55 protein-coding genes and 2 pseudogenes (2 of these 57 cut by a window edge) are annotated in these 55,807 nt (G+C 58.2%); 26 read left to right on the top strand and 31 right to left on the bottom strand.

The window, feature by feature from the left end:
• A protein-coding gene (locus tag ACYQ15_RS08420) for an ExeA family protein (RefSeq protein WP_459937076.1) crosses the window boundary here: on the bottom strand, positions 1-965 show its 5' portion. Its footprint begins 55 nt before the window's first position; the window shows 965 of its 1,020 coding nt (coding positions 1-965); it begins with the start codon at positions 963-965; its stop codon lies off the left edge, out of view.
• Positions 966-1,146: 181 nt separating this feature from the next.
• Between ACYQ15_RS08420 and ACYQ15_RS08415 the strand changes: the two genes are divergently transcribed.
• Entirely contained in the window at positions 1,147-1,593 is a 447-nt protein-coding gene (locus tag ACYQ15_RS08415; protein WP_459937075.1) for a hypothetical protein, read from the top strand.
• A gap of 174 nt (positions 1,594-1,767) precedes the next feature.
• Here the strand turns inward: ACYQ15_RS08415 and ACYQ15_RS08410 are convergent, their stop codons facing one another.
• From ACYQ15_RS08410 to ACYQ15_RS08400, 3 genes are read right to left on the bottom strand one after another with little or no spacing between them, the layout of a single operon-like run.
• Complete coding sequence (locus ACYQ15_RS08410; protein WP_459937074.1) at positions 1,768-1,950, bottom strand: hypothetical protein; 183 nt, start codon at positions 1,948-1,950, stop codon at positions 1,768-1,770.
• 11 nt (positions 1,951-1,961) lie between these two features.
• Positions 1,962-2,468, bottom strand: coding sequence for an SPASM domain-containing protein (locus tag ACYQ15_RS08405; protein ID WP_459937073.1), 507 nt, complete (start codon positions 2,466-2,468; stop codon positions 1,962-1,964).
• Positions 2,465-3,304, bottom strand: a complete 840-nt coding sequence (locus ACYQ15_RS08400) for a radical SAM protein (protein WP_459937072.1) — start codon at positions 3,302-3,304, stop codon at positions 2,465-2,467. Before ACYQ15_RS08400 ends, ACYQ15_RS08405 begins: the two co-directional genes overlap by 4 nt.
• 509 nt (positions 3,305-3,813) lie before the next feature.
• On the opposite strand from ACYQ15_RS08400, the gene ACYQ15_RS08395 reads away from it, so the two are divergent.
• Positions 3,814-4,656: an ABC transporter substrate-binding protein gene (locus ACYQ15_RS08395; RefSeq protein WP_459937071.1), complete on the top strand. Its 843-nt coding sequence runs from the start codon at positions 3,814-3,816 to the stop codon at positions 4,654-4,656.
• A gap of 233 nt (positions 4,657-4,889) precedes the next feature.
• On the opposite strand, the gene ACYQ15_RS08390 is transcribed toward ACYQ15_RS08395, so the two are convergent.
• The 3 genes from ACYQ15_RS08390 to ACYQ15_RS08380 all read right to left on the bottom strand — a co-directional run bounded on the left by ACYQ15_RS08390 (position 4,890) and on the right by ACYQ15_RS08380 (position 9,743).
• Positions 4,890-5,984, bottom strand: a complete 1,095-nt coding sequence (locus ACYQ15_RS08390) for an XdhC family aldehyde oxidoreductase maturation factor (RefSeq protein WP_459937070.1) — start codon at positions 5,982-5,984, stop codon at positions 4,890-4,892.
• A gap of 280 nt (positions 5,985-6,264) precedes the next feature.
• A complete protein-coding gene (locus ACYQ15_RS08385; protein ID WP_459937069.1) occupies positions 6,265-7,806 on the bottom strand; it encodes an ATP-binding protein in 1,542 nt (513 codons plus the stop codon).
• Positions 7,807-7,952: 146 nt separating this feature from the next.
• Positions 7,953-9,743, bottom strand: a complete 1,791-nt coding sequence (locus ACYQ15_RS08380; protein WP_459937068.1) for an AAA family ATPase — start codon at positions 9,741-9,743, stop codon at positions 7,953-7,955.
• Between the two features lie 93 nt (positions 9,744-9,836).
• On the opposite strand from ACYQ15_RS08380, the gene ACYQ15_RS08375 reads away from it, so the two are divergent.
• Positions 9,837-10,052 carry a hypothetical protein gene (locus tag ACYQ15_RS08375; protein ID WP_459937067.1) on the top strand — a complete coding sequence of 72 codons (216 nt, stop codon included), beginning with the start codon at positions 9,837-9,839 and terminating at the stop codon, positions 10,050-10,052.
• Positions 10,053-10,137: 85 nt separating this feature from the next.
• Here the strand turns inward: ACYQ15_RS08375 and ACYQ15_RS08370 are convergent, their stop codons facing one another.
• The 5 genes from ACYQ15_RS08370 to ACYQ15_RS08350 form a co-directional block, all read right to left on the bottom strand.
• A complete protein-coding gene (locus tag ACYQ15_RS08370) occupies positions 10,138-11,142 on the bottom strand; it encodes an RNA ligase family protein (protein ID WP_459937066.1) in 1,005 nt (334 codons plus the stop codon).
• Between the two features lie 9 nt (positions 11,143-11,151).
• Positions 11,152-12,693 carry an ATP-binding protein gene (locus ACYQ15_RS08365; RefSeq protein WP_459937065.1) on the bottom strand — a complete coding sequence of 514 codons (1,542 nt, stop codon included), beginning with the start codon at positions 12,691-12,693 and terminating at the stop codon, positions 11,152-11,154.
• Positions 12,694-13,592: 899 nt separating this feature from the next.
• Positions 13,593-14,153 (bottom strand): nicotinate-nucleotide adenylyltransferase, encoded by a 561-nt coding sequence (locus ACYQ15_RS08360; protein WP_459937064.1) that lies wholly within the window; start codon positions 14,151-14,153, stop codon positions 13,593-13,595.
• 19 nt (positions 14,154-14,172) lie between these two features.
• Positions 14,173-15,504 carry a BPG-independent phosphoglycerate mutase family protein gene (locus ACYQ15_RS08355; protein ID WP_459937063.1) on the bottom strand — a complete coding sequence of 444 codons (1,332 nt, stop codon included), beginning with the start codon at positions 15,502-15,504 and terminating at the stop codon, positions 14,173-14,175.
• A complete protein-coding gene (locus ACYQ15_RS08350; RefSeq protein ID WP_459937062.1) occupies positions 15,483-16,376 on the bottom strand; it encodes a sugar phosphate isomerase/epimerase family protein in 894 nt (297 codons plus the stop codon). The genes ACYQ15_RS08355 and ACYQ15_RS08350 overlap by 22 nt, the downstream gene beginning before the upstream one ends.
• A 231-nt stretch (positions 16,377-16,607) precedes the next feature.
• On the opposite strand from ACYQ15_RS08350, the gene ACYQ15_RS08345 reads away from it, so the two are divergent.
• From ACYQ15_RS08345 to ACYQ15_RS08325, 5 genes are all read left to right on the top strand, one after another.
• Entirely contained in the window at positions 16,608-16,895 is a 288-nt protein-coding gene (locus tag ACYQ15_RS08345; protein WP_459937061.1) for a sulfurtransferase TusA family protein, read from the top strand.
• A gap of 4 nt (positions 16,896-16,899) precedes the next feature.
• Entirely contained in the window at positions 16,900-17,265 is a 366-nt protein-coding gene (locus tag ACYQ15_RS08340; protein ID WP_459937060.1) for a DsrE family protein, read from the top strand.
• Between the two features lie 331 nt (positions 17,266-17,596).
• Positions 17,597-18,364: a sulfurtransferase TusA family protein gene (locus tag ACYQ15_RS08335; RefSeq protein WP_459937059.1), complete on the top strand. Its 768-nt coding sequence runs from the start codon at positions 17,597-17,599 to the stop codon at positions 18,362-18,364.
• A 2-nt stretch (positions 18,365-18,366) separates the two neighbouring features.
• Positions 18,367-19,554, top strand: coding sequence for a vitamin-B12 independent methionine synthase (locus tag ACYQ15_RS08330; RefSeq protein ID WP_459937058.1), 1,188 nt, complete (start codon positions 18,367-18,369; stop codon positions 19,552-19,554).
• The gene (locus tag ACYQ15_RS08325) at positions 19,547-20,671 is read left to right on the top strand and encodes a (Fe-S)-binding protein (RefSeq protein WP_459937057.1); all 1,125 of its coding nucleotides are present in this window, start codon (positions 19,547-19,549) and stop codon (positions 20,669-20,671) included. The genes ACYQ15_RS08330 and ACYQ15_RS08325 overlap by 8 nt, the downstream gene beginning before the upstream one ends.
• 255 nt (positions 20,672-20,926) lie before the next feature.
• On the opposite strand, the gene ACYQ15_RS08320 is transcribed toward ACYQ15_RS08325, so the two are convergent.
• The 13 genes and pseudogenes from ACYQ15_RS08320 to ACYQ15_RS08260 form a co-directional block, all read right to left on the bottom strand.
• Positions 20,927-21,262, bottom strand: a complete 336-nt coding sequence (locus tag ACYQ15_RS08320; protein ID WP_459937056.1) for a M48 metallopeptidase family protein — start codon at positions 21,260-21,262, stop codon at positions 20,927-20,929.
• 172 nt (positions 21,263-21,434) lie between these two features.
• Positions 21,435-24,374 carry a type I restriction endonuclease subunit R gene (locus tag ACYQ15_RS08315; RefSeq protein ID WP_459937055.1) on the bottom strand — a complete coding sequence of 980 codons (2,940 nt, stop codon included), beginning with the start codon at positions 24,372-24,374 and terminating at the stop codon, positions 21,435-21,437.
• Positions 24,374-25,768, bottom strand: a complete 1,395-nt coding sequence (locus ACYQ15_RS08310) for a Fic family protein (RefSeq protein ID WP_459937054.1) — start codon at positions 25,766-25,768, stop codon at positions 24,374-24,376. Before ACYQ15_RS08310 ends, ACYQ15_RS08315 begins: the two co-directional genes overlap by 1 nt.
• Before the next feature lie 49 nt (positions 25,769-25,817).
• Positions 25,818-26,270, bottom strand: a complete 453-nt coding sequence (locus tag ACYQ15_RS08305; RefSeq protein WP_459937053.1) for a virulence RhuM family protein — start codon at positions 26,268-26,270, stop codon at positions 25,818-25,820.
• A gap of 68 nt (positions 26,271-26,338) precedes the next feature.
• Positions 26,339-26,542 (bottom strand): hypothetical protein, encoded by a 204-nt coding sequence (locus ACYQ15_RS08300; protein ID WP_459937052.1) that lies wholly within the window; start codon positions 26,540-26,542, stop codon positions 26,339-26,341.
• 2 nt (positions 26,543-26,544) lie between these two features.
• Positions 26,545-27,882 (bottom strand): restriction endonuclease subunit S, encoded by a 1,338-nt coding sequence (locus ACYQ15_RS08295; protein WP_459937051.1) that lies wholly within the window; start codon positions 27,880-27,882, stop codon positions 26,545-26,547.
• On the bottom strand, positions 27,879-28,712 hold the full coding sequence (locus ACYQ15_RS08290) for a KilA-N domain-containing protein (RefSeq protein WP_459937050.1): 834 nt from the start codon (positions 28,710-28,712) through the stop codon (positions 27,879-27,881). The genes ACYQ15_RS08295 and ACYQ15_RS08290 overlap by 4 nt, the downstream gene beginning before the upstream one ends.
• Positions 28,713-28,761: 49 nt before the next feature.
• Positions 28,762-28,908 carry a hypothetical protein gene (locus ACYQ15_RS08285; protein WP_459937049.1) on the bottom strand — a complete coding sequence of 49 codons (147 nt, stop codon included), beginning with the start codon at positions 28,906-28,908 and terminating at the stop codon, positions 28,762-28,764.
• Positions 28,905-29,270 carry a Fic family protein gene (locus tag ACYQ15_RS08280; RefSeq protein ID WP_459937048.1) on the bottom strand — a complete coding sequence of 122 codons (366 nt, stop codon included), beginning with the start codon at positions 29,268-29,270 and terminating at the stop codon, positions 28,905-28,907. Before ACYQ15_RS08280 ends, ACYQ15_RS08285 begins: the two co-directional genes overlap by 4 nt.
• Positions 29,264-29,434 (bottom strand): hypothetical protein, encoded by a 171-nt coding sequence (locus ACYQ15_RS08275; RefSeq protein ID WP_459937047.1) that lies wholly within the window; start codon positions 29,432-29,434, stop codon positions 29,264-29,266. Before ACYQ15_RS08275 ends, ACYQ15_RS08280 begins: the two co-directional genes overlap by 7 nt.
• Before the next feature lie 167 nt (positions 29,435-29,601).
• Entirely contained in the window at positions 29,602-30,054 is a 453-nt protein-coding gene (locus ACYQ15_RS08270; protein ID WP_459937046.1) for a hypothetical protein, read from the bottom strand.
• A pseudogene (locus ACYQ15_RS08265) lies at positions 30,055-30,573 on the bottom strand (N-6 DNA methylase); the annotation flags it as partial.
• Positions 30,574-30,590: 17 nt separating this feature from the next.
• Positions 30,591-31,610: pseudogene (locus ACYQ15_RS08260) on the bottom strand (type I restriction-modification system subunit M).
• A gap of 607 nt (positions 31,611-32,217) precedes the next feature.
• Here ACYQ15_RS08260 and ACYQ15_RS08255 point away from each other — a divergent pair.
• On the top strand, positions 32,218-33,000 hold the full coding sequence (locus ACYQ15_RS08255; RefSeq protein ID WP_459937045.1) for an acyl-CoA dehydratase activase: 783 nt from the start codon (positions 32,218-32,220) through the stop codon (positions 32,998-33,000).
• 51 nt (positions 33,001-33,051) lie between these two features.
• Here the strand turns inward: ACYQ15_RS08255 and ACYQ15_RS08250 are convergent, their stop codons facing one another.
• Positions 33,052-33,357, bottom strand: coding sequence for an IscA/HesB family protein (locus ACYQ15_RS08250; protein ID WP_459937044.1), 306 nt, complete (start codon positions 33,355-33,357; stop codon positions 33,052-33,054).
• A gap of 1,072 nt (positions 33,358-34,429) precedes the next feature.
• Here ACYQ15_RS08250 and ACYQ15_RS08245 point away from each other — a divergent pair.
• The 8 genes from ACYQ15_RS08245 (at position 34,430) to ACYQ15_RS08210 (ending at position 42,961) form a co-directional block, all read left to right on the top strand.
• A complete protein-coding gene (locus ACYQ15_RS08245) occupies positions 34,430-35,425 on the top strand; it encodes a sugar ABC transporter substrate-binding protein (protein WP_459937043.1) in 996 nt (331 codons plus the stop codon).
• Positions 35,426-35,594: 169 nt separating this feature from the next.
• Complete coding sequence (gene phnD / locus ACYQ15_RS08240) at positions 35,595-36,497, top strand: phosphate/phosphite/phosphonate ABC transporter substrate-binding protein (protein ID WP_459937042.1); 903 nt, start codon at positions 35,595-35,597, stop codon at positions 36,495-36,497.
• Between the two features lie 71 nt (positions 36,498-36,568).
• Entirely contained in the window at positions 36,569-37,408 is an 840-nt protein-coding gene (locus ACYQ15_RS08235; RefSeq protein ID WP_459937041.1) for a phosphonate ABC transporter ATP-binding protein, read from the top strand.
• Positions 37,405-39,312, top strand: coding sequence for a PhnE/PtxC family ABC transporter permease (locus ACYQ15_RS08230; RefSeq protein ID WP_459937040.1), 1,908 nt, complete (start codon positions 37,405-37,407; stop codon positions 39,310-39,312). Before ACYQ15_RS08235 ends, ACYQ15_RS08230 begins: the two co-directional genes overlap by 4 nt.
• Before the next feature lie 120 nt (positions 39,313-39,432).
• Positions 39,433-40,212 (top strand): ATP-binding cassette domain-containing protein, encoded by a 780-nt coding sequence (locus ACYQ15_RS08225; RefSeq protein ID WP_459937039.1) that lies wholly within the window; start codon positions 39,433-39,435, stop codon positions 40,210-40,212.
• Positions 40,209-41,165 (top strand): ABC transporter permease, encoded by a 957-nt coding sequence (locus tag ACYQ15_RS08220; RefSeq protein ID WP_459937038.1) that lies wholly within the window; start codon positions 40,209-40,211, stop codon positions 41,163-41,165. The genes ACYQ15_RS08225 and ACYQ15_RS08220 overlap by 4 nt, the downstream gene beginning before the upstream one ends.
• A 23-nt stretch (positions 41,166-41,188) precedes the next feature.
• Entirely contained in the window at positions 41,189-42,349 is a 1,161-nt protein-coding gene (locus ACYQ15_RS08215) for a double-cubane-cluster-containing anaerobic reductase (protein ID WP_459937037.1), read from the top strand.
• Positions 42,350-42,490: 141 nt separating this feature from the next.
• Entirely contained in the window at positions 42,491-42,961 is a 471-nt protein-coding gene (locus ACYQ15_RS08210) for an HAD family hydrolase (RefSeq protein WP_459937036.1), read from the top strand.
• Positions 42,962-43,327: 366 nt separating this feature from the next.
• Here ACYQ15_RS08210 and ACYQ15_RS08205 read toward each other — a convergent pair whose 3' ends face one another.
• Positions 43,328-43,756 carry a type II toxin-antitoxin system VapC family toxin gene (locus tag ACYQ15_RS08205; RefSeq protein ID WP_459937035.1) on the bottom strand — a complete coding sequence of 143 codons (429 nt, stop codon included), beginning with the start codon at positions 43,754-43,756 and terminating at the stop codon, positions 43,328-43,330.
• Positions 43,734-43,985 (bottom strand): ribbon-helix-helix protein, CopG family, encoded by a 252-nt coding sequence (locus ACYQ15_RS08200; protein ID WP_459937034.1) that lies wholly within the window; start codon positions 43,983-43,985, stop codon positions 43,734-43,736. The genes ACYQ15_RS08205 and ACYQ15_RS08200 overlap by 23 nt, the downstream gene beginning before the upstream one ends.
• A 492-nt stretch (positions 43,986-44,477) precedes the next feature.
• On the opposite strand from ACYQ15_RS08200, the gene ACYQ15_RS08195 reads away from it, so the two are divergent.
• From ACYQ15_RS08195 to ACYQ15_RS08155, 9 genes are all read left to right on the top strand, one after another.
• Positions 44,478-45,395 (top strand): DUF3450 domain-containing protein, encoded by a 918-nt coding sequence (locus tag ACYQ15_RS08195; RefSeq protein WP_459937033.1) that lies wholly within the window; start codon positions 44,478-44,480, stop codon positions 45,393-45,395.
• A complete protein-coding gene (locus tag ACYQ15_RS08190; RefSeq protein WP_459937032.1) occupies positions 45,392-46,759 on the top strand; it encodes a MotA/TolQ/ExbB proton channel family protein in 1,368 nt (455 codons plus the stop codon). The genes ACYQ15_RS08195 and ACYQ15_RS08190 overlap by 4 nt, the downstream gene beginning before the upstream one ends.
• A gap of 200 nt (positions 46,760-46,959) precedes the next feature.
• Positions 46,960-47,535 carry a MotA/TolQ/ExbB proton channel family protein gene (locus ACYQ15_RS08185; protein WP_459937031.1) on the top strand — a complete coding sequence of 192 codons (576 nt, stop codon included), beginning with the start codon at positions 46,960-46,962 and terminating at the stop codon, positions 47,533-47,535.
• A gap of 285 nt (positions 47,536-47,820) precedes the next feature.
• Positions 47,821-48,225 (top strand): ExbD/TolR family protein, encoded by a 405-nt coding sequence (locus ACYQ15_RS08180; RefSeq protein WP_459937030.1) that lies wholly within the window; start codon positions 47,821-47,823, stop codon positions 48,223-48,225.
• The gene (locus ACYQ15_RS08175; protein WP_459937029.1) at positions 48,222-48,869 is read left to right on the top strand and encodes an energy transducer TonB; all 648 of its coding nucleotides are present in this window, start codon (positions 48,222-48,224) and stop codon (positions 48,867-48,869) included. The genes ACYQ15_RS08180 and ACYQ15_RS08175 overlap by 4 nt, the downstream gene beginning before the upstream one ends.
• A gap of 3 nt (positions 48,870-48,872) precedes the next feature.
• Positions 48,873-50,414, top strand: coding sequence for a tetratricopeptide repeat protein (locus tag ACYQ15_RS08170; RefSeq protein WP_459937028.1), 1,542 nt, complete (start codon positions 48,873-48,875; stop codon positions 50,412-50,414).
• Between the two features lie 90 nt (positions 50,415-50,504).
• Positions 50,505-52,484, top strand: a complete 1,980-nt coding sequence (locus ACYQ15_RS08165) for a TonB-dependent receptor plug domain-containing protein (protein ID WP_459937027.1) — start codon at positions 50,505-50,507, stop codon at positions 52,482-52,484.
• A 254-nt stretch (positions 52,485-52,738) separates the two neighbouring features.
• Positions 52,739-53,509: a DUF4198 domain-containing protein gene (locus tag ACYQ15_RS08160; protein WP_459937026.1), complete on the top strand. Its 771-nt coding sequence runs from the start codon at positions 52,739-52,741 to the stop codon at positions 53,507-53,509.
• A gap of 93 nt (positions 53,510-53,602) precedes the next feature.
• Positions 53,603-54,079, top strand: a complete 477-nt coding sequence (locus tag ACYQ15_RS08155) for a hypothetical protein (RefSeq protein WP_459937025.1) — start codon at positions 53,603-53,605, stop codon at positions 54,077-54,079.
• On the opposite strand, the gene ACYQ15_RS08150 is transcribed toward ACYQ15_RS08155, so the two are convergent.
• The 3 genes in view from ACYQ15_RS08150 to ACYQ15_RS08140 are tightly spaced (each overlapping or abutting the next) and all read right to left on the bottom strand, a layout consistent with a single transcriptional unit that may run on beyond the window.
• Complete coding sequence (locus tag ACYQ15_RS08150; protein ID WP_459937024.1) at positions 54,076-54,852, bottom strand: phosphate ABC transporter ATP-binding protein; 777 nt, start codon at positions 54,850-54,852, stop codon at positions 54,076-54,078. The genes ACYQ15_RS08155 and ACYQ15_RS08150 overlap by 4 nt on opposite strands.
• The gene (locus tag ACYQ15_RS08145) at positions 54,840-55,730 is read right to left on the bottom strand and encodes a PstA family ABC transporter permease (protein WP_459937023.1); all 891 of its coding nucleotides are present in this window, start codon (positions 55,728-55,730) and stop codon (positions 54,840-54,842) included. The genes ACYQ15_RS08150 and ACYQ15_RS08145 overlap by 13 nt, the downstream gene beginning before the upstream one ends.
• A protein-coding gene (locus tag ACYQ15_RS08140) for a PstC family ABC transporter permease (protein ID WP_459937022.1) crosses the window boundary here: on the bottom strand, positions 55,727-55,807 show its end. 768 nt of this gene lie beyond the right edge of the window; 81 of the gene's 849 nt are visible here — the last part of the coding sequence; the start codon falls outside the window, past its right edge; its stop codon occupies positions 55,727-55,729. Before ACYQ15_RS08140 ends, ACYQ15_RS08145 begins: the two co-directional genes overlap by 4 nt.

Here is a 55,807-nt window from a genome sequence, read left to right as displayed (position 1 = left end):
ATCATGCCGGGGCCCGCATATCCAGCCATGCCCTTGAACCCGAAAAAATTGCTCCAGTTCCTGTGTTTGCCGGCTGCTGGAGCTGCTGGCATGCTCGGCCCGGAGGTGTTGTTTTTCAGATCCTGTATGGCCGTGAGCATGATTTGGGAATTGATATCTCCAAGCCCCTGATTCTCCATGAGGTGAAGGCAACGTTCCATGAGCAGGTTGACGGTCCTGGGATTGCCCAAAGACGCATTCCAGAGCAGCTCCAGAGTCTTGGTCGATGGCCTGATCCGTAAACCAGACAGAGCCAGCTTGAATTCCACATAGCCGCTGGTTTCGATCCTGGTCAATGCAGGCAGGTCCACGACAGTGCTGATCCGGTTTGCGACTGGGCGTAATCGCCTGGACTGGAGACGCGCATGCAGTTCAGGCCGGCCGCAGATCACGACCTGAACCAGCTTTACCCCGCCGGTCTCCAGGTTGGCCAGCATGCGCAGAGATTCCAGGGCTTCGTATCCAAGGTGATGGGCCTCGTCTGCCAGGATTACGCAATTGCGTCCCTTTTTGAATTGATGCAGAAAAAAAGTGTGCAATACGATCAGTAAATGCGAAGCATTCAGGCCAGGGCGGTGTTTCAGGCCAAAATCCGCGCAGACATTTTCCAAAAGCTCTTTTTTATCCACCAGGGAATTGACCACCAGGGAAGTGACCATGCCCCGGGATTTAAGCCGGGAAAGCAGGCGTAACAGCAAAGAGGACTTGCCCACTCCGGCTTCACCGCTGAGCATGAAAAATCCTTTGCGTGCCTCGACTCCGTCAACGATCAGCTCCATGATTCGTTTCGCGGAGGCTGTTTCATAGTAGCTCATCTGGTTGATGGCCATGGAAAAGGGGGTGGATCCAAGCCCGATGGAAGCCGACAAGCTGTCCATTGCCTGAGGTGAGTGGGGTGATTTTGGTGTTCGCCGTGCCTCTTGCATGAAAACCTGCCTGGATTGGGTGTGCTTGTTTTTCGAAGTGGGAAAAAAACTCCATTATGCGAAAAATAATGCACGCCCAATGCCATTTGGAGCGAAACAACTTTGGTTCTCATTCAGCACATACGTTGTGGCCACTCACGGTTGCTGGTTTCGGTCTACCGCCGCAATGACGTATTGTACCATGTCTTTTGCAACTTCAGTCACACCGGCGAAGACCGGTAAGACCGGCATCAAGCCATTGCCATTTGCTTCTCACCCGGATATTGAACATGTACATCAAAAAAATGTACAAGGAGGGACTGACATGAGCATTTCCGGCATTGAAACGGCTTGGCAATCTCCCGGTATGCAACGTGCGTCCGGCGTGGCAAACAAGGCGAATTTCGGCGCGGCGGTGGTGGAGAAAACAATGGACTACCTGAACAACGCCCCCGCCTCCTCTCCAACTCCAGTGGACCAGCAGACATTCGGTGCCGCCGTGGTAAACAAGACTTTCGATTACATGAATAATGCATCAGGTGGCGCTAAGGGCGGCTTTGGCGATATGGAACAAACCTACAATTTCGTCAAAGAAGTCCTCGGCGCACATGCCACCGGCAAGGGCGCCATAGCCAACATTATCACCTAGTCGTTCATCCAATACTCGCTTGAAGTCATGCGAACGTCATGGCTTCAACGGAAACAAAGGGGGCAAACTGCTTTTGCCCCCTTTTGCTTCAAATAGTGAGTAATTCCCCATAACACCGAGTTATGTCCTTGGCGTCCAGTGATAGGTGGCGTTACGGGTTTTCTCGGCCTGGAGTCATCCGGAGCAGCCCAGTGCGATCTTGCGCAGCAGTTCATGCCCTTCTTGGCTCTTGCACTGAACGGCTTCCCCCATCTCCCCCAGCACCTCCTGTTTGAACGCATCCGCCTCGAAGCGATCCATGAACCTGGCAATGCGCTCCCGAGGCCTCTCCTTTGGGTTGATAGATGGCGAATTCATGTTGCATGTTGTCACGGTTCCAGGCACTTGAGCATGCCCATGGCCCATGGGCAGTGGCCGCAGGGTACGGACGAGCCCAGGCAGTCGGTCTGAAATGGTCCGCTCAGGGCGCGGGAGTCGCTGCACGGGCCGGTGTTGCAGCTGGCGCACGCTGGATATTCTCCGGTTCGCGATTCTGCGCGGAATGCGGTGAAGGCCTCCCTGGACCATATTTCAGACAGCGAGGACTCTGCCAATGAACCGAATCGGCGCGGCCAAACCTGTCTGGTCACCCCGTCTTGGACGCAGCCATAGCGATGCCACAGAAAATGACAGGGAGCTATACGACCTGCAACGTCCACGAAAGCCGCATCCTGTTCAATGAAGGGACAGCGGCGCTCCAGCAAGGCGTGATTCTCGGGAAGTGCCAGAGCGATTCCTGAATTCTGAGCCCTCTCCCGAGCATCTTCCAGGATCTCGTCCAGGCGTGTCCGCAGTTGATGTCGTCCATCCCAAGCCAATAGCTTGCGAATGTTCATGCCCACGCCCTGGCCGCGGCCATGGACTGCATTTCCTTGACCATTTCCACAAGCCGCCTCTCGCTATCGGTCTTCTCAAACTTCCATAGGATCTTAAAATAATTTTGCAGTTCCAGACCTTCTTCCTTGGCCCGGTCCCGCCAATCTTCGAAGATGCGGGTAGCTTCCCGGGTATTGGGATTGAACAGGCACTGATCAGTCGCGCTTTTGGCAAAGGGGAGCATATGGCTGACCAGGAAAAAATCCGCGCCCTGGGCGCCGGCCCAAGAAACCATCGCCGGTAGCTGATCCAGTCCGTCTCGCGTCAGAACGCATTCCACGCCCAGACGGAAGGCCCGGGCAGCGGACCGTTTGGCCCGGCGCAGATGGCGCATGGCCCGTTCCGGTGTGCCCGGGTGCCCGCAATGCGTCACATCCTTGCCCGAATCAGGGTTCACAGAGTCCGCTGATATGCAAATTACGTCCAGGCCGGCGTCCAGCAGAGCCATGGTTCGGGTTTCGGTGAGCGCCAGCCCGTTGGTCTGAAAGCCGATCCGCCCCTGCTCCGGCATATGGCGCCGGGCAAAGTCGATCATCCGCTCCAGGTCAGGATGGAGCAGCGGCTCGCCAATGCCGTTGAGCACAAGTGAATGAACACGGGTAAAATCCGATTCCAGTCGCTGAAACACTGCAAAAGGCAAATCACCTTCAGGAATCTGGTTTCCGTCGGACTGCTTGACGCACATCCCGCAGCGCATGTTGCAGCGGGTGGTCGTCTCCACATGGATGGTTCTTGGGGCGGATGCACGAGGGGCGGGCTGCAGGGTTGGCAGCGACGGTGATGAGTCATACAGCATGGTCGATTCCTCACGAGGTTGGTATTTCTTGACTCTACACCCCCCAGGAATGTGGGGACATTGATCTGCGTCAATTATCCGCAATCTGAAGCTTGAATGGATCTTGTGGATTGAGTTGGTCTCAAAAAATAGAAAGAGATTTTAAGTTATTTTAAGTTGTTTTTGGTAACTATAGTGAATTGAAAAAAATAAATTGACAATAAATCGTCTTGATGGCTAAAAAATTCCAACTGGTCTGCAAACTCAATTGTTCCTTCGCGATATTATCGAAGCGGTCGGTTAGTTTTTCAAAAATGTAATAATGGTGGTAGCTACTCGGTACACGTTCAGTTTTGCGATCTTCCTTCTGCTATAGGAATCGGTATCGGAGTTGGTTATCGGAGTCGATTACGAAAACTCCATGTGGCTTCGTTTCCAATGGCGACTCCGATTCCGATGCCAAACGCGAAACAACAATTAGCTGAATAGTTACAAAAGGTGTTGATAACCGTAAAAAATGGAGAAGTTGCATGCGAAAAATCGTTTCCCTCATGATCGGCGTAGCTCTTGTTCTGACGACGCTTCCGGCCATGGCCCAGGACAAGGTGATCACCATGAGCACCACGACCAGCACCGAGGCTTCGGGGCTGCTGGACTATCTTCTGCCCGAATTCCTCAAGGACACCGGGATCACCGTGCGGGTCATGTCCAAGGGCACCGGAGCGGCCTTGCGGGACGGCATGGACGGCAACGCGGACGTGGTGTTCGTGCACGACGAGGCCCGGGAGGAACAGTTCGTGGCCGAAGGGTACGGGACGAAACGCTACTACGTAATGTACAACGACTTCATCATTGTCGGCCCGGAGAGCGATCCGGCCGAAATAAGGGATGCGGAGGACTCCGCCGAGGCCATGCGCCGCATTGCCGAAGCCAGAGCGCCCTTTGTCTCCCGGGGCGACGACAGCGGGACCCATTCCCGGGAAGGACAGCTTTGGGAAGCCACCGGTCTTGCCCTGACGGATGCGAGATCGCCTCAGGACAGCGGCGGTTGGTACTTTTCCATCGGCCAGGGCATGGGCGCGGCATTGGTTTTTGCTGATGAAAAGAAAGGATACGTCCTCTCAGATCGGGGCACTTACCTGCAGTACAAGTACGGACGCAGCCAGCCTTTTGATCTGGTGGTCGTCTACGAAGGCGATGACATGCTCAAGAATCCCTACGGGGTCATTCCGGTCAATCCGGAAAAGCATCCCCATGTAAAGTACGATCTGGCCAGAACCTTCGCCGAATGGCTGGTCTCCGAGCGCGGCCAGCAGGTCATCGGCAACTACCAGCTCCATGGTCAACCGCTGTTTTTCCCGGACGCAAGGTAAAGTGACTTGAATTAACCGACGGGAAGCCGCGGCACAACACGATAGCCTCCCTTGACGGGGTTATACCTGACACCCAGGGGCGGACGCCATACCGCCCCTGGAAATATCGCACTTCCTGCTGTCGATCGGTCAAGACTTTGAACCAGTCGCATGAAGCTATCTCGGAGAAGGACCACGTAGGGGGTGTGGCGGCAGACGTCGCGTTTCGGGCCGGGATGCTTCTGAGAACGGTGTTATGACAGGTTTTTTCGTGACGCTCGGACGCTGACCAGTTCGGCCACGATGCTCAAGGCGATCTCGGCCGGGGTTTCGGCATGGATTTCCAGCCCCACGGGGCAATGCACTCGATCCAGGTCCGCCTGCGTGAATCCTGTATTGCGCAGGGCCTTATAGATCATGTCCCGCTTGCGGCGGCTGCCGATCATGCCGATGTAGCACGCTGCTGTGCGCAAGGCCCGGGCCAGGACGTCCATGTCGTACTTGTGGCCTCGGGTGATGATCAGCACAAAGCTGTTCTGGTCGATACGCGCCGGATCAAGAGCCGTGGTCATGTCCTTGGGCACGTGCACGGCCTCGGCCAAGGGGAAACGCTTGCTGTTGGCGAACTCGGACCGGTCGTCGTACACTTCCACCCGAAAATCCACCCGATGGGCCAGGGCCGCGACCTCCCGGGAAACGTGGCCCGCGCCGAACAGGTGGACCATGCCGGCGGCCAGGACCGGCTCGATCACGACCCGCAATCCTTCGGTGGTGAATAGGGTGGGACAGCGTTCAGTCATGGCCGATTGCAGCAGGGGCGACAGAAGGGCGTGGCATTCGGGCCGGTGCGGATGAAAAACCGGGCCCTCCGGGGTTTGCTCCACCATCAGGCGTTGGGAGAGCAGCCGATCCTTTTCATCCGGCGCGTCCTGGAGCAGCGTGACCAGAAGCAGTCGCTTATCCCCGTCCCGCAACCTTTCGAAGGTGCGCAGCAACGTGATGGTCTCCATGTCCGCGGGCAGCGGCTCCACCAGGACGTCCAGTTCGCCGCCGCAGATCATGTCCATGTCCTGGGTATCCTTGCCGGTCAGCCTGAAGCGTTGCATCCGGCTCGTGAAGGTCCGCAGGCTGTCCTGTCCGGCCTGAATGACCTCCGCCTCGAGCCTTCCCCCTCCAATGGTGCCCACGATGGAGCCGTCGCGGCGCACGGCCATCCGCGTGCCGGGCGTGCGCGGCGCGGACCCGGCCAGGCTGACGATGGTGGCCATGGCCACCGGCTCTCCCGACTCCAACAGAGTCAACACGTTGCTTTCCAGTCGGCTCATGTTTTCCTTTCGTTGTAAACTCACGTTTCAAATCCACAGGACAATGTTGTTCTCATAGTTTCGTTTACCGCTCAAAAACTTGCGGCAATCTGCGGGTTGAATCCTGGGAGCGCCGCACCCCAGTGCGGCAACGGAGTAACGCATTCAGAACCAGGTTTCGGCTGGAGCTTGGCCCCGGGATCTGGATCACGAAACGCCGCACGGGAGGTAAGCCTTGCGCAGGAAATCATCACCCGACCTTTTTAAGCAGTTACTGTTCCTGAACAGGTCGGAGTCGGAGGCACGGCGCGGAATCCCGAAATTGCTACGCCTTTTCCCAGGCAAATCCGGCAATGTTGCGTTCCCGGGGCTCGAATTCCACGCCGATGAGATGGACCACGACGCCAGAGGCTGTGTACTTGTCAGCGTATTGCTTGTGCCTGATCTGCTCCAGGGCCGATCCGCCCTGGACGCCGGGACCGATGACCTTGAACTCGAAAACAAAGACCTTGTCCTCCAGTTTGACCGTCATATCAATCCGCCCGAGGCTGGTGGCGTCCTCCGGGATGACCTCCAGGCCCAGGGCCGCGAAATAGCAGTAGAAGATGGATGAGTAATAGCCCTCGTACCCGGCCAGTTGATTCTTGCGGTACCAGTCCGCGGGGATCGAGGAAAAAAAGGCATGGAAAACATCCCGCAGCCCGTCCAGGTCTGATGCGGCCAGGAGAGCCAGCAGGGATGTCTGGTTCCGGGTCTTGGCCAGGCGGTCCTGGACCAGTTGGCTCAAGATTGCGTTGTTCAGGCTGGCCTTGACTTCCAGGTTCGGGTAGCCCAGCCGGTAGGAACGAAACGCCCCTGTCTGGGCAAACTCCCTGATGGTCAGGTAGCCGGCCTGAAAGAGCAGGGTTTCCACGGTGAACCCGTCCACATCGAAGCTGCCCACGATCTCCTCGCCGGCAAAGAGGTCGTCCACCGAGGGGATGTTGTATTTGCCCTCCTGCAACAGCTTGACGAGAAAGGTCGGCGTCCCGGTCTCGAACCAGTAGGGCCGAAACTCCAGTGAATCCAGATAGAGTAGGATGTCAAAGGGATTGTAGACCTCCTGGCCCAGCCAGTTGTACCCGTTGTACCAGAGCCGGACCTGATCCAGATCCACGCCGTGCAGACGATCGGCGAAAACCCGTTCCAGCTCGTCCTGGGTGTAGCCGCAGATGGCCGAATAACGCCCGTCAATGGTGATGTCCTTCAGGTTGTTCAGCCCGCTGAACAGGGAAACCTTGCTGAACTTGGACACTCCGGTGATGAAGACGAATTGCAGATACGGGTCCGAATCCTTGATGATCGAATAGTAGTTCTTCAACTCGTCCCGGATGGCCGCGGCCAGTTCCGGCTTGTCGATGTTGTCCAGGATCGGCTTGTCGTACTCGTCCACCAGCACGACCACTTTCTGACGATACTTGTCGTGCAGGGACTGGATCAGCTCGGCAAAGCGGCCCTTCCGACTGTCCTTGGCATAGGTCAGGTCGTAGGCCTTTTGGTGATCGTAGAGAATCTCGTCGAAATTGACCTGCAGTTCCTCAATGCTTCTGACCACTCCGGACCCGAAGCTGACATGCACCACTGGATGCACCGTGTCCCAGTCCCAGTGTCGCTCCAGGTGCAGGCCCTGGAAGAGTTGCTTCTTGCCCTGGTACGCGGCCTTGATGGTGCTCAGGAACAGGCTCTTGCCGAAACGTCTGGGTCGGGACAGAAAAAAATACTTCCCCCCGGACGTCAGCTGGTCCACAAAAGGGGTCTTGTCCACATAATAATACCCCTCCAGGATGAGGTTCTCAAACGTCTGGATGCCGATGGGCAGTTTTTTCATGCGAAAGCCTTCCTTTATGGTGCGGGGCCTGCTGCCTGTACAACGGGGTGATGGACAAAAAAATGTCCTTCTTCAATTTCAGCCAGACGTGCAGGCGCAAGATCGGTTGGGAGACTGAGAGCGGCATGGAACACAGGTTTCAGGTCTCACCCCTCCCTGATCACTTCCTCCCACCAGATCCGCTCAAACCCCAGACTGACCACCACATACCCGCGCAACCGCAGATTCCCGTGCCGCTGGTTCAAAATTTCCATGTTCTTCCGCACCTGCTCCCCGGCCTCGTCCATGGCCTGGCGCATCAGCCGTAAACCCTGAAGCTCCTCGACACTCAACGCCAGGGCCCGTTCCCCGTTCAGTCCGGCGTCCTTGAGGGTCACGAACTTGAATTCGATGAGGATGTCCAAAATCGTGAACTGCCGGGCGTCCGGTCGAATGATCATTGTCAGGTCAGCCCGGCGGCGTCCAAGTTCCGGCTCCGAGTCCATGACGTAGAGGATGTCGTTGTACAGCAGGGTCAGGAAGGCGGTCTTCACGGTCAGCTCGTTGGCCCAGCGGTAATCCGGGTTGTGGAAGACCTTGAAGTAGCGCTGCTCCACGAATGCGCACAACGGGGCCATGTCGCCTTTTTGGAAGAGGGCTTCCGCGGCCAGCTTGCCCGCGTCCCGGCTCACGGGGTCCGGCAGATGCATCTCGGCGATCTGCTCCACGTAGAGTTTGCGCATCACCAGATTGGGGACGCGCAGGGTCAGCTTCCCCAGGTCCGTGCGACCCTCAAGCGAAAGGACGCCAAAGTAGTACAGCAGAGAGGCCATAAAGGTGTGGTCCTTGCTCTGATCTCCGAGCATGTCCCGCATTCCGAACCGCGTGGCCAGGCGTTCAACCTGTACGTGGCCACCCTCAACCATGATGTCCTGCAACATCTGCCGGCCACTGGCCAGTTGGGCCATGTATTCGAGCTTGGCCCGGTCCGTGGCCAGATTATCGTCCAGCATCTGGCTGGGAAAAGCGCCAAGTTCCGACAAATGGTCCAGGAAATAGAGGGCCAGAGTCGGACTGTAAACCAATTGCCGCGATTCTGGAACAAAAAGATAGCCATTGTACCAGTCCCGCAACATGGTCATCGCCGTCGCCATGACAGACGAATCAAGGTTGTTTTCCGAGACAACGTCCTGCAGGGCGGCTTCAACTTCAGGTTGCGTAAATCCGCAAAGATCGTGGTAGTGCGGGTGCAGGTAGATATTCTTGGCAATATTGAACCCACTGGTGATGTCGCTCATGACCACCGGCGAGACCCCGGTAATGAAGATCCGGTCGATCAGTCCCTGGCCGGCCAGTGACTTTACGGTCTTGAACAGGGTGCGCAGCGGCCCTTCCTCAAAAACCAGGGCCTCGTAACGACGTTTTGAGTCCCGCTGGGCGCTCATCATCACTTCGTTGGCGAAATTGTCGTATTCGTCGATGAGCAGAAAAAGGGGGTAACCGGCGGTGCGAGTGGATGAGCACAACGAGCGAAAAGAGCTGAGGGCGTTCTCAGGGACTATTTCCACGGTTTGATCCAAATAATCACCGTAATATGCAACAAAATCCTTAATGCAGTCGTTGACGTGATCATGCAATGCCTGTTTGATTTGCTCTACGCCCCCCGTCGGGTCCACGCAGGAAAAGTCCAGTTGCAGCATGAAATAACTGCCGCGCAGCGGGGTGGGGGTTTGGCCGATGGCCAGGCGGCCGAACAATTCGTCAAAGAGATGGGCCGAGACCAGGTCGTAATAGCTATACAGGGTGGACAGCAGCAGGCTCTTGCCGAAACGGCGGGGTCGGATGAAAAGCTGGTATTTGCTGCGCTCCAGCAGGGGAATCCGATCCGTGCGGTCAACATAGAAATAGCCGTTTGCGGCGATATCGCGAAAATTGCTGATGCCGTAGGGGAATTGCATGGTCGCCTCGTGGGGTGGCTGGTGGCTTGCGGACTGTTGGTAGTGATCTGGGGCGAATACACAAGCGTAAATGCACTTTTTCAAAGGAGCAAGATGGCGCATCGTGGCAGGTTGATCATCACCTTGTCCACTCTGCGGCGCAGGCCGTCATATGTCGTTTCCCCGGACACGCCGTTGATCAACATTCCTTCCTTCGCAGTTCAGAATCTGTTCCAGCCGGAATGCAAAGGACGTCTCCGGCGGTCAGGCTGTCGCCCCAGGGCCAGGATCGTAATCATGATTGTCCTCCATGGCGTACTGGCCGTTTGAGCATACCGTGGCCGCCAGACCGCTTCGGACTTGCAAGGCGTGATTTTGCCCATGGTTGCGAGAATCAAATGAGCGGCCGGTGTGGTTACAGATACGGCTGCAACAGTTTGAACGGTTCCGAGCCGACATTATAGATTTTTCTCAGTTCATTTTTGGGGAAGTCTGGGTCTTCCTCCAGTTCTCGAAGCATCTTTTCATTCTCCGCGTCCTTGAGAAAATCCTCTTTTGCGTCAGCAATGAGCAGTTGGATATATTTGGCTATCTGCTTCTTGTCCGAAATCTTGCCTTCCTTGCTGAAAACGTTTTGCAGTCGCTGGTCGGTGATGTAGCAAGAGAATCTCTGGTTGAGTTCCGCGACGACGGGATGTTCGTTGCCGGTTCTGGGAGTTTTCGGCTCCTTGGCGACCTCTTGAAATTTTTCGGTCTTTTTCTTCAACAGGAACGTGTACCCGATGGGCGAGAGCAGTATGCGGTTGTAGGGCTTGATGACCATGCCTTCAAGAACGTTCGGCCCCGAATGATCATCAGGCGTCAACAAAGAATTGACGCCTTCAACCTGGACACCCAGAGCGGATTGCAGACCGTGGAAAATGCCCAAAGCGGGAACGATGTAGTGGGCAAGATCGGGGCGCATGACTGCCTCGAATTCGCGATGAGCCAGGAGAAAACCGTCTCGGCGCAGGTCAAAAAGCCGGAAGTCCCTCTTCTTGCCGTAGAAGACGCCCTTGTTGACTCCTGGGCCGAACAGCTCGCCGTATATCTGGTAGACAACGTTTTCATCTCCGGCCAACCGGGTAAAGCGGTCCATGAGCAGTTCATGTCCACCGCCAAGGATCACGTCGCGCAAGCTGAAAAAATCCTCTTCCGGGTCGAGCACTCTGTTTCTGGAAGTGAAATAGGGCGTATTTCCCGGCTCGAAAACAATACTGAAGTTTGTCCCATGAATCTTTTCCAGGACGATGTATTCTTCCTCGTCAAGAGATGGATGAAACTCCTTCCAAAGCTCAATGCTCTTGGATTGGTATGTGTTGTCCATGCTGGGGTATTTCTTGAACATGTCACCACCTCCAATGGCTTTGATCTTGTCCATCCCAACTTCCTACGCCTTTTCCCAGGCAAAGCCGGTGATGTTGCGTTCCCGGGGCTCGAACTCCACGCCGATGAGATGGACCACGACGCCGGGGGCCGTGTACTTGTCCGCGTATTGCTTGTGCCTGACCTGCTCCAGGGCCGATCCGCCCTGGACGCCGGGACCGATGACCTTGAACTCGAAAACAAAGACCTTGTCCTCCAGTTTAACCGTCATATCGATCCGCCCGAGGCTGGTGGCGTCCTCCGGGATGACCTCAAGGCCCAGGGCCGCGAAATAGCAGTAGAAGATGGATGAGTAATAGCCCTCGTACCCGGCCAGTTGATTCTTGCGGTACCAGTCCGCGGGGATCGAGGAAAAAAAGGCATGGAAAACATCCCGCAGCCCGTCCAGGTCTGATGCGGCCAGGAGAGCCAGCAGGGATGTCTGATTCCGGGTCTTGGCCAGGCGGTCCTGGACCAGTTGGCTCAAGATTGCGTTGTTCAGGCTGGCCTTGACTTCCAGGTTCGGGTAGCCCAGCCGGTAGGAGCGAAACGCCCCGGTCTGGGCCAACTCCCTGATGGTCAGGTAGCCGGCCTGAAAGAGCAGGGTTTCCACGGTGAACCCGTCCACATCGAAGCTGCCCACGATCTCCTCGCCGGCAAAGAGGTCGTCCACCGCGGGGATGTTGTATTTGCCTTCCTGCAACAGCTTGACGAGAAAGGCCGGCGTCCCGGTCTCGAACCAGTAAGGTCGAAACTCCCTGGTTTTCAGAAACAGCAGGATGTCAAAGGGATTGTAGACTTCCTGGCCCAGCCAGTTGTACCCGTTGTACCAGAGTCGGACCTGATCCGGGACCACGCCATGCAGGCGGTCGGCGAAAACGTTTTCCAATTCCTCTTGCGTGTAGCCGCAGATGGACGAAAAGTCCGCATTCAAAGTGATGTCCTCAAGGTTGTTCAGCCCGCTGAACAGGGAAACCTTGCTGAACTTGGACACTCCGGTGATGAAGACGAATTGCAGATACGGGTCCGCATCCTTGATGATCGAATAGTAGTTCTTCAACTCGTCCCGGATGGCCGTGGCCAGTTCCGGCTTGTCGATGTTGTCCAGGATCGGCTTGTCGTACTCGTCCACCAGCACGACCACTTTCTGACGATACTTGTCGTGCAGGGTCTGGATCAGCTCGGCAAAGCGGCCCTTCCGACTGTCCTTGGCATAGGTCAGGTCGTAGGCCTTTTGGTGATCGTAGAGAATCTCGTCGAAATTGACCTGCAGTTCCTCAATGCTTCTGACCACTCCGGACCCAAAGCTGACATGCACCACTGGATGCACCGTGTCCCAGTCCCAGTGTCGCTCCAGGTGCAGGCCCTGGAAGAGTTGCTTCTTGCCCTGGTACGCGGCCTTGATGGTGCTCAGGAACAGGCTCTTGCCGAAACGTCTGGGTCGGGACAGAAAAAAATACTTCCCCCCGGACGTCAGCTGGTCCACAAAAGGGGTCTTGTCCACATAATAATATCCCTCCAGGATGAGGTTCTCAAACGTCTGGATGCCGATGGGCAGTTTTTTCATGCGAAAGCCTTCCTTTATGGTGCGGGGCCTGCTGCCTGTACAACGGGGTGATGGACAAAATAAGCCGATGCATGTCGTGTTCCAAGTGCCACGCTGGAGCGCGGAAACGCAGCCAGGGACGCTCCAGCGCACGTATTGTTCAGCATCAAGAATCGTAACTACTCAATAACTCCGGGCAGTGAACCATAGAAAAAACACCTGGACCTCGGCCTGCGCCGGGGTGACGACCGAGAGAACTCGCTTTCGAGGTACTCCACTCCGTCATACCGGCGCAGGCCGGCGCGTTCCGCTATCCAGGCAGCACGGATCCGAGGTGGTTGGTTGCCCTGCCTTATTGAGCAGTTACCAAGAATCGATTCCGGTCAGGCCCGGCTGCCCAAAAAATGCACGCCGGGATTTTACGATGGATCGCTGAGGGAGAAAAAGCACCACAAAAAATTACAAGAGGGCGTCATGGCTGGCAAGATTTCATCAGGGAGCGGTGAAAAAAGGAACAGGGCGAGAAAAGCCGCGTTTTCGCATCGTGACCGTGTCCGGCGTGGACGTGAAGTTCAAGGTCAAGCAAGCCTGCTGGACATCATGCGCAAGGACTTGTTCGTGGCTGTCGCCGTGGTGAGAACACCCTGGCTTCCAACCTGGCCGTTGGGTTCGTGGTGGGCGCTATTCTGGCCAATGCGCTGCGGTCGGAAAAGTTGAAGGTGTAACGAGAACTTGGCCTTGTGGAAACAGCTCCATGAGCAGGTTCCCGGGAGCGCCGCACCCCAGTGCGGCAGCGGTGTAACGCATTCAGAACCAGGTTCCGGCTGGAGCGTTGACTTGGTAAAACGGGTCACGAACACTGCCAGATGGAAGTCCGTGCACAAGAAAGCTCATCGCCCCTATCTTTTGAGCAGCTACATTCATTCATCCTGTACCAGCTCCCGCAGGCGTTCGGGAATGTTCCAGGCCAGGCAATGCCGGGCCGTGGCTTTTGGAGTCAGGTGCTCCCATGGCCGCCCGTGGAGCATGGCCTGGCGGATGTCCATGCCGCTGATGCCTTTTTGATCCGGCGCAACCTCCCACAGAACATGCGTGCGCAGGCCCAAGGCCTTGAACTGGGCCAGCTTGTGCCGCCCCCAGTCGTCGTAGATGGAAAGCAGAAAGACCGCGTCCAGGGGGACGTAGTGGCGGTAGAGCCGGGGATGGGTGATGGGCAGGGGGACAATGGTAGTCTCGGAAAGGCCCACTCCGGCTTCCAAGAGCACCTCGCGGAGGATCACCAGGCGCTCGTAAAAGGTCAAAGGATTGGCCAGAAGGCTGGAGCGGTTGCTGTCCACGACCACTTCGGCCGTCAGCAAGGGGTCCGGATTGGTGATGCCCACGATCAGGTGGCGGCAGAGAGCCTTGCCGGCCAGCAGGTATTTCAGGTGATCGTTATGGAGGACCTGGAACCGACCGTGGATCACGCCGATGTCGTACATATTTCCTGTTCTCCTCTCTCTAGCGAAGGCGCAAGGGCTGGTAGTTTCCGGGCCAGTAGAGACAGTCTTCAGGGGTGTCCCGAATGCCTTCCAGGCGGGCCATGTCCAGGTGGTTCAGGATCAGGCGCATCAACTCCGTGCCGCGTACGCCGCCCAGGCATCCCTGGGCGGCATGGATTTCATTGAAGCGGTCCACCAGGTCCCGCCGAACTCCGGTTCCGTGCATGAGCAGGGGGACCGGCTCGCCGGAATGGATCATGTTCCCGGAACTGGGGGTGGAGTGGTCCGCGGTGACCACCGTCAGCAGGTCGGGGTGAGCCGACAGTTCCTTCTCAGTCCTGCCCAAAGCCCGGTCCAGGGCCTCGATTACCGCTTTCTTGCGCTGGGGATCCCTGGCATGAGCCGCTTCGTCCGGAGCCTTGGTGTGCAGGTGAATGAAGTCGTTGTGGGTGAAGAGTTCCAGCGCCGCGGTCAGGTCCCGGGCAAAGTCAGCGGTCAGGTCCCCGGTGTCGCGGGAGGCTTGCCAGTCCAGCCCCAGGTACCGGGCCAATCCCCGAAACACCGCGCCCGAGGCGATGCTCAGTCCGCGCAGGCCGAACCGTCGGGAAAAAGGCTGCACCGGCCGCAGCCGTCCGGCGCGTTGAGTGACCAGCCCGGTGATGAGCGGCAGTCCGTCCTGCTTGCGGCGGGCATTCAGCGAGTGAGCCCGCAAGGTATGCCATGCGTGCAGAAGATAGGCCCGCAGGGCGCGGGCCGTGTTTCGGGCACGGGTCGTGCTTCCCGTATCCGCTCTTTCAGGGTGGTGCGCGTCCAGGGGCAGCAGGTCGGGGAGAAGGCGCCCGTCGCGCATGGGACCGGTGTCCGTGATGTCCGGGGAAACGTCGCCGGACAGGATCAGCACGCCGAACACGCCCTTGACCGGGACGTAGCGGATGCGGACGCCGTCCTGTTCCCACCTGCCGACAGCCTGGATCAGGGTGCTGATTTCCCCCTCATCGGCCGGTGGAACGTCCCGGACCAGGGTCAGGCAGCCGTCCCGTTCCTCCAGGGTCGCGAAGTGGGCCAGGACCACGACATCATCCTCGCCCGGAACCACGCCGGCACCCAGGGCTTCCAGGGGGCCGCGTCCGGGAAAATCCTTCCGGTCATAGCCGAACATGGCGAAGTGCGCGGTTTCACTGGGCAAAGCCTCGCCCATACTTCCGGCATGGTACAGGCCGTTGGCGCCGTTGCGGGTCAGTCGGTCCAGATGCGGAGTGTGGGCGGACTGGAGCGGGGTTTGCCAACCCAAGACTTCATGGGAGCGGTCTCCCAATCCGTCCAGGACGATCAGCAGGCACTTGTTCGGCATTGCTGCGCGAGGACCTGATCTTTTGAAAAGCGGACGGAAAGGGGAGGACCGGCGGATGCGTCCGCAGACGACGCCGCGGGTCCGGGCCGGGAATGTGTGGAATGGATCGGAGAGGCGACAGACGCAAGTTCCTCCAGGAGCAGGGCCCGGGTGGCCAGGACGTCTTCGGGACGCTGCAGTTCGATGGTCCACCAGGCGCAGTTGGTCCGTGACAGCTTGGCGATGAGCGGCCGCAACGGAGCGATGTCCTCGATGGGGTGGTGGCCCTGGTCGTCCTCGCGGCCGTAGATGTGGACCTCGAACAGCCGGTCCGCAAAAAGATCCACGAATCGCTCCCCCGGACAGCGTCCGCTTCGCGCGGCCTCCGAACCCAGGGCATGGCCCACGTCCAGGGTGATCATGGCTCCTGCCGTCTCGGCCCAGCGCAGGACGTTGGCCGGATCGCTGGAAGGGCCGCGCCGCAGGTTTTCCAGACACACCACGATGCCAAGCTCCCTCCCATGTTCCACCAGCCGGGCCAGGTTTTCCACGAAACTCGATTCCTGCACCGGTAGATCCGGATCAAGCCCGGTATGCACCGTGACCACGGGCTCGCCCAACTCGTGCATGGCCCGCAGGGTGCGCACATGCGCATCCAGGGCCGAAGCGGCCTGAACCGGATCGGCGTGTCCCAGTTCATGTGCGAAATACCGGGTATGGAAGCGCACGGGCAGATCGGCGGAACGAAACGGACGAATCATGTCCGGCAGCCGGTCCAGCCGGTCCGGGTCTGGTGAAAACTCCACGGCCTCGGCCTGTTCGCCCACCCAGCGCAGTCTGGAAGCCGGGTCCGTGGCAGCCGCCGTAAAGGCCAGGATCGGGCAATGATTCATAACGGGTCCAGATGTCGTTGCCCGGGATTGTCGCCCAGGAGCGGTTCAAGGTTCAAGGGGATGCGGAGCCTAAATTTCCTGATCCTGATCCCATTATCCCGAAACAGCCTGAATCAGCAAGAGATTATTTCTATGGGTTTGATGCCAAGCCATCAGGTATTTCGATTTGACAATTGCATCTGAAAATACTTTTTAGTTGGCATGAAATGCCCAAAAGAGAGTTCAACAGCCTTGCCGCAAGAACAGGCCGGAGGAGATCGCACTGACGCGAAACATCCCCGGGAGTGGGAATTCGATGAAGAATTCGACGGAGGGGACGAGACCTGCGGACGGGTGATCATCAATTTGTATACCTATTTATTGCCCATGCCGCCTGGAACCCGGGTGATGCTCATCTCCAAGGATCCGGCAGCGCCCATCGAGTTTCCGGCCTGGTGTCGCATGACCAGGAATACTCTCCTGGACATGCGCCATCCCTATTATCTTATCGAATACAAACCCGAACTGAAAAAGGAGTGATTCCATGGCCAACAGATTCTGCGTGACAATCAGCCACTGCCGGACCGACGGCGACAAGGCCACCCTCGGCTTCGTCGTGGCCAACGCCGCCCAGGGCAGCGAGAAGGAAACCATGATTTTCTTGAGCTCAGACGGCGTCTACTGCGCGGTCAAGGGGGAAGCGGAGAAGATCGACGAAGGTGCGCCCTTTGCTCCGCTCAAGGAACTGATCACCAAGTTCGTCAATGCCGGGGGCAAGATTTATGTCTGCACTCCGTGCCTGAAAAAACGCGGCCTGTCCGAGACCGACCTGGTCGAAGGCGCGGTCCCGGCCGGCGGTGCGGCCCTGGTGGAGTGGCTGTCCGCGGATCCGGCCTGCGTGGCGTATTGAGGCGGCAGCAAAGGGCGGAAGTCAGAGTACGGCGGCGCCAGCCGTCAAAGGACTGGAGAAGGTGTGACTGCCGATGGTTCTGCCTCCGCGAAGTTGTGATTCAGCTACTGGAACCACGCTCCAGTCGGAACCTGGTTCTGAATGCGTTGCACCGCTGCCGCACTGGGGTGCGGCGCTCCCAGGCTTTATTCTTATGATTGCCGCAAGTTTTTGAGCAGTTGCAAAAGTAAAACAACATTAATGGGGGCGGATGCTTGTCGGAAGGGAGTTGTCTTTTGATATCAGAGAGCATCCGTTCCCCCGTCCAAGTTGTCTAAAAATGGAGAGGTACATGTCCGAAATACTTGATGACGCTGCCTTGTCCGGGCTACAGCCCGCGCGGATTTTTGACGGCGGAGATCTTGACTGCGGTTCCGGGCTGATTCTGTTGATCCGGGAAAATATGCTCCAGACCCCGGTGGGGCAGGTTCTGGAAATGCGCAGCCGCGAACCCACAGTAAATGATGATCTGCCGCCCTGGTGCCGGATGGCCGGGCACGAGTATCTGGGCCGTCTGGAAGGTCCGGGATATGCCCGGTATCTCCTGCGTCGTGGGGAACCAAAAACAGACCAGGCCGCTTCTTCCGAGGACAAGGCCCTCGCCGAGGACAAGAAAAAGGCCACGGAATACGAGTGGAGGATGCGGATCCGGTCCACGGGCAACCTGAAAAGCACGGTCTATTGCCGGAATTTTTCCTGGGACCTGGGCCAGCCGGCCAGTTTCAAGGACAAGGACGCTCATCCTTGCGCGGTGGAAGCCCTGCTGGGCGCCCTGGGAGGCGCGCTCTCCAGCGGCTTTGCCACGGACTGCGCCCGGGAAGGGCTCGAGGTGGATGACGTGGAGATCACGGTGCGAGGGAAGCTGCACAACATTCTCGCGCACATGGGGCTGGAAGAGGGCGATCCCTCTTTTGCCGGGATCGAGGTGAAGTGTTTTGCCTCGACCATGGACGACGAACAAAAGGTCCGCCGGGTCTGGGAGAAGACCGTGGCCCGATCGCCCATCGCGGCAACCCTGGCCAAGGCGGTGGACCTGAACATCAAATTCGCGGTGGTGTGATCATGTTCACGACAACCCAGGTCGGAAGCTGGCCCCGGTCCAGAACCATGCTCAAGGCCCTGCGCGACCGTCGTCTGGGGCGGATGTCCAGGCCCGAGTTCGACGCCGTGGCCGACGAGGAAATCCGCCGTACCGTGAGGATCCAGGAGGAGGCCGGACTGGACGTGCTGGTGGACGGTGAACACCGCCGTGACAATTTCTACTCCTTCATCACCGAAAAGGTGGCCGGAACCAGGCTGATGAGTCTGGCCGAGATGCTGGACGAGGTGGAGGACAAGTCCGGATTCGAGGAGATGCTGGGCACGCTGGACGTCCCGGCCTCGGCCATCCGCAATCCCACCTGCGTCGGACGGCTGGAGCGGCGCGAGCCCCTGGCCGTGGAGGATTTCCGGTTCGTGAAGCAACTCACGGACAAGCCGGTGAAGATCACCTTGCCTGGACCCTATCTGCTCAGTCGCTCCATGTGGGTGTCCAACTACACGAAAAAAGCCTACCGAGACCAGTACGAGATGGGCGACGACGTGGTGCGCATCCTGCGGGACGAACTGCTGGAGCTGGCCGAGGCCGGCTGTGAGTTCGTGCAGTTCGACGAGCCGGTGCTCACCGAAGTGGTCATGTCCGCGGAGTGCGGCCGGCGGACCTTCATGTGAGCGACTCTGGCCACCCGCCGGGATGTGGGTGTCGAACTGGAGTACGCCGCGGAACTGGTCAACCGGATCATCGCGGATGTTCCCTCACCGCCGCATGGTCCGCGCATCGGCCTGCACATCTGCCGGGGCAACTGGAGCACCCGGGAGGACGTTCTGCTGACCGGGGACTACACTCCCTTGCTGCCGGCCCTGACACGGATGCGCGTGCACCAGTATGTCCTGGAGTACGCCACGCCCCGGGCAGGGGAGATCTCGGTGGTCGGCGAGGCCCTGTCCGGCGTCGTTCCCGGAACGGACCGCCTCCGGGAGCTCGGACTGGGAGTTGTTAATCCGCGGACCACCGAAGCCGAAACTCCCGAGGAAATTGCAACCAAGACCGAACTGGCCCTGCGCCACTATCGGCCGGAACAGCTGTTCCTGAACACGGACTGCGGCTTCGGTTGTTTCGCCAATCGCTGCGTGAACGTGGAGGAAGTGGCCGCGGCCAAGATCCGGAACATTGTCCAAGCGGCCCGGATGCTTCGGGAACGGCATGGATGAATCGTTTCCGCGCCGGCTGGAACTGGTCCGGACGGCAAGGGAGATCGCTACCGGATGTACCGGATGCCGGATCTGTGTCCGTCAGTGCGCCTTTCTGAAAATGAATGCGCCTCCCGGGCAGATAGCTCAGGCCCTGCTGACCGGAACCAGTCGAACCGACCCGTTTGCGTGTAGCCTGTGCGGCCTGTGCGGGGCGCTTTGTCCGGAAATGGTCACCCCCCAAAAGATGTTCCTGGAAATGCGCCGGGAAGCGGTGGACCAGGGCCGCGTACACTGGAAGCGATATGCGGCGATCCTGAATTACGAACAACGCGGACATTCCGCTCTTTTCAGCTGGTATCCATCCAAGCCGAGCAGAAACGTCTTTTTCCCCGGCTGCACCTTGCCGGGAACACGACCGAAAATCACCTGGAAATTTTTCGAAGCGTTGCGAACCCTGCATCCGGACATGGCCATGGTCCTGGACTGCTGTCACAAGCCCTCCCATGACCTGGGGCGGCAGACTTTTTTTATCGAGCGATTCCAAAGCATCCGCGATCGCCTCCTGTCCTTGGGCGTGGAACGGGTATTCGTGGCCTGTCCCAATTGCCACAAGGTTTTCAAGCAATACGGAGGCGGGCTGGAGGTGGTCACCGTCTACGAGGCCTTGGTCCAAAGCTGGGGCCGAGGCAAGAAGAGAACGTCTGAGGTTTCAAAGATCTCTCCGGACGCGACAGTTCGGATAGCGGTCCACGACCCATGCCCCATGCGGGACGAGGCCGGGACTCATGACGCGGTACGTTCGTTGCTCGCCGCCCGCGGATTTGATCTTCGCGAAATGAAGAATAGCCGAACCCGCGCCCTGTGCTGCGGCGAAGGCGGGTCCGTGGGATTCTATAACCCGGATCTGGCCGCGACCTGGTCCCAAAAGCGCCGCGCCCAGGCCCGAGGGGATCACATCGTCACCTACTGCGCCGGGTGCGCCGGATTCCTGAACCGTGTGACCCCCACTTGCCACCTGGGCGACCTGCTCTTTGATCCCGAAGCCACCCTGGCCAACCAGAACAAGCCAGCCAAACCGCCCTTCACCTACCTGAACCGCTTGCTGCTCAAGCGGCGTCTGAAGCGCTTGTCTTGAGTCGAATGCCCTTGGCGGTTTGGCAACTATTTGTCGGGTGATGTCACTTCGCCGTCAGGCGTGAAGCCTTTTGCCTGCCGCATCTTTCCAGCGGAAGGCAAAAATTCTTCTTGGCGTCCTCCGTACCTTGAGCGAAGCGGCCTGCCCCGCCCTCACTTTGTTCAGGAAAGTTGTCATTTGCCACGGACAGCCAGGACGAAGTGAGTGCGGGGGCGGTTCAAATGTTTTCAGTTTGGGTTGCGTGCATGGCTCGTGTTAGCGTGTTCGCGGGAGCGCAATGGTATGCGCCATGTTCTTCAACTCGATTTCATGGGCCTCATACTCGCCCAGGTGGGCGCGCATCAGGCTTTTCCAGAGTTTTCCATGGTTTGGAATAGAGAAGTGGAGCAGCTCGTGGACGATGACGTAGTCCCACAACTCCTGCCGGAGTTCGAGCAGATCCGTGCTGAAGTTGAGGTATCCGTTGGTGGAGCAGGAGGCCCATTTATTCCGCATCGGGCGCACGCCGAGCCAAACCACGTCAACGCCCAGTATTTTCGCCCAGTGAAGGACTCGATCCTTGAACGCGCGTTTTTTATCCAGTGCAGCCATCACGTTGTCTGAATGTTGAAAAGTCCTTATCCGGCAATCCGTTCAAAAACCCCAAGTGCAAGAAGCAATCCCGCGCTTACTTGGGTTGCTAAACATTTTAAGGACCTGAGTATTCCTTCCTAAGTAAGCGCGGGAGCGGCGTCGCGGCAAATGGGAGTTTTTCAACGAATTGCTAAATCCGGTCCGCCTTTTCCAGCAGCCTGAAAAGCTGATCCACCAGGGCAGTCACCTGTTCCAGGTCATCACTATTGGCAAGTACGGCGAAGGTCACTTTCTTGCGCAACTCGCGCAGCGCGTTTTCGCTTTTCTTCCAATTGGGAAATTCCACGAAGGCCTGCTTGATCGTGCGGCTCACGTCTTCCGCGTCGGTGATCCGGGCATCAAGCAGCGTTCGATAGACAAAGTAGGTCAAGCCATCAAAACCCTTCTCCGCCTGCTCCCGTTTTCGCGCCTGATTCGCTTCCACTTCCCGCAATAACGCATCCAGCGCATCAGCCGTGCTGGTCTGACGATCCTCAAAACTCTCCCGTACCGCTTGCGCCCGCTGGGCCATGGCAATGAGATACGGATCGTCGCTCTGCTCCTCGGCCTTTTTTTCAATGCTCTTGACCAGGTTGATGATCTTGTTCCCGTCTCCGCCTTTGTTCTCGACGATATACCTGACCGTGTCCTCGTTCAGTTCCAGGATTTCGGCGACGGGCAGGATGTAACCGGTCCCGACATGCTTCCTGACCAGCTCACGGGTCTTTTTCTGGAAATCGCGATCAACCTGGATCCGCCTGGCGTAGGCCTTTCTCACCACATCATAGATCGCCGCAAGCGTGCAGTAGTCATTGATGAAGGGTCGCAGGAAGGCATCCGGGGAGATGATTTCATAGAGCATCTCGATCTCTTTGAATTCCTTGAAGAACGCCTTGCGCCGTTCCGGGTCGCGAAAATGCTCGATCAGGGCATCGACATCCTTGTCGTCGAAGTTCCGCTCGATCAGTGCCAGGTATCCCGGAGCCTGGTGGTCCATCTTGTTCCGGAACAGCACCTTGAGCAGCTTCAGATCCTTGACAATGGCGTTGATCTCTTCGCTGTCAAAGGCCAGGGCCTTTTCCAGCTTGTCGAAGATGCCGACGAAATCGAGCACAAAGCCGTGCGGCTTGACCATCTCGGCGAGCTCGTTTTCGTAGGGTCGGTTCACCCGGGCGATGGCCTGCAGCAAGGTGTGGTCGCGCATGGGCTTGTCGAGGTACATGGCGTAGAGCACGGGCGCGTCGAAGCCGGTGAGCAGTTTCTCGGTGACGATCAGGATCTTCGGCTGCTGGTCAAGCCTGGAAAAACTCTTGCGGATCTGTCGCTCCCGCGTCGGGTCGAGGTGGAATTTTTTGAGCAGCGCGGAGTCGTTGTTGTTGCCGGTGTAGACCACCTCGGAATATTCGGCCGGCAAAAATCGGTCCAGCGCATGCTTGTACAGGGCGCAGGCCTCGCGATCCACGCCCACCAGAAAGGCCTTGTACCCCAGCGGCTCGACATTCTCGCGGTAGTGCCTCGCGACAAATTGGGCCACCTTCTGGATGCGTTCCGCGCCCTTGAGAAAATTCTTCAGGTTCACCGCCCGTTCGAGGATCTTGTTCAGCTCCGCGATGTCCGCCACACCTTCGGCTCCGGCCAGGGAAAGGAATTCCTTGTCCAGGGTTTCGTGCGGCACCAGCATCTCGTTGGGAGCCAGACTGTAATAGAGCGGCAACGTGGTGCCGTCGCCAATGCTGTCGGCAATGGAATACTTGTGCAGATAGCCCTTGTCGTCCTCGCAGCCGAAGGTCTTGAACGTGCCGCGCCCGTAGGCGGTCTTGTCCACCGGCGTGCCCGTAAAGCCGATGTAGCTTGCATTGGGCAGTCCGGCCATCAGGAAATTGCCCAGATCTCCGCCCGTGGTGCGGTGCGCCTCATCGATCAGCACATAGATGTTGGAGCGGGTGTTGATATTCGCCGGCATATCGCGGAACTTGTGGATCATCGTCACGATGATGCCCCGGTAGTCGTCGCGGAGCAGCCTGTTCAGCCGGGTGATGCTGCCGGCATGTTCCAGATTGCCCAGCCCCAGGGCGGCCAGGTTCTTGAGCATCTGATCTTCCAGCTCGTTGCGGTCGATCATCAGCAAAATCGTCGGCTTGTCCGCCTCGGGCGCGCGGAAAAGCCGTTCCGCCGCCTTGATCATGGTGAAGGTCTTGCCGCTGCCCTGGGTGTGCCAGACCAGACCGCGGGTGCGAACGGGATCGAGAGCGCGGCTGACGGTGGCCTCCACAGCGCCGGTCTGGTGCTGGCGCAGGATGTATTTGTTCAGCTCCTCGTCCTTCTCGGCAAAGACTATGTAGTCCTTCAGGAAGGCGAGCACCTGTTTGATGGCGCAGAAACTCTTCACCTTGGCCTCCAGCTTGCCCACCTCCTCATCCTTCCAGTTGAAGATGTTCCGGCGCACCGTGTTCCAGGTGACCCCGTAGGAAAAGCCGATGGCGTCGGTGGCGGTAAAGACTTGCTGGGACACGAACAGCTCGGGCGTCTCGCGGTGGTAGCGGCGGATCTGGTCCACCCCCAGGGCAATCGCCTCGTCCTTATTGGCGTTCTTGCATTCGATCATCAGCACCGGAATACCGTTGATCAGAAAGACCACATCCTCCCGCGTGCCGTAGTGGCCGTTGTGAAAGGTCCACTCCTCGGTGACTTCGTAAACATTCCGGCGAGCCGCCGGCGGCCTCTCCGGATCGTCATAATCAATCAGGATCAGGTCTCGCTCGCGCCTTTCCTCGTGATCAAAAAACTTGCCCCGGTTGCGCAGATGCGCGACGAATTCCCGGTTGCCGAAGATGTCGGCGTGGAGATGGCGAAACCGGCCGCGCAACGCTCCCTCGGCATCGGCATAGCGCGGGTTGAACTCCCGCACCTTGGCGTCGAGCAGGTCGTCGAAGAAGAGCGAGCGGTTCTTGGCGCGGTCGGCAGACGGCACGTCGGGGTCAAATCCGCGCCGCCGTTCGGCTTCCTCGCGGGACACGAATGTCCATCCAATGGCCTCGGCGTAGGCGAGGATGCGGGCTTGGACGGTTTTGTGTTCGGAGGGTTTGGGCATTATTTCCAGGTTTCCCGCCAAGCTGTGTATTCCCACGGCCGCAACCGATAACGCGCGATATTCCCCTCGTGCAGGCTCATAAGTTCGGTCTCCGCAATTTCAATAAAGCGCATGACGTCCTCCTGGTTCACCCGTTGCCGCGCCATCTGCTGAATATAAGCAGCAGCGTTTTTTTTGTCTTTGCGGCTGCGCACCACATCAGCCACCACTTCCGCCAGCAAATCGCGATAGCGCAGTCTGAAAGGATCGGGCTGCCCAAGGGACTTGCGCACGGCCGAATACCGCGCACAGGAACGCTCGTAGGCCCAGACGAAAACATCGTGCAACAGCTCGACCCGGTTGAGTTCGTACACGCCAAGAATTCCATCGACATAGGCCCGCTCAGTCACATCCACAAAGGACAGCGGGCTCAGGTTGCGCCGTATCAGCGGGATATTGGCGGCCAGGCGTGACACGCGCTTGTTCACATCCTCGAACGGCTGCAAATACGGCAGGTGCGCCATCACAAAAAAAGCCTGTTCAAAGGGGTCATAAATGGCCGCTGCCGTGTCGAGCACCTGCTGGAACGCTTCCTCAATCAGTTGAGGGACTGCCAGGGGATGAAACACCGTGCCGTGGATTTCCACCGCGATTGTCCGCAAGCGCCCGCAGGCCGCGGGGTCGGCCAGCAGGTTTTCCGACAGCAAGGCATGCAGATTGAGCAATGTATACCGATTGAAGCCCACAAGGTCGGCCTGCTCGACCAACAGCTCAATGGCGGCCTTGTGGTTCAAAATCATCTGTGCTTCCAGCGCATCTTTGCCCTCGGCACTCTCGCCCAATTCCAGCAGGCGCTCGGTCTCGAGCAAGGAATAGGTGTTGCCCTCCAGGCGGCTGGAATTCCAGGACAGATCGATGAGTAGCCGGTCGTAGATTTGCCGGGCATAGGTTCCGGCCGGACGTTGGCCATCCGGAGAGTGCCCTATTGCCAACAAATGCCGCCGGGTTTGTGCCGGCAGATAAAAGGTCTCGTTCGGACGGTAGGCATCGAGAAACGCCCGGTTGTAGCCGACCGGCATCCGGTTCTGAACAGAATCACGGACCGCCTGTCTGATCGCCGCGCCCTCAGGGGAAATGGGTGGGTAAACCTCGCCAAACGCCACGGGCGTATCATCTTCTTCCGAAGCCCGCGGCTCACCGACAATGCCAGGCAACCGATACCAGCGACCACGGCCACGGCCTTCCGCAATCAGCCGGTTTTGTTCCACCAGCAACGCCAGGCGCCGCTGCAACATGCGCGGCTGTATCGTGGATTCAAGCTCTTCATGGATTGCCCCGGCCTGCACGCCTGCAGGGTGCGCCGCCACAATCGCGAGAATGGCTTCAAGTTCGTCTTTTGGAATTTGCTTGGGCATGTGTCAAATTATACGTCGCTAAAGCAGGCTTAACGACATATCAAGCTTTTTATTTGTCGCCAATAGGCGTTTTTTGTCGCATTCTGGACTCAAAATGTCGCAAAAGCGGTAGCCATCTTCGGCCTCGGCGTAGCGCGGGTTGAACTCCCGCACCTTGGCGTGGAGCAGGTCGTCGAAGAAAAGCGAGCGGTTCTTGGCTGTAGTGCTTGGTGTTGTAACTTTTGCCATCGGCGGCAGTTATTCGAAAATTTCGAATAACTGCATTTTCCTGCAACTCACTGTCGGCAAAGATTTTTTTTAGGTGGTAGTTAATGGTGTGGGTTTCAACATCATAGAGTACCCCCATCATCTTCTGGGTCAGCCAGATATTCTCATCGGCGTAAACCGCCTCCACACCGCCAGTACCGCTTGCCGCGACAAAGGTCAGATATTCCGCCGCCGAGGAACGGACGAGGGATTTCTCATTCATTCCGGAAACCTTCAGATACTTGCCCTTACTCATTTTTGGATACCTTTTTTTTGTACGCGAAGGCGCGAAATATCAACAAATCAGGCACCAACCTGCCCCCCTTAGAGTTCTGGTTTCCCAATTTTGGAATCGAGCAGATCATTGAAGAAAAGGAAGCGGTTCTTGGCGCGGTCGGCAGGCGGCACGTCGGGGTCGAATCCGCGCCGCTGCTCGGCTTCCTCACGGGGCACGAATGTCCATCCGATGGCCTCGGCGTAGGCGAGGATGCGGGCTTGGACGGTATTGTGTTCGCCGGGTTTGGGCATGGCTATCGACTCGAAAACGGTATTTGAAGTTCGATATCATGAACGCGGGTCTTCGCGGTCACCAGTTCGTGAAGGAGGGTGCGGAAGAGGTCTTGATTTGCAGCTTTCCACCCTCTGTGCTGGCGAAGTTTTTCGTCCAGCTTACGGAAGCTCAATTCCAGTTCAGCCTGCTCAGACGCTGATGGCACAGGAACCAATGTCTTCTCGACTGTGCCTTGATCGATCTTGGGAAAATTCCCTGTGGTCGACCTTGCGTTCCTCTTGAAATATCGTCGGCAAGGCTCGGTGAGCAGCCACTCAATTAGAATTTTCGGTAGTATTTTGGCGGTATCGACCCGGACGCGGATGAGAAGATCCGGGAAGATGGCAAAATCTTCGTCGCCCTCATAGAGTGCAGCCAAACCGACGTAGTCTGCAGTGTTTGCCCGCTCGATGAAAATGTCGCCCGACTTCAGCCACATGTCCCTGACTCGGTGCGGATCTGCACAAGTCACCTTGGTGTTCTCGACAGAGAAGTCGCGTTGAGTGACCGCAGTGAGAGTCAGTGTGCGAATGCCACCCTCATCGGTCGTAGCTTTTGCTGAATGGCCGTTCCGGAGCGGTTCTCGCAACAAGGTGACCAACTCCACCACCTCCCAACTCTCGGGCACCGGGCCAATTTCAGTTCGCTTTTTGGGTTCGTTGCGGAGGCCTTCGGTGAAGAGCTTGTGCATGAGGGCCTTTTTCAGTTCGGTGGTGGTCTGAATGATCCGCTCCTGCGCTTCGATCGACCGTTGAACCGTTGTAAGGATGTGCGCGATTTTCCTTTGCTCGGGGAGAGGGATCCCCGCATCGTTGATCGGCAGTTCAGCCAGTTGCGATTTGTTGATCGCTTTAAATATTGCACCTGACCCGAGGCTGTCGATATACGGCTCAATTTTCTTGAGGTAGAAATACAGAAAATCACGGTCGATGCCATTCGCCCGAATTGCCGCGATACCTCGCCCAATGCACGACCGGCTCTTGCAGAGATTTGTCGAGCCTACAGGAGCTCGAACTGACATCAGGATATCACCCTCTTCAGCAAGCTTCTTCGGTTCACGGCAGTAGATCCTCGGCGTCGGGTAAGTTGCACCAAAGTCAGTTTTCCCTTGGTAGAACGGCAGACCTTCACCAGTGTCATTGTAACTCGTCGATGGTGGCGATTGCCCCATTACAAGGACGGCGACGTCTGAAAGTATTACGGATTCGTTCATACCCCGATCTTCTCCAGAATCTTCTTCAAGGCAGGAGGGCGGGTTTTCCAGCCCGCCATGGTTTCCTGCGGACAGGAATGTCCGCCCTCCGATTTGCTTTCTCACTCCGCCCCTCCTTCCAACTGCTTCGCTGTCCTGGCGGTGAGTGTCTGCATTTGGCGGATGGCAATGGCGTTGAGGCGCTTGATTCGGTCGCTTTGCGGCAGTTCCATGTGGATGAACTCGGCGTTCATGTTCTCCAGGTTTGCGAGTACGAGGAGTTGTTCCAGTGTGGCGTGGTCGCGCATGTTGCCGTCTTTGTCGGGGTTGGCTTCGCGCCATTCGCGGGCTGTCTGGCCGAAGAGGGCGACGTTGAGCAGGTCGGCCTCGCTGGCGTAGGTGAAGGCGGCTTGTTTCGGAGTGATCTCCGCCGGAATCAGATGAGTCTGGATGGCGTCGGTGTGCAGGCGGTAATTGATCTTGGCGAGGGTGCGATTCAGGTTCCAGGCGAGGGAGAGGCGGCGGTTTTCGTCCTCCTTGAGCCGCTGGAATTCTTTGATGAGATAGATTTTGAACTCAGGGCTGATCCACATCCCGAACTCGAAGGCGATGTCGTGATGGGCGTAGGTGCCGCCGTAACGCCCCGCCGTCGCCCGCAGGCCGATGGCATTGGTCTTCTCGACCCACTCTTTGACGCTGAGCTTGTAGCTGTTCAGACCGGCTTGACTTTTAATTAAGGCGAATTCGCCGGAATTAAAATCCGGGTTGTGGACCGTCTCCCAGATGCCGAGGAATTCAACAGTGTTGCGGTTGCGCAGCCAGTCGGAGATGAAGAAATCGCCGTCCTTGGCCTTGAGCATGTCGGTCAGGGAGATATAGTCCTGGTCCTCCCGCCGGATGACGGCGATCTCGGTACCTCGAACATTGATCGTGGCCTTGGTGGATTTTTTTTTCATGCGCTTACTCCCTTTCGTTTGAGTTCCTTCACCAGGTTCTCAATGGCTTTCAGATCCTTGGCGAAAGCGTCGATGGCTTCCCGCTTTCGGCATTTGGTGATGAAGTCTTCATAGCGTCGGTAGCGATGGTTTTGATGATCTTGTGGCTGACCGAATCGGGATCGTCGCCGATGGTGAAGGAGACGTATTTGCTCATTCGCCACCTGCCAACTGCTCCAGTAACCTGCGGCCCTTTTCCGTAAGCCGGTACTTCTGGAGGCGACTGGTGGGTTTGTCGGATATGGTTCGTTCGATCCAGGCGACGGTGAGCAGAGGCTCGAGATAGGCCTTTCGGAAGTGCTCCCGGTCCTTGATGCCAACGGTTTCCTGAAGCTCCTCGCGAGAGCGCGGAACTTCGACGATGGCGCCGAGTAGCGCCCTGACTTGCGGAGTGACTTGCTGGGTATCTTGCTGGGTATCTTGCTGGGTATCTTGCGGGGTGACTTGCGGGGTGACTTGGTCCCGGCCTGGTCCCGACTGAGTCCCTGACTCAGACTTTTTCCTCCGGATCGTCAACACAAAAAACCGCCATCAATCCGGATTTCCGGTTCAGCAAGGCCAGCCTTTTTACATCGCCGGATCATGTCGCGGATACCGGTTCCCATGCGTTCGATGCCCTCGTCCGGGATGAAGTTGTTTCGGCTGGAATCGCCCTTGTCCAAGACCTGGTTAGCTGTTTGCATTCGCGTTCTAATCCCTTGGAATCAAAGGTTAGCGGTGCCGCGGATCATGTCGATCTGACGATTCAAGATTTTCATCTGACGATTCCTGACGATTAGGACCGGCCAAATGTAACTGACAGGCCGAAATCGGGCGATTCAAGGCGAAAAATCGGGCGATTATCGGCCGATTATGGTTTGTCTGCTTGAGGGACATATCGGGTAGATCGGCCTTGGCCTTGTTTTTCGAGAAGATTGAGTTGACAAAGAATGGTCAGATCACGGAGGGCGGTATCCTTGACGACCTTGAACTGGTCTTGAATTTGCCGGTTGGTCACCGAACCTGTGGAGACCGCCAATTCGAGCACTGCGAGCTGCCGCTCGTTGAGTTCCTCCAGCACGGACTTAGGCAAGACTTCCGCGGGGGAGGCAGGCGCCTTGATCCGGCTGAGGTCATCGTCAGGACCCGGAAGGGTAAGGACGCCTGCGGGATACTTCTCGAAAAGCTTGGGAACCGTGTAGCGGAGCAGGAATGGGTCAGAGGTCAGCAGTATTCGTAGTTGCATGCGTTCCTCTTCCAGCTCCTTTTGAGCGGAGCTGATGAAGACGCGAAGCTTTAGGTTGGCTGCTGGATCCGTGCTCATTTATTCAATCCCCAGCTTCTCCAGAATCTCCCGCAAAGCCTTGTCGATCTCCTTTGCCTCGGCTTCGATGACCTTGAGTTCCGCGACGATTTCGGCGATGGGCCGGTAGGTTTCAGCATCCGAGGTGTGGATGTAGCGGCTGGGGGAGATGTTGTAGTCGTTCTTCTTCAGTTCGGCGTGATCCACGATGCGGCTGAGTTTTTCCTCTTCCTTCCACCCGATAAGGGTGTCGGCGATGCGCCGGATGCCCTCGTCCGGGATGAAGTTCTTGGGGTCGCCCTTCTCGAAGACCTGGCTGGCATTGACCAGCAGGACCTTGCCCCGGCGCTCCTTGGGCTTGGCCTTGTTCAGGAACAGGACGATGCCCGGGGCGGTGGTGTTGTAGAAGAGGTTTTCCGGCAGGTAGAGCACGCTCTCGATGAGGTCGTGGTCCACGAACCACTGGCGGACGGTCTTTTCCTTGTTGGCGCCGGCATTGCCCGATCCGCGAGAGGCGGCGCCGGTGTCCAGGACCACGGCGGCGCGGCCTTTTTAATTCAGGCTGGCGTGCATGTGCTGGACCCAGCCCCAGTCGGCGGAGGATTTGCCCCGGCCCCGGCGGGAAAGCGGTCCAGTTCATCATTGTCGTAGTCGGCTTCGGTGAACCAGTCCTGGTTCCACATGGGATTGGCCACGACGCGGTCGAAGGTGCGCAGTTTGCCCTGCTTGTTGCGGAATTTGGGGTTCTTGAAGGTGTCGCCGATCTCGATCTCGCCTTCCATGTCGTGGATGATCATGTTCATGTTGGCCATGGCTCAGGTGTCGGCGGTGTATTCCTGGCCGTAGAGCTTGAGTGGGGCGGCGGTGCGCTTCCTGCCTTTGGCCGCCTCCTCCATGGCGATTTCGCACTTGATGAGCAGACCGCCGGAACCGCAGGTGGGATCGTAGATCTCCATGCCGGGCTCCGGCTGAAGCACCTTGGACATGATGGCGCCGACTTCCGGCGGGGTGTAGAACTCGCCGGCGCTCTGGCCGCCGCCCTCGGCGAACTTGCGGATCAGGTATTCGTAGCTCTTGCCGATGATGTCGGCCTCCACGTCCTCGAGGCCGAGGCGTTTGGTGCTGATCGCTTCAATCAGGTTGGAGAGCCGGTCGTCGTCGATATCCCGCTGGCCGTGGGTGGTGGCGTTGAAGTCGACGCGGTCGATGATGCCCTGCAAGCGAGGATTTTCCTTGGCAATGGCCCGCATGTGGGTGGTGACGCCTTCGCCGATCTTGTCGGAGAGCTTGCGGATGACGGACCAGACCGACTCTTCCGGATCCGTCGGCAACAGGGGGAGATAGAAGCGCACCAGCTTGTGATCGGCCTTGACCAACTGGAAGGCCTTTTTGCGCGAACCGACCTCGGCCGCGATCCGGTCGACCTCGTCATCAAAGACATCGCACAGCCGCTTGGTAAAGATCAGCGGCAGGATGAAATCCTTGTACTTCGGGGCATCCTTGGCGCCCCGAATGGAACAGGCCGCATCCCAGATCCAGGATTCCAGGGATTTTCCTTTGCCGTTATTGTTTGCCACCCCAATTCGATCCTTTGTTTCTATCAGTGATGTGATGACTCCGCCCCTCTATTAAGGGATACATCAATGGCGCAATATCCGCGACTGAGTCGGTTTCAAATACTCCGGCCACCCCTTTATTCCGAAAAGACAGAATCATGAAAGCAGATAACTTGTTGCGCAACGCGCATCAAGGACGATAAATTGCCAAATTTGGTAATTGCTCAAAAGGCCGGGCAAACTCTGAATTGTCTCTGCCCCTGGATTACCGCCCGCGCGGGAATGAGTGAAATGGCATGTTCCCCCAAGCTCGTCATGCCCGTGAATACGGGCATCCAGGTCATGCTTGCAACAAGTTTTTGAGAAGTTGTCGGGTTTGTATATTGGAAGTTCCGCTCGCGGGGGGAAATTCTCGTCTTGTTCTTGAGAGGCGCCCATCGAGACATAGACAATATCTATTGATAATTACTTCAAGAATTGAAAATAGCTATTTGATTTATCTGACTCATTCTGTGCAAAAGGCCTGGAACAACATAATGGCCAAATCCCGGTGCGCCCGTGGTGGATGGACATGGGTCAGGCCTCTATTTCAGTTGGAGATGGCCATGCATCATAAAGAGGCGGCAAAATGAGCGGTCGCTCCGACAACATCGCCGGGATCGACATCGGCTCCCGATCCATCGAACTGGTCGTTCTCGACGCCTCCGGGGCAATCACGCACCAGGCCAAAGTCCCCACCACCTTCGATCCCTTGCGGCAATGTCGCGCAATCCTCGGCGAAATGGAGGTGGAGCGGATCACGGCCACCGGTTACGGCCGCAAGCTGTTCGTGGAAAGCGGCATCGCGGGGTCGTGCGGGGCGATCACCGAGATCCAGGCATACGCCCTGGGCGCGGCGGGATTGTTTCCCGAGGCGCGCACAGTTCTGGACATCGGCGGCCAGGACACGAAGGTCATCTCCCTCGGGCCCGGAGGGCGGGTGTTGAAATTCGAGATGAACGACCGCTGCGCCGCGGGTACGGGTAAGTTTCTGGAAATCATGGCCACTTCGCTGCAGGTCCCCATCGAGGAGTTCGGCGACTTCGCCCTGCAAGCAACCAAACAGGTCCGGATCAGCAGCATGTGTACCGTGTTCGCCGAGTCCGAGGCCACGTCCCTGATGGGCCGGGGCGAGCGGCCGGAAAACATCGCCCTGGGCCTGCACCTGGCTGTCGTCGAGCGCACCATGGCCATGCTCAACCGGGTCGGCCTGGAGCATCCGCTGTGCTTTGCCGGAGGCGTGGCCCGCAACCCTTGCGTGGTCAAACTGCTGCAGGAGCGGATCGGAGAGCGGATCATCGTCCCGGAGCAACCGGACATGGTCGGGGCCCTGGGAGCGGCCATGCACGGCGGGTTGCGGCGAAATAGGTAAAAAAGGCGCAATGTTGCCATTGCGCCTCACATTGTATTATCGGACTGTTTCCTAGCAGGAGCATCCTCCGCCGCAGCCACCTCCACCACCGCCGACCTGCACCTCGGAGCTGACGGAAAAACCGTACGGCGTCATGTCCACCTTGATGGTTCCGGCCTTCTCGCTCAATTCCTTGTCCACGAGAAAGATATAGCCGCTGATTTCCTGGACCAAGTCCGTGTCCCGCTTCTCGTCCAGGGCCAAGGCAAGGCGTTCTCCCCCGCATCCCGCGGCCAGATGAACGCGAATCGGTGCCGCGGCCTTACCGACAAAGTGGTTGTCCAGTTGCTGCTTCACGGAAGGGGTGATTTCAATCATTTGGTTGTTCCTCTTGGGTTGAATGTTTGGCTTATGGGCTAATGTGTGAATGGATTATGAATGACCTGCAAATGAATGTCGCGTTGGGCGGTCCCCCGCGGTCATCCTGCTGAGTGGGCGCGATGCCGTGGGGGGCGGCAGCATGGTGAGCGTTCGTGAACCGTGTTTACATCGGGCGGCACGGGGCCTGCCCTTACAACAGCGCATTACGATGCCTATCCCTTCCTCAAGGTCGCATCGCACAAGTTGCTCCAGGAGCCGATTTTTTACTGGTAGCAACATGTTGCTTCAAGTAAGAACAAGGACACGAATAGTCAAATAGTATTCATCTATTGTGTCGTCGAAAAAGCATTCGTCTCTTCGATGGATTGAGACGATGCGGATAACCGCGTCGCCTCATCAGCTCCCACGGCCATGTCGGTCATGCATGATCTCCTGATTCTTGAAGCAAACGTACCTCTTCAGCAAAGATATCAAAAAGAATCGAGTAACTACTCAGCTCATCCGAGAAAAATCAGAGCTGGATACCGGCTTTCGCCGGTATGACTTAACTTGGAAAGGACGTGGTATGATACGTCATTCCGGCGAAAGCCGGAATCCAGCTCTGGCGAGTGACCACAGAGTACGTGCTGAGTAGTTACAGTAACCCTTGAATTAAGCCATGGTCTGGAACTGCTCAAAGAAGGGTTGGGCGATGAGCTTTCTGTGGAGGGTTACACCTGTATGGAGATTCGCTGAGCCCAGCTACTCAGACCATGCTCCAGCATGAAACCAGGTTCTCAATGCGTTACACCGCTTGCCGCACTGGGGTGCGGCGCTCCCAGGAATAATTCATTTGATTGTCGCAAGGTTGAGCAGTTCTATTGGCGTTGCTTAACTGTTTGAAGTTTTTCATATTTAACTATTCTTTTGGTAATCAATACAAGAAAAGTTCAGCGACTATCGAAAAAAACAATCGATAAGTTCGCCATGCATTCGTTTTTTTGATTAGACATCGAAACAGGAATTCCGGTAAGAGCATTGCAAAATCAGAACATGTGATCATTTTCACCTGAAATCAAAGGAGCAGGTCATGAGAACCAGGTACGGATTGTTGTTCGTTGCGGCGATTTTTTTGGCAATGTTCCTTGCGCACCCCGTTGGGGCCCAGAAAACATCCAGCGGCGAAGGCGTCACGATCTGGTTCGACACCGGCGGCGCCGTTGGCGGGCCGTACAATACCATTGTCCAGAACGGCGCCCAGGCCGCTGCCGATGATCTGGGCGTCACGTTGCGCCTGCTTTATTCCGACTGGAGTCCGGAAAAAATGATCTCCAACTTCAAGCAAGCCGTTGCCGCCAAGCCCGACGGCATCGTGGTCATGGGCCATCCCGGCGACGACGCCTTCGCGCCTTTCATCGACGAGGCGGTGGCCGAGGGGATCATTGTGACCAGCGTGGACACCAAGCTGCCCAGGATGGTTGAAGCTCACAAGACCAAGGGCTTCGGTTACGTCGGCACGGACAACTACGCCCAGGGCAAGGCCTTGGCCGAAGAGGCTCTGAAGCGGGCTCAGCTTGAACCCGGGGATCAGGTCTTCGTCTGGGGCCTGAAGCGTTTGCAGGAACGGGGGCGACGGGCCCAGGCCATTCTGGACGTCATGGAGGCCGCGGGCATGAAGGTCGACTACTTTGAAATATCCACGGAAGTGGACAAGGACACCTCCATGGGCGTGCCCCTGGTCACCGGCTATCTCTCCAGCAATCCGAACTGCAAAATGATGATCGTGGACCACGGCGCATTGACCTCCCAGATGGAAAACTTCCTGCGCGCCGCCGGCGTGGGACCGGGCGAGATCTTCGTGGCCGGCTTTTCCCTGTCCCCGGCCACGGCCTCGGCCATCGAGAACGGCTACGTCAGCCTCGTCTCCGAGGCCCAGCCCTACCTGATGGGCTATCTCGGAGTACTCCAGATCGTCCTGACCAAGAAATACGGCTTCACCGGTCTTGTCATCGACACCGGCGGCGGAATGATCGACGAGGACAACATCGCCCAGATCGCTCCTCTGGCGAAGAAGGGAGTGAGATGATCATTACCGTCCCTGCCGTCCCCAATGGAAAATCATTTACCGTCGCTCCGATTACTCAGCGATAATTTTGGATCAACACTCCACAGGCACCCGACCCGCTGCACCACATACGTGGCGTAACCACTTGATCTCTATATTTTACCCTTAAAACCCAAAATGGGAGGAAAATGTGAAACGAATCATAACGATAGCATTGATGACGTGCTGCATCTTCGGGTTGATTGTCACAGGAAGCATGCTTTCAGCCGCTGCCGCGGAACGGCCCCAAAAGTTGATCATGACGGCTATTCCGGATGACAGCGCGGAGAACATGCGCGAGTTTTTCGGGCTGATCGCCCGGCATATTGAAAACCAGGTCGGCATTCCCACTGAATATGTCCATGTGGCCAACTATGCCGCCACGGTGACTGCCCTTGCCACCGGCCAGGCGCACCTGGCCTGGTTCGGGGCGGTAACCACCGCGCAGGCCTACATGGTGATGGGCGACGAGCTGGAGGTGATCGCGGCCCGCGACATCGACAAGGAATTCATTAGCTACTTCATCGCCAATGCGGACGCCGGAATCCCTGCCGTAGCCAATCTGAAGGAGTTGGCGGAGTTGGCGCAAGGCAAAAACTGGACATTTACCTTTGGCAGCAAAAGCAGCACTTCCAGTCACATGATGCCGCGCAGTTTTTTTGTTGAGGAAACCGGAAAGAATCCGGAAGAGGTGTTTAGAACCGTCGCCTACAGCGGCAGCCACGACGTTGTCCTGCAAAAGGTGGCCAACGGGGAGTTTCATGTCGGCGCCCTGGGCCAGCCGCCGTATGACCGGGCCTCCGACGAACTGAAGCGCATGGCGCCCATCATCTACACCACGCCCAGGTTCACCAACTACAACTTCTCCACCCGCAAGGCTTTGGGGGCCGAACTCATAGGGGAAATCCACGCCGCACTGCTGTCCCTGCATGAATCCCCCGAGGGTAAAAAGGCTCTCAATTATTTGAAATCCGAACGATTCGTGGATGCGGACATGAGCGAGTGGATGGGCTACGTGGACTTGATCAAGTCCGGAGTGGACATCGGCGGCTGATGCAAACCTTTTATGCCGGGATGCTTGACGGGCATCCCGGCGCAGTTGCCTGCTGAACATCATGATGAACAATGCCTGATCAAATCTCCAGTCTCACCGGAATACCCGATTTTCGCCTAGAAAACGTGGGCATGACTTTCGGACATGCCGTTGTCTTACGGGACATCTCTCTTGATATCCACAAGGGAGAGCGTCTGGCTGTGATCGGCCCTTCCGGGGCCGGCAAGACCACGCTGTTCCGCCTGCTCAGCGCCGTTCTCAAGCCCACCCAGGGCCGGATCATCGCTCTCGGCCGGGATACGCGAGAGTTGCGGGGCAGATCCCTGCGCAATCTGCGCAGAGAGATTGGTATTCTTTACCAGACGGAAAACCTGATCCCTCATTTGCGCGTCGTCCATAACGTGCTGATGGGCAGACTCGGCCGATGGTCTCTGCCGCGCGCCTTGCTTTCGCTGATCTGGCCGCAGAACCTGCAACTGGCCAAGGAAGCCTTGGCCAGGGTCGAATTGCGGGACAAGCTTTGGGCCATGCCCGGAGAGCTGTCCGGAGGCCAACAGCAGCGCGTGGCCATGGCTCGCCTGCTGGTGCAGCAGCCCAGGGTGATGCTCGCGGATGAACCGGTCAGCCAACTGGACATCCGCCTGGGACAGGAGATCATCGAACTGTTGAACAAGATTGCCGCATCCCTCGGGAATACGCTTCTGGTCAACCTGCACACCCTTGAACTGCTCCATGGTCATTTCGAACGGGTCATCGCCCTGAAAGAAGGGCGCGTCTTCTGGACCGGGGTCCCTGAACAAATCTCCCGCGATCTGCTGCTCGAACTCTACGGAGCGGAATACCGCCAAATGCATCTGCACGAGCAGCAAAGCGAACCAGGTACCTGTCCCGGTACCGCAACCTGTCCATGAAACCGAGTTCCTTGGACCGGTATGCCGCAAAACGGCCCTGGAAGCATTGGGCGGGCATTGTCGTCATTCTGGTGCTGGTGGCCGGAGCATTCACGACAGCGGAGTGGGACTTCTCCTCGCTTGCGGACGCCGAGCAGCGCAGCCGGGCCTTTTCGCGAATGTTGGCCTGGATCAAGACTTTCGCCTCTCCGGATCTGAGTCCGGAGTTTCTGCGGCACAGCTGGGCTTTGACCCTGCAAACGCTCTCCGCGGCGGTGCTGGGCATCTCCCTGGCCGTCATCCTGGCCTCGCTGTTGGCCATCGGGTCCGCCCGAAGCGTGATGGTCGGGGAAGAAAAAGCTCGCGGATGGCTTCGACACTTCCCCTTTCGCAGTCCGGCGGCACTCATTTGTTCCCTGTGCCGTCTGATCCAGGACATTTTACGTGCCGTTCCGGACTTTGTCTGGGCGGTCATCCTGGTTGCGGTCATCGGACTCGGCCCCCTGACCGGAGCACTGGCCCTGGCCCTGAACATCACGGGCATTCTGGCCAAGGTCTACAGCGAGTTATGGGACAGCGTCGAGGAAAGTTCTTACGAGCAAGTTCGCATTCTCGGCGGAGGGCGTCTCGCCACCCTCTTTTACGGCATCGGCCCTCTGGCTGCGCGCAGCGTGCAAAGTTTCACCCTGATGCGCGCCGAATGCGCCATCCGAAACGCCGCGGTCATCGGAGCGGTCGGTGGGGGAGGGCTCGGGGCCGACATCTGGTACCAGATCCAGTTCGGCGCCTGGTCCAAGGTCACGACACTGCTCTTGTTCACCCTGGCACTGACCTTGACGGCCGATCTGGCCAGCAACTTCATTCGGCGTCAGCTGCGGTGCGACCCAAATCACCCGCGCACGGTGCGTTCCAGATCCACGTTTGCGCAAGTATCCCGCGCCTATGTCGGCGTGGGTTTTGCCTTTATCGTGTGCTGCTGGTCGGTCTGGTTCATGGGCTGGGGCGACAATGCTCCTCCGGGCCAGCAAAGTCGCAATTATCTGGAACCGGCTTTCAAGCTTGTGACTGCCGAGTCATGGCAAAACCTGAAATTTTTCGAGCGAATGCTCAATCCGGAATTCAACCTGGAAGCTGTCGGCATTGGAGACCCGGAAAAGGTCCGCGCCCTGCAAGCAGAAGGAAAGACGGTGCAACTGTTCGCGGAATACGGGCCGGGCGAATTCTGGAAGCCTTCGGCGTGGGTGGCCTGGGAACTGGAATTGCGCAAATGGTTTGTCTGGCGGGTGATCAAATCGTCCACGGTCCCCCTGGCCATGGCAATTGTCGGGACATTGCTCGGAGTGCTTGCGGCCATGGTTCTGACTTACCCCCATTCCCTCGCCTTCATGGTTGAATCGTCCCATTTTTCCGGTGAATCCCCGCCGTGGTGGGTTCGCGTCCAGCGAGTGTTGCTGTTGATCGCAGCCAAAGGCACGGGACTGATTTCGCGCGGAGTACCCGACGTGATGTGGGCCTTTCTCTTCATCGCCTTTTTTGGCCCAGGGCTCGTGGCCGGAACCATTGCCATAGCGATTCACAGCATGGGGGTCCTGGTGCGGGTTTTCAGCGAATCCGTGGACAACATCCCATACAGGCGATTTGAACAGTCCTTTATCGGATCCCGTTTGAATTGTTTTGCCTATACCGCGGGGGCCATGTCCTGGCGAGACTGGATGACCTACAGCTTCTTCCAGTTTGAAAGCAATGTCCGCACGGCAGTGGTTTTCGGGATCGTGGGCGTCGGGGGGCTGGGCTTTTTCTTTACGTTCAATTTCGAGTGGTTCCGCTTCGAACTTGCGGGCACCTATCTGCTGATGATCATCGCCCTGACCATCATCATCGACCGCATCTCACGGATGATGAATCTTTCCAGGATCAGTTGTTGAAAGATTTTAGTTTTATCGGAAAGTCATTGTGATCAAGGTAACAAATCTGGTTGGCGTGTTCCTGACAATCCGAGTCATGTTCGTCAACGTTTACGCAAAGAAAAGATCCGGAGAAGATCCATGACATCCGCTGTCAGCATGACCAACATCTTCAAGTCCTACGGCGAGGTCAAAGCGCTGGACGACGTGAGCTTTGACCTTGGTTCCAACGAGGTGGTCGGCCTCCTGGGGGACAACGGCGCTGGCAAGTCCACCCTGATCAAGATCCTGGCCGGCGTGACACGGGCGGATGCCGGGACCATGAACATAAACGGACTGGCAATCGACCCTCGCGAGCATACCGTGGCCAGGGCGCGCAGGCTGGGCATCGAGACGGTCTTTCAGGACAAGTCCCTGGGCGAGAAACAGCCGCTGTGGAGCAATTTCTTCGCGGGCAGGCACCTGACCAACCGTTGGGGGTTCATTGACGTGGCCGCGGAGATGCGCGTGACCCGGGAAATTTTGGGGAACATTCTCGGACTGCAGGGGAGCAATCTCCAGCCGGAGACCATTGCCGGGACCCTTTCCGGCGGGGAGCGGCAAGGCGTGGCCATCGGCCGGGCCATGCACTTCAACTCGCGCATCGTCGTGCTGGACGAGCCGACCACGGCTTTGTCCCTGCGCGAGGTGGACAACGTCCTGGCTTTTGTCAGGCGCATCAAGCGGGACGGAAAAGCCTGCATCTACATATCGCACAACATCAGCCACGTGCATGCCGTGGCGGACCGGTTCGTGATCGTGGACAAGGGCCGGATCGCCCTGGATATTCCCAAGGACGGGACAAGCCTGGAAGAGTTGATCGGAATCATGGTCGAAATAGCCGGGGGAGGGGACCAAGCCCGTGCAGGTACCCATCCATGAGGATCGGCAACGTCAACTGCACCATATTCCTGATCCTGGGCATGGTCCTGGGCGTCTTCATCCTGCTCAGCCCGCAGACCTTTCTTTCCCCCCGCATCTATCTCTCCTACATGTCCATCATTCCCTTTCCGGCCATCGTGGCCCTGGGGGCGACCTTCGTGGTCATCAGCGGGGAAATCGACCTGAGCTTTCCCTCCACCATGGCCCTGTCCGGATTCGTTTTTTCACTGATATTCGCAAGCGGGGGGCATCCCTTGCTGGGCCTGCTGGCCGCGCTGACCGTCGGCACCCTGATCGGGCTGATCAACGGCCTGATCGTGGTCAAGATCGGGGTGCCCTCGATCATCGCCACCATCGGCACCCAGTTCTTCTGGAGCGGCTTCACCATGGTCGTCAGTTCCGGCCTGGCCATCAATATCGTGGCCATCCGGGACACCTTTACCCATACCTTGTTCGTGGGGCGCCTGTTCTGGGGCATTCCGGCGCAGACCTTCTGGTGTCTGGGATTGGCGGCCCTGTTGTGGCTGATTCTGAACCGCCATGTCTTCGGCGCGAACGTCAAGTTCACCGGAGACAACGTCCAGACGGCCCGGGCCATGGGCATCGACGTTGGACGGACGAAGATCGGGGCGTTCATGCTCCTGGGGGCCTTGACCGCCCTGAGCGGATCCATGGTCTGCATGGAAATGGCCAACTGGTGGCCCACCCAGGGCGAAGGCTATCTGCTGCCGGTCTTCGCCGCGGTGTTTGTCGGCGGGACTTCCGTGTTCGGCGGTACGGGGACCATCGTGGGGACGCTCGTCGGGGCGATGATCATCGGGATGCTCGAGGCGGGCATCATCAGCGCGGGCTTTTCCGGGTTCTGGACCCGAATGGCCTACGGGGTGATCGTCGTGGGCTCGGTTTCCATCTATGCCTGGATGGATCGGAGCCGGGCGAAAATGCAGCCGTAACCTTCAGCCAAGGAAATGTTCCCATGACAACGCCAAAACCCCAGTGCTTCCCCAGGTTCGAGAACTGGGCGGAAAAAAGCCTGCTGGATCTGGACACGGCCCGCCGGGAAGGCGTGAAAATCGCCGGTGCATTCTGTACGTATGCGCCCCTGGAGCTGGTCCGGGCCGCCGGGGCCGTGCCCGTTTCCCTTTGCGGGAAGAAGCAGGATCCCATCCCCGCGGCGGAAAAGCACCTGCCGGCCAACCTCTGCCCCCTGATCAAATCCAGCTACGGCTATGCGATCACGGATGCCTGCCCGTTCTTCGCGGCCAGCGACTTCATCCTCGGGGAGACCACCTGTGACGGCAAGAAGAAGATGTTCGAGCTGCTCCAGGAGATCAAGCCGCTGCATCTGCTTCACCTGCCGTATCTGCAGGACGACGAAACAGCTCTGGCCTTCTGGATGGACCAGATTCGACGCATGCAAGGCTTTCTTGAACAGACCACCGGGCAGCGTGTCACCCGGGACCGGCTCCAGAAGGAAATCAGCGTCGCCAACAGGGTTCGACGGCTCCTGGCGGGCATCGCGTTCATGGCAAGCAACCACCCCATTCCGCTTTCCGGCCTGGATGCCATGCGCGTCTTCGAGAGTTCCTCGTTTGTCGTAGATCTGCCCGAATACGCCGAACTCCTGGAGACCCTGGCCCTGGAACTGACCGAGATGAAAGCCTTGGGAGTATCCGTCTGCACGGCAAACGCGCCGCGCATCCTGCTCACCGGGTGCCCGGTGGGCAAAGGCTCGGACAAGGTCCTGAAGCTGATCGAGGACAGCGGGGCCGTGGTGGTCTGCCTGGAGAACTGCACCGGATTCAAGAACTTCGATCTCCTGGTGGAGGAGACCGGCGACCCCTTCGAGGCCCTGGCCCGCCGCTACCTGCGCATCCCCTGCTCCTGCATGACTCCCAACCAGGGCCGTTTCGAACTGATCTCCAGGCTGACCAGGGCCTACAAGGTCCAGGGCATCGTCGACCAGACCTGGCAATGCTGCCACACCTACAATGTCGAGGCCCACGGAATAAAGAGCCTGGCGGAACATACCCTGAACATTCCGTTCCTGCACATCGAAACCGATTATTCGGAGTCGGACACGGAACAACTCAGAACGCGCATCGAGGCGTTTTTGGAAGTCGTGACCATGAATTGATGGATCACGCAGTTTACTTCCGACACTCGCTCTGAACCGCCGCAACGTCTCTTCCAACATCAAGCAGTTCAAACGGATCGTTGCTAAAAAGCGCGGCAACCCGCCACCAACACTATCCAAAAAACATACAAGAACATCGCCATGCTGACCATCGACATACCCGGCTGGAAGAACCTGACTCTCGAACATCTTGTTTTGGACTTCAACGGCACCCTGGCCCTGGACGGCAAGCTGCTGCCCGGAGTGCGTGAACGGCTGAACAACCTGGCCCCGGCGCTGGAAATCCATGTGCTCACGGCGGACACCTTCGGCAGCGTGCAAGACCAAATGCGGGGAATCGCCTGCACGGTCTCGGTCATCCCGGCAACCGAACAGGCCAGGGCCAAAGCCGCGTACCTGGAGAAACCGGGATCGTCCGGATGCGTGGCCGTGGGTAACGGCCGCAACGACGCCCTGATGCTCCAGGCCGCGGCCCTGGGCATTGCCCTGCTCCAGGAGGAAGGCGCCGCCCCGGGGACCTTGGCCGCTGCCGACGTGGTCTGCCGATCCATTTGCGACGCCCTGGACCTGCTGGCCCATCCCCTGCGATTGGCGGCAACCCTGCGGGGGTAGCAGGCTGGAATCAGGTAAATAATCATAGTAAACCCCGGGTTTGCCGGGGGACTCTCAGAGTTTGACAATCCGGGATGGTTGAAGGTGTATGCAAATATTGAAAGTCTTTGTTGTCTTTGCAGCGATGAGAGGAAATCCGCAATATCATCTGTCCGGCCCGGCCCCTCATCGGGTTAAAGCCACTCCTCCGCTCTTTCTCATCCCATGAATCTACGTTCAAATCCTCGTAACATCCTTCGCCATAACCTAACGATCAGCCCACCTGGATAAAATGCTCTCTTGAGGATCCGCTATAGCATCTCATGGGTGGTTCGGGAGTCGTTTTTCATTTTCCGCCTCTCAGCCCATGCGACGTATTGGCTGCCGTTACTCATCACGCTGACTGTTGAAAATATTTGCAATCCTTTCTTTTCCGGGCAGTCGATAGACGTCGAAGTCGGAATCGATGCTTATGATTGTTCTCATTCCAGTTTTTTCCGCCGCCACAACCAAGGTTGCATCCGCGAAATCCATCGGCATATCTTGGTATTTCAGACATAATTCCAGGATTCTTCCGATATCATGCTGCGTAATTTCATAAAGGATGACCCCTTCGCGCATAACCCATTCAAGAAAATTGATTTGCGCTTTGGCGCTGAAATCCAGCATATGGGAGACCTCCGTCATGACGGCGGACGTTGTGACAAACTTAAACTTGCCGTTCCTCACAAACTCCTTCACCACCAGGTGGAATCGGTCGTCCCTGTCAAACAACGCTATCAAAGGCCCGGCGTCAACGAGGATGGTGTTTGGCATTGATCCTCTTTTTCAGTTTTTCTTTGTAGGTGGCCGAGTAGGTGCCGTCGCCGCTTCCATACCGTCCGAAATACGCTTCCCCGAGTTCATAGGAATCTTTTTCCGATTCTTCTTGCATGAAAAATCGTTCCAGGGCCGTCCGGATGAGTTCGGTCTTGGACGTGTGACGTTGGCGCGCCAAGTTCTCCAGTTTCAATTCAAGTTCGCGCGGTAATCGTACGGATATCATCTTGGCCTCCTTGTATTACAAAACGTATTGCAAGCAGGCGACACTGTCAATGAGAGCTGAATCAATCAATCGACTGTCATTGCACTTCCCCGGCAACGCATCCAGAGCTTGGGTGATATTTCAGAGCTTTTACAATACATCCGCATAACGCCTCCCCAGGATGTGGTTTCCGACTTCGCGAAAGTGCTTGCCAGAAAGCGTTAACGCGTTGATCTCGCTGCCAATTCTTCTCATCCACATCTTCATGAGTGCATTGTCATCCGACCTTACCCAGGCATTCGCCAAACGCATAATGTAACACGACAATACTATCTTCGTAACACGTAGAATATTTTCTTTATATATTGTTGTCAAAAATTTTTACTTCGTATACAGAAGCTAACACTTTTTGGAGCTATCAGCTTGCAATGCCAATTCAGCGCGTGATCGCAACATCATCCGGCACCTTCCGGGTTATGCCAAGATAACGAAGTTGTTCATGAGGAGGATACGGTGCGGTACAGTGGACATGGTTTCTGGCGGAAAGTGATCATTATTTCCGGAATCATCGTTGGCTTCTGGTCAGCGTCGGTTTGGGCTTCCGAACGAATCCCCAAAGCCCTTGAGGCTGAGGACGCCATCCTGCGCCAGGCCCGGGAATCCCAGGCCCGGGTGGATGCCATGGCCGACGAGACGCTGCAGCTCGTTCACGAGTACCGCAACCTGCGCCGCGAGCAGGAAAACCTAGCCGTGTACAACGACAACCTGGAACAGATGGTCCGGTCCCAGGAAGCCGAGATGGTCTCTTTGCGCCGGCAGATCGAGGACATCAAGGTCACCCAGCGGGAGATCGTGCCGCTGATGTTGCGAATGCTGGACGGGCTGGAGGCCTTTGTGGCCGCGGACCTGCCGTTTCTCCGGGAGGAACGCCTGGCCCGGGTGGAGGGGCTGCGGGCCCTGATGCGCCGGGCCGACGTGGACGTTCCGGAAAAATTCCGGCGGATCATGCAGGCCTATCAGGACGAGGCCGACTACGGCCGGACCATCGAGGCCTATCAGGGCGAACTGGTCTTGGGCAACGGCTCCTCGCGCAGCGTTGAATTTCTGCGCATCGGTCGGCTCGTCTTGGCCTATCAGACGCTGGACCGCAGGGAGAGCGGCTTTTGGGATGCGCGGAAAAAGGCCTGGGTGCCTCTGGAAGCGCGGCACAATCAATCCATTCGCCAGGGGCTGCGCATCGCGGCCCGGCAGACCGCGCCGGAGTTGATCCAGGTGCCGGTTTCCGTCTCCACGCCGTGGAAGGAGTTGGTTCCTCCTTTTTTGCAAGTCTTGAACGACGTAAATGGCGAACTGCCGGTTATGGAGCCGGCAGGAGAGCCGGAAGCCCGCATTGATGCCGGGCCGGGAACCGGCACGGAGGATCGGCCATGACCCGCTTCGTATCGGTGTTCGCCGCCATGCTGGTCGCCATGCTGCTTTTGGGGTCGTCCGCCTTCGCCCAACCATCTGTAACCGGTCTGGACGCCTTTCTGGAGCAGGTCCGTCAACGGACCCAGAACGAAGAACGAATCAACCAGGAACGTGAAAAAGAATTCCGTGCCGATCTGGATGCGGCCCGCGCACGGATCCAGAAGGCCCGCTCCGCGGTACGCGCGGAACAGAACCGTCAGGAAGGTCTGCTCACTGCCTACGACGCCAACGAGGCCACCCTCACGGAACTGGAGGCGAACCTGCGCGAGGAACAGGGCGGACTTGGCGAAATGTTCGGCGTGGTGCGCCAAAGCGCCGGGGATTTCCATGCCCAGTTCCTCGGCTCCCTGACCATGGCCGACAGGCCCGAGGCCTTGGAGTTCCTCGCCGGGCTGAGCGACAGCCGCGCCCTGCCGAGCATGACCGAGCTGGAACGAATGTGGATCCTGGTCCTCGAGGAGATGGTTGGGTCCGGTCGCGTGGACCGCCTGGCCGGGGAAGTGGTGCTGCCCGACGGCACAAAGCGGGAAAAGGACGTGCTCCGAATAGGCACGTTCAATGCCGTGTCCGACGGACAATATCTGTCCCATGTCCAGGGCCGCGACCAGTTCCTGGAACTGCCGCGTCAGCCCCAGGGGCGTTTTCTGGGCTTGGCCCGCGACCTGGAACAGGCCGAACCGGGCGAAACCCGCTTCTTTGCCCTGGATCCCTCCCGGGGTGCTATCCTGGCGCACCTTGTCCAATCTCCCACGCTCATCGAGAGAATCAAGCAGGGCCGGGAAATCGGCCTGATCATCCTTGGCCTGGGACTGTTCGGGTTGATCCTGTTCGCGGTTCGCTTCGTGATCCTGTTCACGTTGGAGCGACGCATCCAGCGCCAACTGCGTACCGATACGGCCCTGCCCGACAATCCCTTGGGCCGGATTCTCCAGATAAGCGAGTCAAACCGTCGCGTGGACCCGGAAACTCTGGAAATTCGACTCGACGAAGCCGTGCTCAAGGAAATCCCTCGCCTGGAGCGGGGTCTGCGGACCATCAAGATCCTGGCCGCGGTGGCCCCGTTGCTGGGCCTCCTGGGCACTGTGGTGGGCATGATCGAAACCTTCCAGGCCATCACCCTGTTCGGCACGGGCGACCCCCAACTCATGGCCGGAGGCATTTCCCAGGCTCTCGTGACCACGGCCCTGGGCCTGAGCGTAGCCATTCCCCTGCTCTTCCTGCACAGCCTGGCCGCGGCCAAGAGCAGGGGACTGGTGAATATCCTGGAGGAGCAGGGTGCGGGGTTGCTGGCGGATCACATTCAGCGGGTCCGAGGGGAAGCATGATCCAGCCTTCGCAAAACAGCGTATTTCGCAATCGAAATCGAAATCGAAATCGCAATCGATTTTTTTCTAGTCGGTAAACAAGCGGAAAGTGGGCCATGCATGGAATCAACGAAGTGATTAGCGCATTGAGAGCTTTTTTCGATTTCGATTTCGATTTGGATTTTGACACCGGATAAACCGATCGCATTAGGCGCATTTTCATGACCGAGCAATTCCTCAACCTGCAACGATTCCTGGACGCCGGAGGCCCTGTTCTGTGGGTCATCCTGCTGGTGGCCGTTGCCCTGTGGACCCTGATCATCGAGCGGTACTGGCATCACCGGTGGGTCTTTCCTCGGGAGTTGACCGCGATGCGTGCCCGACGCGCCGTTGCCCCGTCCGTGGAACGGCGCATCGCCAGGATGTTGTTGCGCCGGGACGTGTCGGAATTGCGCCTGGGACTGACCCGCTCCCTGACCGCCATCCGCACCCTGATCGCGGTCTGTCCGCTGCTGGGCCTGTTGGGTACGGTCACTGGGATGATCATGGTCTTCGACACGCTGGAATTCAGCGGCACGGGCAATCCCCGGGCCATGGCCGCGGGCGTTTCCATGGCCACCATCCCGACCATGGCCGGGCTGGTGGTGGCCCTTTCCGGATACGTGTTCAGCATCCGTTTACAACGAGGCGGCGAAGCCCATGCCCGGGAGGCTGAGGACGTGCTGCTCAAGGAATTGCTGGAAAGGGATGCCGATGGGCGAGATCCAGCAATAAGAGGGGAAGATGAACCAAGTTGAACCGCCCGCGATGGGTGTGAGATAACCGCCCGCTACGCTCAAGGCACGGAGGACGCAAAGAAGTTATTTTTGGCTTCCGCTGGAAGGATGCGGCAGGCAAAAGGCTTCACGTCTGACGGCGAAGTGACATCACCCCCGACAGGGGTGAGACATCTTTTTGGAAAGCAGCTCTTTCCCTGCTTTCCAAAATGTTTTCTTGGCGTCCCCTGCGCCTTGAGCGAAGCGAGCGGTTCAATTTATTCACGTCATGCTTCAATCCCTGAAGCACAACAAAAGGAACGTAAGTTGCGACGCAGACGACGATACGAGGAGCAGGACAGCGCCCAGATCGACATGACCTCGATGATGGACGTGGTCTTTATCATGCTGATTTTTTTCATTGTGACCACTTCCTTCGTCAAGGAGGCGGGCATCGAGGTGAACCGGCCCTCGGCCGCCAGCGCCGAACGCCAGGAACGGGGCAACATCATGATCGCGGTTTCCGAGTCCGGTGCGATATGGATCGACGGCCGTCAGGTGGACGTGCGGGCCGTGCGGGCCAACGTGGAACGGCTGCGTGCCGAGAATCCCGAGGGAGCCGTGGTCATCCAGGCGGACGAAGCCTCTCGCACGGGGATTCTGGTCCAGGTCATGGACCAGGTCCGGCTGGCCGGGGTGCACAATGTGGCCGTTGCCGCGAACAAGCCATGAACACGTCCTTGCGTTTCGGCTTTTCCCTGGTTTTGGGCCTGCTGGCCGCCTTGAGCCTGTTCCTGCTGATGAATGCTCTGGTCAGCCGGGGCGAAGCAGGGATCGAGGCGCAGCGGCGCGAACCGCTGCCCCAGTTCATCCGCATGGAGGATCCGGAGCAGGTGGTGCGCCGCCGGGAACGGGAAAAGCCCGAGCCGCCCGAGGAAATCAAACCCATCCCCCGCCTGGAAGCCGTGGCCGCGCCCAAACAACCCGCGCTCCAGCCTCCGGCGTTGGATCTTCCCAGTTTTGATTTTCCAACGGATCTCGCCCTGGCCGGATTGCCCCTGGCCGCTCCCCCACCCGCGCCCACCGGCCCCGTGGCCTACACCCAGCCCCTGACGCCCATTTCCCAGGTTCCGCCCCAGTATCCGGTCCGGGCCAGACGCCAAGGCATTTCCGGCTGGGTGCGCCTGGAATTCATCGTCAATCCGGACGGCTCGGTCCGGGATGTCGCCGTGGTGGAAGCCGAGCCCAGAGAGGGCATTTTCGACCAGGAAGCCGTACGGGCCCTGAGCCGTTGGCGCTTTCACCCCCAGATGCAGGACGGCAAAGCCGTCCCGGCCATCGCCACCATTACCATTGTCTTCAATCTGGAGGGATGAACCGTGGGCGAAGAACGACTGACCATAAGCGGCCGAGAACTCGATCTCGTCATGGAGGTGAAATCGGCCATGCACGTTGACAGAACCGCCCGCTCCCGTTGGTCGCTCAAGACGCCAGGTTCGCCAAGGAAGATATTTTGGAAAGCAGGGAAAAAGCTGCTTTCCAAAAGACTGCTGGCCCCTCTCGGGGCACAGAACTCACCGCCGTCAGGCGTGAAGCCTTTTGGCTTCCGCATCGTTCCAGCGGAAGCCAAAAATTACTTCTCTGCGCCCTCCGTGCCTTTAGCGAAGCGAGCGGTTCCAATCACTCTTTTTCTTCGTTGGTCCATTTGCTCAACAATATACCTGACATTCATGTGCTGGCTCGCCATTGCCACCCTTCCCGCTGAAGCCTCTGCCTCAGACAAACCCACGATTTCCCAATCCGCGCATCAAAAACTCAGCGCGGCCCAGGATCTGCTGCATGGAGAAAGGTGGTCCGAGGCGGGCGTGCTTCTGGAGGGATTCGTTCACGAGTTTGAACGGGAACCGTATGCCCTGGCCCTGGCCTGGCAGATGCGCGGCTTTCTGTTCAGCGCAACCGAACGACACGAAAAAGCCCTGGAAGCTTTTGACAAGGCCCTCGGGCTGGACAGCCTGGACGAGGCCTCACGCCTGCTGACCCTGGTCAACACGGCCCAGATCCTGGCGGTATTGCATCGCCACGACGAAGCCGCCCGGAGGATGAAAACATGGCTGGAACAGGCCGCCGTGATCACGCCGGAACAGCGGGTCCGAGCGGGCTGGGTCTTTTATGAGGCCCAACATTACAAGACAGCGGCCGACCATCTGAAAACGGCCCTTCAAGAGACGGTTCAGGCCGGAGGCAAACCCGCGCCCGAATGGTACGACATGCTCCTGGCCGCCCTGCATCACGACGGACAGTACGCGGAAATGGTCCGCCGGCTTCCCGGCATCATTGAGCAACAGCCAACCGACAAACGCTACTGGCAACAGCTCGCCGCGGCCCATCTGCAACTGAAGCAAGAATGCCAGGCCGCGGCCGTGCTCACCGCCGGCTACCACAAGGGCGTATTCGACCAGCCCCAGGATATTCTCCAGGTGGCGCGGATGTTGCGCCAGGCAAAGGCCCCTCACTTGGGGGCCAGGGTTCTGGACCAGGCTCTGAATGACGGCCGCATCCCGGCCACTTCCCAAAACCTGGAGTTGCTGGCCGACACTTGGCTCCAGGCTTGGGAAATCCGAAACGCCGCAAAAGCCCTGATCCGGAAAGTCGAATCTGACGAAAACTGCTCCGCACGTCTGCGCATCGGCCGATTGTTCATGCAGATCGAGGACTGGAGCGCGGCCGCGAAGCACCTCGACCACGCGGCCCAGGATCGTTGCGCGACGGAAAAGCCCGACGCCCTGCTCCTGCTGGGCATGGCCGCGTTTCACCAGGGCCGTCTGGACGAGGCTCGCAAGGCTTTTGTCCTGGCAAAGGACCAACCAAAGGTCCGCCGCCAGGCCGAGATATGGCTGGAGAGCATCCGCTCCGGAGGGTGATCGATACCGGAGAAGATGCGACAATGAACCTTCGCACCAGAAACATGAAACGGCAATGGTGCGAAAAACACGTAGACTGGAGGTTGGCTGATGAATTTTTCTTGCAGACTCGGAACTGTTTTGCTCTCGGCCTTGTGCCTGGCCGTGCCGGCGTTCGCCGAGGAAACGCCCAGGCAAACCACGGAGATTGAAGAATACGTCGTCACGGGAACCAGGACCCGACACACACTGCAGGACGTGCCCGTGGAAACCCAGGTCATCACCCGCGAGGACATCGAGCGGATGCCCTCGCGAAACATCCTCGACGTTCTGAATACTGTCCCGGGCATCAACACGACGCTGCTGGACGACGTCATCGGCTCGGACAATCTGCGCTCCACCATGCGCGGCCTGCAGTTCAACGAGGGCTACGGCCTGATCCTCATCGACGGGCAGCGCGCCCATGGGGAAATGGGCGCTCATGGGGATTACGGGATCAGTCTGAACCAGATTCCGTTGAGCATGGTCGAGCGCATCGAAATCGTCAAGGGCGCGGCCTCGGCTCTGTACGGTTCCGACGCCCTGGCCGGAGTGATCAATATCATCACCCGCAGGACGCCCAGGGAATTCACGTCCCATGCCAAGGCCGGTTACAGCCGCTACGAGGTGACCGATCGCCAGGGAGTATCGGCAAACCGCTCCTCCCGCGACGTCTATCGCGCCAATTTCGGACTGGGCGGTCCGCTTCTGGCCGCTTCTGGGTACTACCTGCACTACAGTTATGAACAGGACGAGGGCGTTGCCTTTGATCCGGCAAAGACCTACCGCCATTCGCTAATGGGACGCTGGCAGACGGCGATCACCGACGCGCTGCGTGTGGACCTGGGCGCGAACTACGGACAGGCGCGCCGGGAACTGGATCTCCCCGTGGCCAGCTACGACCGCGAGTACGACACCTACCGCTTCTCCGGCGGGATCAACTACCAGTTCGGACAAAACCGCAACCATGAAATGACCCTCAGCGGATACACATACTGGCAGGATTTCATCAACGGCTATCCCGGATTCCAGCACGGATTTCGCGACGGCACCGTGGGCTATGATCAGGCCGAGCTGGTCTACAACTGGTATGCGGACTGGAACATTCTGACCGTGGGCGCGGCCACGCAGCGCCAGCACATGGATTACTTTTCCGTCAACTATCAGCGAGACGGCGGCACGTCCCGGATCACGGTGGACGAGAACGTCACCACCAACAGCATTTTCGTCCAGGACGAGCTGATGCTTTTCGATCACCGCCTGACCCTGGTTCCCGGGGTGCGGCTTGAGGATCACTCCACATTCGGCACCGAAGTCAATCCCAAGTTCAGCGCCATGTTCAGGGCAACGCCGTCCACGACCCTGCGGGGCTCCGTCGGACGCGGATTCAAGTCTCCCACCATCCGTCAGCTGTATTATCAAGGGCTGCTGCGTCACGGTGAATATTACGTTCGTTCCAACCCAGACCTGAACCCGGAAACTGCCTGGACCTACACACTCAACCTCGAACAGGGGCTTCTGAATGATCGTTTGACCGTCAACCTGGGGTACTTTCTGAACGACGTGAAAGACATGGTCGTCCGGGACAGCACCGGTGAATTCGCAGAGGACCGACTGCCCATTGAAAGCTTCATCAATGTAGAGAAGGCTCGGATTCAGGGCGGAGAACTGTCGGCGCGCCTGATGCTGCTCGAATCGCTCTTCGTCAATGCCGGCTTTGCCTACACCGAATCGGAGAACCGGGTTACGGGCAGGGATCTTCCCTATGTCCCCAGGTATACCGCCTCTCTGGCTCCGACGTACATTTTTCAGCCCTGGGACGTGGGAGCCAGCGTGATCCTGAGCTATGTCGGAAAACAGTACCGCAACACCGCCAACACCCAGGAAGTCGACCAGCACGGCGTCGTGGACGCCCGGATCTGGAAGAACTTCTCGGAACTGTTCCGGGTCTCCCTGGACGCCAAGAACATCACCAATTCCGACCGCGGCGACGGCGATTTCTCCCACCGCATGGGTCGCAGCATCGGCCTGAACCTGGAGTTGCAGTTCTAGCCGCCCTGTAACTGCTCAAACGGTCGGTTACGAGATTGCTGTTCAGGGATATCCAGCTATGCGGAGTTTCGTGGTCCAGCTACCGGGTCCATGCTCCAATCGAAACTTGGTGCTGGTGCGTTACACCGCTTGCCGCACTGGGGTGCGGCGCTCCCAGGATTTATCCCTTCGATCGGCGCAAGTTCGAGCAGTATTCGCCACCTTGGGAAGAGTTTCGGTTCCAGCAGAAAATAAACAATCAATTGGAGAAAGCGATGAATGGAAGAAATGTATTTGCTTCAGCGGTGATGCTCGTTCTCTTGGCCTGCCTGCCCGGCACCGGCCTGGCCCATTATCCGTGGATCAACATGCAGCGATACCAGATCCAGGAAGACAGGCCGGCCAACCTGACCATCGGCTGGGGACATGCCTTTCCATATGACGGATTCATGGGCAGGGACCGCGTCGAAGAATTGTACATCCTCGCTCCCGACGGCTCCAAGGTTGAAATCGATGCCAAGTCCGAACTCGAGTTCGTCTCGGCGCAGCCATTGGGTGCTGGAGCGTATCTGGTATCCGGCGAAGCCGTTGCCGGATACAGGACAAGGACGACCACCGGCTTTGTGCGTGAATCAAAAGCCGGACTGGACAACGCCATCAATTGCTCGATCTCGTTCAATACCATGAAGGCCGTGCTCAACGTCGGCGATGCCGTCGGGAATGTGGACGCGGTAGTCGGGCATCCGTTTGAGATCGTCCCCCTGGCCAATCCCGCGACGCTGAAGACTGGCGACTACCTGCCCATCCGCGTTCTGCTCAACGGCGAACCGTACAGCGGCTTTTTCAACGCTACATACGCCGGTTTCTCCTCGGAACCGGACGTCTTCGCCTATACGGCGCGAACAAACGCGGAAGGAGAAGGCCGGTTGCGGATTCTCAACCGGGGAATCTGGTTGATCAAGGTCGAACATCAGGAACCCTATCCTGATCTCGATGTCTGCGACACCAGGACATACCGCGGCGTGCTCACTTTTGAAGTTGACTAACCTGTTCTGAACGATTTGTGCGCCCGGCCCCGTTCGCGGGACCGGGCGCAATCATATGCCACGGAGTTAACCAGGAATTTTGGAGAATCCATCATGTCGGCACGCTTGATCACGCTTCTATTGGCCTTCTGCCTTCTGCTCCCCGCAACCACCGCCTCAGCCCACGGCATGTATTACCGCGTGGACGAGCAAGGCGTCAGCGCCCGTTTCTTCTACACCCAGACCGACCCCGCGAGCTATTCCGCCTACGAGATCTTCGCCCCTGGCGAGTCCATCCCCCACAAGACCGGCCGCACGGACAAAAACGGCTTCGTCTCCTTTCTGCCGGACAGGGCCGGCACCTGGACCGTCTCCGTTGCCGGGGAATCCGATCACGGCCTGCATCCCAAATCCATCACCATCGAGATCGGCGAGGGACTGTTCGTGGCGTCCTATCAAAAGCCCCTTGTGGCCGAGTACCTCACCGTATTCATGGGACTGACCATGATCCTGTTTCTGTACAGCTTATGGGTGCAGTTCAGCTCTTTGCGCAAGCCTTCAAGGCATCCGGCAAGGTTGAGTGTCCGCTAGAACATCTCTTCCATGGCTTGCCGGCACACTTCATGGTCGTCCAGTTCGTCACGGGACAACTCGGAAACAAGTCTTCCCTCGCGCAGCACCACGGCCCGGTCAGCAAGGCGGTGCATCTGGCCCATGCTGTGGGTCACGGCAAGGATGGCATACCGGTTTTTCAGGCTTGCAAAGAGGGTCTCGATTTTTCGGGTTGCCTTGAAATCCAGGGACGCCGTCGGTTCGTCCAGGAGCAGGATGCTCGGCTCCAGAGCCAGTGCCCGGGCCAGACAGAGCCGTTGCTGCTGACCGCCGGAAAGACTCAGGGCATTGTCCTGGAGGCGATCCCTGACTTCTTCCCACAGCTGGACATCTTCGAGAGCCGTTCGCACGCGCTGCTCCACCATGGTCTTGTCCAGCCCCAGGGAGACGCGCAGGGGCAGGGCCAGATTCTTGAAGATGGAGAAGGGCAGCACGTTGGGGTGCTGGAAAACCATGCCCGTGCGCAGGCGCAGTTCGGGCAGGGATGCGTCGGCGGCATGGCAGTCCAGCCAGCGGTCATCGAGCCGGATGCGGACCCGCCCTTCGGTCTTGCAGTGCGGAAACTCCTCGTTCAGGCGGTTCACGGACCGCAGCAGGGTTGTCTTCCCGGAACCGGACGGCCCCACGGCCATGACCAGCTCCCCGGGGCGGATGCTCAGATTGATCCGTTCCAGAACAGTCCGGCCGCTGAAACGGACCGTCAGGTCGCTGATTTCCAGAACCGGATCAGCAGTCTTCTTTACGTCTTCCATCGCTTCTCCATGGTTCTTTGCACGGCAAAAGCCAGGCTGAACAGCAATCCCGTGAGCATGAGCAGGATCAGGGCCGTGCCGAAGGCCTGGTCCAGTTCAGCCGTGGTGCGGTGTTCGGCGGCAAGATAATAGATGCGAAAGGGCAGGGCTTCAAATTTGTCCCAGAGGCTGCGGGGCAGAAAGGCCTGGGCCACCACCCCCGTGAGCAGGATGACGGCGGTGTCCTCGGCGGCCCGGCCCATGGCCAGGATCACGCCGCTGAGGACGCCCCTTCCCGCCGAAGGCAGCAGGACGTGGCGAACATTCTGCCATGTGGTGAATCCGAGACTTGGACCCAGCAGGCGCAGGTGGTCCGGCAGCCCGGCCAGGGCGTTCTGGGTGGTCCGGACCAGGTAGGGCAGGATCAGCAGGGCGATGCAGACCGCGGCCAGGAGCAGGCAGGTTTTGGCTTGGGGGGCGAAGGTGTGCCGCAGGACAATGATCATGCTGAATCCGAACAAGCCCATGACAATGGAGGGAATGCCGGCCATCAGGTCCACGGCGAACCCAGCCATGCTCCTGAAGCGGGGCGAGGCGTATTCGGCAAGATAGATGCCGCCGGCAATGCCCACGGGAACGGCCATGGCGCAGGACAGGATCACCAAAAGCAAGGTTCCGGCCAGGGCGGGCCAGAGGCCGTCGAAGACCGGCCGGGCTCCGGTCAGGGCAGCCCACCAATGGGTTTGTCCGAAGAAGAGTTCGATTCCCAATGATCCCGCTCCCCGGTAGATGAGAAAACCCAGCACCGCGAGAACCGCCGCGGCCGTGCCGAGTGCGGCGGTCCAGCAGAAGAACACGGTGGCCCGGTCGGCAAGCAGATGGCGCGTCCGGGACGTCATGGGGCGGAGCCGCGGCCGAGTCTGCGCAGGATCAGGTTGATCAGGATCATGATCAGAAACAGGATCAGGCCCGAGGC

The organism is Desulfonatronum parangueonense, assembly GCF_054656975.1.
Note: the sequence above shows the minus strand (reverse complement) of the source record. Positions and strands in the feature narration are given on the sequence as shown.

What these genes read in the sequence shown, in the direction of transcription:
- ACYQ15_RS08360 (WP_459937064.1), bottom strand. Translation starts at nt 14,153, where the DNA reads ATGTACGACATCGGCGTGATCCACGGTCGGTTCCAGGTCCTCCATAAC.
- ACYQ15_RS08375 (WP_459937067.1), top strand. Translation starts at nt 9,837, where the DNA reads ATGGCGCATCGTGGCAGGTTGATCATCACCTTGTCCACTCTGCGGCGC.
- ACYQ15_RS08355 (WP_459937063.1), bottom strand. Translation starts at nt 15,504, where the DNA reads ATGCCGAACAAGTGCCTGCTGATCGTCCTGGACGGATTGGGAGACCGC.
- ACYQ15_RS08190 (WP_459937032.1), top strand. Translation starts at nt 45,392, where the DNA reads ATGACCCGCTTCGTATCGGTGTTCGCCGCCATGCTGGTCGCCATGCTG.
- ACYQ15_RS08245 (WP_459937043.1), top strand. Translation starts at nt 34,430, where the DNA reads ATGAGAACCAGGTACGGATTGTTGTTCGTTGCGGCGATTTTTTTGGCA.
- ACYQ15_RS08395 (WP_459937071.1), top strand. Translation starts at nt 3,814, where the DNA reads ATGCGAAAAATCGTTTCCCTCATGATCGGCGTAGCTCTTGTTCTGACG.
- ACYQ15_RS08380 (WP_459937068.1), bottom strand. Translation starts at nt 9,743, where the DNA reads ATGCAATTCCCCTACGGCATCAGCAATTTTCGCGATATCGCCGCAAAC.
- ACYQ15_RS08350 (WP_459937062.1), bottom strand. Translation starts at nt 16,376, where the DNA reads ATGAATCATTGCCCGATCCTGGCCTTTACGGCGGCTGCCACGGACCCG.
- ACYQ15_RS08225 (WP_459937039.1), top strand. Translation starts at nt 39,433, where the DNA reads ATGACATCCGCTGTCAGCATGACCAACATCTTCAAGTCCTACGGCGAG.
- ACYQ15_RS08290 (WP_459937050.1), bottom strand. Translation starts at nt 28,712, where the DNA reads ATGAAAAAAAAATCCACCAAGGCCACGATCAATGTTCGAGGTACCGAG.
- ACYQ15_RS08255 (WP_459937045.1), top strand. Translation starts at nt 32,218, where the DNA reads ATGAGCGGTCGCTCCGACAACATCGCCGGGATCGACATCGGCTCCCGA.
- ACYQ15_RS08155 (WP_459937025.1), top strand. Translation starts at nt 53,603, where the DNA reads ATGTCGGCACGCTTGATCACGCTTCTATTGGCCTTCTGCCTTCTGCTC.
- ACYQ15_RS08305 (WP_459937053.1), bottom strand. Translation starts at nt 26,270, where the DNA reads ATGAGTAAGGGCAAGTATCTGAAGGTTTCCGGAATGAATGAGAAATCC.
- ACYQ15_RS08300 (WP_459937052.1), bottom strand. Translation starts at nt 26,542, where the DNA reads ATGCCCAAACCCGGCGAACACAATACCGTCCAAGCCCGCATCCTCGCC.
- ACYQ15_RS08185 (WP_459937031.1), top strand. Translation starts at nt 46,960, where the DNA reads ATGACCGAGCAATTCCTCAACCTGCAACGATTCCTGGACGCCGGAGGC.
- ACYQ15_RS08325 (WP_459937057.1), top strand. Translation starts at nt 19,547, where the DNA reads ATGGATGAATCGTTTCCGCGCCGGCTGGAACTGGTCCGGACGGCAAGG.
- ACYQ15_RS08400 (WP_459937072.1), bottom strand. Translation starts at nt 3,304, where the DNA reads ATGCTGTATGACTCATCACCGTCGCTGCCAACCCTGCAGCCCGCCCCT.
- ACYQ15_RS08285 (WP_459937049.1), bottom strand. Translation starts at nt 28,908, where the DNA reads ATGAGCAAATACGTCTCCTTCACCATCGGCGACGATCCCGATTCGGTC.
- ACYQ15_RS08415 (WP_459937075.1), top strand. Translation starts at nt 1,147, where the DNA reads ATGTCTTTTGCAACTTCAGTCACACCGGCGAAGACCGGTAAGACCGGC.
- ACYQ15_RS08275 (WP_459937047.1), bottom strand. Translation starts at nt 29,434, where the DNA reads ATGCAAACAGCTAACCAGGTCTTGGACAAGGGCGATTCCAGCCGAAAC.
- ACYQ15_RS08250 (WP_459937044.1), bottom strand. Translation starts at nt 33,357, where the DNA reads ATGATTGAAATCACCCCTTCCGTGAAGCAGCAACTGGACAACCACTTT.
- ACYQ15_RS08235 (WP_459937041.1), top strand. Translation starts at nt 36,569, where the DNA reads ATGCCTGATCAAATCTCCAGTCTCACCGGAATACCCGATTTTCGCCTA.
- ACYQ15_RS08405 (WP_459937073.1), bottom strand. Translation starts at nt 2,468, where the DNA reads ATGAACATTCGCAAGCTATTGGCTTGGGATGGACGACATCAACTGCGG.
- ACYQ15_RS08365 (WP_459937065.1), bottom strand. Translation starts at nt 12,693, where the DNA reads ATGAAAAAACTGCCCATCGGCATCCAGACGTTTGAGAACCTCATCCTG.
- ACYQ15_RS08145 (WP_459937023.1), bottom strand. Translation starts at nt 55,730, where the DNA reads ATGACGTCCCGGACGCGCCATCTGCTTGCCGACCGGGCCACCGTGTTC.
- ACYQ15_RS08220 (WP_459937038.1), top strand. Translation starts at nt 40,209, where the DNA reads ATGAGGATCGGCAACGTCAACTGCACCATATTCCTGATCCTGGGCATG.
- ACYQ15_RS08205 (WP_459937035.1), bottom strand. Translation starts at nt 43,756, where the DNA reads ATGCCAAACACCATCCTCGTTGACGCCGGGCCTTTGATAGCGTTGTTT.
- ACYQ15_RS08175 (WP_459937029.1), top strand. Translation starts at nt 48,222, where the DNA reads ATGAACACGTCCTTGCGTTTCGGCTTTTCCCTGGTTTTGGGCCTGCTG.
- ACYQ15_RS08230 (WP_459937040.1), top strand. Translation starts at nt 37,405, where the DNA reads ATGAAACCGAGTTCCTTGGACCGGTATGCCGCAAAACGGCCCTGGAAG.
- ACYQ15_RS08215 (WP_459937037.1), top strand. Translation starts at nt 41,189, where the DNA reads ATGACAACGCCAAAACCCCAGTGCTTCCCCAGGTTCGAGAACTGGGCG.
- ACYQ15_RS08385 (WP_459937069.1), bottom strand. Translation starts at nt 7,806, where the DNA reads ATGAAAAAACTGCCCATCGGCATCCAGACGTTTGAGAACCTCATCCTG.
- ACYQ15_RS08315 (WP_459937055.1), bottom strand. Translation starts at nt 24,374, where the DNA reads ATGCCCAAACCCTCCGAACACAAAACCGTCCAAGCCCGCATCCTCGCC.
- ACYQ15_RS08200 (WP_459937034.1), bottom strand. Translation starts at nt 43,985, where the DNA reads ATGATATCCGTACGATTACCGCGCGAACTTGAATTGAAACTGGAGAAC.
- ACYQ15_RS08370 (WP_459937066.1), bottom strand. Translation starts at nt 11,142, where the DNA reads ATGGACAAGATCAAAGCCATTGGAGGTGGTGACATGTTCAAGAAATAC.
- ACYQ15_RS08410 (WP_459937074.1), bottom strand. Translation starts at nt 1,950, where the DNA reads ATGAATTCGCCATCTATCAACCCAAAGGAGAGGCCTCGGGAGCGCATT.
- ACYQ15_RS08335 (WP_459937059.1), top strand. Translation starts at nt 17,597, where the DNA reads ATGTCCGAAATACTTGATGACGCTGCCTTGTCCGGGCTACAGCCCGCG.
- ACYQ15_RS08210 (WP_459937036.1), top strand. Translation starts at nt 42,491, where the DNA reads ATGCTGACCATCGACATACCCGGCTGGAAGAACCTGACTCTCGAACAT.
- ACYQ15_RS08270 (WP_459937046.1), bottom strand. Translation starts at nt 30,054, where the DNA reads ATGAGCACGGATCCAGCAGCCAACCTAAAGCTTCGCGTCTTCATCAGC.
- ACYQ15_RS08310 (WP_459937054.1), bottom strand. Translation starts at nt 25,768, where the DNA reads ATGCCCAAGCAAATTCCAAAAGACGAACTTGAAGCCATTCTCGCGATT.
- ACYQ15_RS08320 (WP_459937056.1), bottom strand. Translation starts at nt 21,262, where the DNA reads ATGGCTGCACTGGATAAAAAACGCGCGTTCAAGGATCGAGTCCTTCAC.
- ACYQ15_RS08340 (WP_459937060.1), top strand. Translation starts at nt 16,900, where the DNA reads ATGGCCAACAGATTCTGCGTGACAATCAGCCACTGCCGGACCGACGGC.
- ACYQ15_RS08160 (WP_459937026.1), top strand. Translation starts at nt 52,739, where the DNA reads ATGAATGGAAGAAATGTATTTGCTTCAGCGGTGATGCTCGTTCTCTTG.
- ACYQ15_RS08165 (WP_459937027.1), top strand. Translation starts at nt 50,505, where the DNA reads ATGAATTTTTCTTGCAGACTCGGAACTGTTTTGCTCTCGGCCTTGTGC.
- ACYQ15_RS08150 (WP_459937024.1), bottom strand. Translation starts at nt 54,852, where the DNA reads ATGGAAGACGTAAAGAAGACTGCTGATCCGGTTCTGGAAATCAGCGAC.